This is a genomic window from Microbacterium sp. MYb64 (genome assembly GCF_002979495.1).
Classification (GTDB): Bacteria; Actinomycetota; Actinomycetes; order Actinomycetales; family Microbacteriaceae; genus Microbacterium; species Microbacterium azadirachtae_A.
The window spans coordinates 56,933-112,206 of sequence record NZ_PCOW01000011.1 but is presented as its reverse complement, the minus strand read 5'-3'; the positions used below and the strand labels follow the sequence as shown (position 1 = coordinate 112,206).

General features: G+C 69.7%; 60 protein-coding genes, 1 pseudogene and 1 riboswitch (2 of these 62 running past the window's edge). Of the genes and pseudogenes, 31 read left to right on the top strand and 30 right to left on the bottom strand.

The genetic code is table 11. The features are described 5' to 3' along the window. A protein-coding gene (locus tag CQ044_RS11615; protein ID WP_258133276.1) for a winged helix-turn-helix domain-containing protein crosses the window boundary here: on the bottom strand, nt 1-121 show its 5' portion. The gene continues 1,190 nt to the left of window position 1, outside the view; only the first 121 of its 1,311 coding nucleotides appear in the window; the start codon lies at nt 119-121; its stop codon lies off the left edge, out of view. Nucleotides 122-219: 98 nt separating this feature from the next. Between CQ044_RS11615 and CQ044_RS11610 the strand changes: the two genes are divergently transcribed. Together CQ044_RS11610 and ilvA are read left to right on the top strand one after the other, a co-directional pair. Further along, on the top strand, nt 220-1,416 hold the full coding sequence (locus CQ044_RS11610) for an AI-2E family transporter (RefSeq protein WP_105688607.1): 1,197 nt from the start codon (nt 220-222) through the stop codon (nt 1,414-1,416). Next, nucleotides 1,413-2,648, top strand: a complete 1,236-nt coding sequence (gene ilvA, locus CQ044_RS11605) for a threonine ammonia-lyase (protein WP_105688606.1) — start codon at nt 1,413-1,415, stop codon at nt 2,646-2,648. Before CQ044_RS11610 ends, ilvA begins: the two co-directional genes overlap by 4 nt. Nucleotides 2,649-2,726: 78 nt before the next feature. Here ilvA and greA read toward each other — a convergent pair whose 3' ends face one another. Together greA and CQ044_RS11595 are read right to left on the bottom strand one after the other, a co-directional pair. Next, nucleotides 2,727-3,215 (bottom strand): transcription elongation factor GreA, encoded by a 489-nt coding sequence (gene greA, locus CQ044_RS11600; protein WP_045272181.1) that lies wholly within the window; start codon nt 3,213-3,215, stop codon nt 2,727-2,729. Nucleotides 3,216-3,309: 94 nt separating this feature from the next. Further along, the gene (locus CQ044_RS11595; RefSeq protein WP_045272182.1) at nt 3,310-3,696 is read right to left on the bottom strand and encodes a DUF4307 domain-containing protein; all 387 of its coding nucleotides are present in this window, start codon (nt 3,694-3,696) and stop codon (nt 3,310-3,312) included. A gap of 92 nt (nt 3,697-3,788) precedes the next feature. Here CQ044_RS11595 and CQ044_RS11590 point away from each other — a divergent pair, with 92 nt between their 5' ends. Next, nucleotides 3,789-4,052 carry a hypothetical protein gene (locus tag CQ044_RS11590; RefSeq protein WP_105688605.1) on the top strand — a complete coding sequence of 88 codons (264 nt, stop codon included), beginning with the start codon at nt 3,789-3,791 and terminating at the stop codon, nt 4,050-4,052. Nucleotides 4,053-4,074: 22 nt separating this feature from the next. Here the strand turns inward: CQ044_RS11590 and CQ044_RS11585 are convergent, their stop codons facing one another. Continuing rightward, nucleotides 4,075-4,812, bottom strand: coding sequence for a hemolysin III family protein (locus CQ044_RS11585; RefSeq protein WP_105688604.1), 738 nt, complete (start codon nt 4,810-4,812; stop codon nt 4,075-4,077). Between the two features lie 93 nt (nt 4,813-4,905). Between CQ044_RS11585 and CQ044_RS11580 the strand changes: the two genes are divergently transcribed. From CQ044_RS11580 to CQ044_RS11570, 3 genes are all read left to right on the top strand, one after another. Next, a complete protein-coding gene (locus CQ044_RS11580; protein ID WP_105688603.1) occupies nt 4,906-5,691 on the top strand; it encodes an isoprenyl transferase in 786 nt (261 codons plus the stop codon). Between the two features lie 44 nt (nt 5,692-5,735). Further along, entirely contained in the window at nt 5,736-6,860 is a 1,125-nt protein-coding gene (locus CQ044_RS11575; protein ID WP_105688602.1) for an aminotransferase class V-fold PLP-dependent enzyme, read from the top strand. Between the two features lie 201 nt (nt 6,861-7,061). Then, nucleotides 7,062-8,381 carry a PhoH family protein gene (locus CQ044_RS11570; protein ID WP_235281755.1) on the top strand — a complete coding sequence of 440 codons (1,320 nt, stop codon included), beginning with the start codon at nt 7,062-7,064 and terminating at the stop codon, nt 8,379-8,381. A gap of 111 nt (nt 8,382-8,492) precedes the next feature. Here CQ044_RS11570 and CQ044_RS11565 read toward each other — a convergent pair whose 3' ends face one another. From CQ044_RS11565 to xseA, 6 genes are all read right to left on the bottom strand, one after another. Next, nucleotides 8,493-9,323 carry a type IV toxin-antitoxin system AbiEi family antitoxin domain-containing protein gene (locus tag CQ044_RS11565; protein WP_105688601.1) on the bottom strand — a complete coding sequence of 277 codons (831 nt, stop codon included), beginning with the start codon at nt 9,321-9,323 and terminating at the stop codon, nt 8,493-8,495. A gap of 274 nt (nt 9,324-9,597) precedes the next feature. Then, a complete protein-coding gene (locus tag CQ044_RS11560; protein WP_105688600.1) occupies nt 9,598-10,995 on the bottom strand; it encodes an aspartate ammonia-lyase in 1,398 nt (465 codons plus the stop codon). 40 nt (nt 10,996-11,035) lie between these two features. Continuing rightward, entirely contained in the window at nt 11,036-11,689 is a 654-nt protein-coding gene (locus CQ044_RS11555; protein ID WP_105688599.1) for a carbonic anhydrase, read from the bottom strand. Beyond that, entirely contained in the window at nt 11,686-12,339 is a 654-nt protein-coding gene (locus CQ044_RS11550) for a DUF4245 family protein (RefSeq protein WP_105688598.1), read from the bottom strand. The genes CQ044_RS11555 and CQ044_RS11550 overlap by 4 nt, the downstream gene beginning before the upstream one ends. Next, entirely contained in the window at nt 12,336-12,596 is a 261-nt protein-coding gene (locus CQ044_RS11545; protein ID WP_374954855.1) for an exodeoxyribonuclease VII small subunit, read from the bottom strand. Before CQ044_RS11545 ends, CQ044_RS11550 begins: the two co-directional genes overlap by 4 nt. Nucleotides 12,597-12,605: 9 nt before the next feature. Continuing rightward, complete coding sequence (gene xseA, locus CQ044_RS11540) at nt 12,606-13,943, bottom strand: exodeoxyribonuclease VII large subunit (RefSeq protein WP_105688597.1); 1,338 nt, start codon at nt 13,941-13,943, stop codon at nt 12,606-12,608. A 131-nt stretch (nt 13,944-14,074) separates the two neighbouring features. Between xseA and CQ044_RS11535 the strand changes: the two genes are divergently transcribed. After that, nucleotides 14,075-15,088 (top strand): 4-hydroxy-3-methylbut-2-enyl diphosphate reductase, encoded by a 1,014-nt coding sequence (locus tag CQ044_RS11535; RefSeq protein WP_105688632.1) that lies wholly within the window; start codon nt 14,075-14,077, stop codon nt 15,086-15,088. After that, nucleotides 15,085-15,648, top strand: coding sequence for a DUF6264 family protein (locus CQ044_RS11530; RefSeq protein ID WP_105688596.1), 564 nt, complete (start codon nt 15,085-15,087; stop codon nt 15,646-15,648). The genes CQ044_RS11535 and CQ044_RS11530 overlap by 4 nt, the downstream gene beginning before the upstream one ends. Before the next feature lie 58 nt (nt 15,649-15,706). Here the strand turns inward: CQ044_RS11530 and CQ044_RS11525 are convergent, their stop codons facing one another. Then, entirely contained in the window at nt 15,707-16,309 is a 603-nt protein-coding gene (locus tag CQ044_RS11525) for a DUF4822 domain-containing protein (RefSeq protein ID WP_181158289.1), read from the bottom strand. 245 nt (nt 16,310-16,554) lie between these two features. On the opposite strand from CQ044_RS11525, the gene CQ044_RS11520 reads away from it, so the two are divergent. Then, the gene (locus CQ044_RS11520; protein ID WP_045272193.1) at nt 16,555-17,058 is read left to right on the top strand and encodes a sigma-70 family RNA polymerase sigma factor; all 504 of its coding nucleotides are present in this window, start codon (nt 16,555-16,557) and stop codon (nt 17,056-17,058) included. Further along, a complete protein-coding gene (locus tag CQ044_RS11515; protein WP_146116783.1) occupies nt 17,055-17,729 on the top strand; it encodes a zf-HC2 domain-containing protein in 675 nt (224 codons plus the stop codon). The genes CQ044_RS11520 and CQ044_RS11515 overlap by 4 nt, the downstream gene beginning before the upstream one ends. A gap of 88 nt (nt 17,730-17,817) precedes the next feature. On the opposite strand, the gene fbaA is transcribed toward CQ044_RS11515, so the two are convergent. Further along, a complete protein-coding gene (gene fbaA, locus CQ044_RS11510) occupies nt 17,818-18,846 on the bottom strand; it encodes a class II fructose-bisphosphate aldolase (protein WP_105688594.1) in 1,029 nt (342 codons plus the stop codon). Between the two features lie 183 nt (nt 18,847-19,029). Between fbaA and glpX the strand changes: the two genes are divergently transcribed. Further along, complete coding sequence (gene glpX / locus CQ044_RS11505) at nt 19,030-20,022, top strand: class II fructose-bisphosphatase (RefSeq protein ID WP_045272195.1); 993 nt, start codon at nt 19,030-19,032, stop codon at nt 20,020-20,022. Nucleotides 20,023-20,209: 187 nt separating this feature from the next. After that, nucleotides 20,210-20,422, top strand: coding sequence for a hypothetical protein (locus tag CQ044_RS11500; protein WP_045272196.1), 213 nt, complete (start codon nt 20,210-20,212; stop codon nt 20,420-20,422). Here CQ044_RS11500 and CQ044_RS11495 read toward each other — a convergent pair. Then, complete coding sequence (locus CQ044_RS11495) at nt 20,397-21,737, bottom strand: DNA recombination protein RmuC (RefSeq protein WP_105688593.1); 1,341 nt, start codon at nt 21,735-21,737, stop codon at nt 20,397-20,399. The genes CQ044_RS11500 and CQ044_RS11495 overlap by 26 nt on opposite strands. A 64-nt stretch (nt 21,738-21,801) precedes the next feature. Next, nucleotides 21,802-22,404, bottom strand: a complete 603-nt coding sequence (locus CQ044_RS11490; RefSeq protein ID WP_105688592.1) for a 3'-5' exonuclease — start codon at nt 22,402-22,404, stop codon at nt 21,802-21,804. A 79-nt stretch (nt 22,405-22,483) separates the two neighbouring features. Here CQ044_RS11490 and CQ044_RS11485 point away from each other — a divergent pair, with 79 nt between their 5' ends. Then, nucleotides 22,484-23,221 carry a class I SAM-dependent methyltransferase gene (locus CQ044_RS11485; protein WP_105688591.1) on the top strand — a complete coding sequence of 246 codons (738 nt, stop codon included), beginning with the start codon at nt 22,484-22,486 and terminating at the stop codon, nt 23,219-23,221. 44 nt (nt 23,222-23,265) lie between these two features. On the opposite strand, the gene CQ044_RS19440 is transcribed toward CQ044_RS11485, so the two are convergent. Continuing rightward, complete coding sequence (locus tag CQ044_RS19440; protein WP_146116782.1) at nt 23,266-23,658, bottom strand: hypothetical protein; 393 nt, start codon at nt 23,656-23,658, stop codon at nt 23,266-23,268. A 119-nt stretch (nt 23,659-23,777) separates the two neighbouring features. Between CQ044_RS19440 and ychF the strand changes: the two genes are divergently transcribed. Next, nucleotides 23,778-24,851 carry a redox-regulated ATPase YchF gene (ychF, locus tag CQ044_RS11480; protein ID WP_105688630.1) on the top strand — a complete coding sequence of 358 codons (1,074 nt, stop codon included), beginning with the start codon at nt 23,778-23,780 and terminating at the stop codon, nt 24,849-24,851. Between the two features lie 49 nt (nt 24,852-24,900). Here ychF and CQ044_RS11475 read toward each other — a convergent pair whose 3' ends face one another. Beyond that, complete coding sequence (locus CQ044_RS11475; protein ID WP_105688590.1) at nt 24,901-26,295, bottom strand: hypothetical protein; 1,395 nt, start codon at nt 26,293-26,295, stop codon at nt 24,901-24,903. Nucleotides 26,296-26,933: 638 nt separating this feature from the next. Between CQ044_RS11475 and CQ044_RS19585 the strand changes: the two genes are divergently transcribed. From CQ044_RS19585 to CQ044_RS11455, 3 genes are all read left to right on the top strand, one after another. Then, nucleotides 26,934-27,317 (top strand): hypothetical protein, encoded by a 384-nt coding sequence (locus tag CQ044_RS19585; protein ID WP_181158296.1) that lies wholly within the window; start codon nt 26,934-26,936, stop codon nt 27,315-27,317. A 185-nt stretch (nt 27,318-27,502) separates the two neighbouring features. Then, nucleotides 27,503-27,784 carry a type II toxin-antitoxin system RelE/ParE family toxin gene (locus CQ044_RS11460; RefSeq protein WP_105688588.1) on the top strand — a complete coding sequence of 94 codons (282 nt, stop codon included), beginning with the start codon at nt 27,503-27,505 and terminating at the stop codon, nt 27,782-27,784. Next, entirely contained in the window at nt 27,771-28,073 is a 303-nt protein-coding gene (locus tag CQ044_RS11455; protein ID WP_105688587.1) for a HigA family addiction module antitoxin, read from the top strand. The genes CQ044_RS11460 and CQ044_RS11455 overlap by 14 nt, the downstream gene beginning before the upstream one ends. Before the next feature lie 61 nt (nt 28,074-28,134). On the opposite strand, the gene CQ044_RS11450 is transcribed toward CQ044_RS11455, so the two are convergent. After that, nucleotides 28,135-28,479: a LysR family transcriptional regulator gene (locus tag CQ044_RS11450; RefSeq protein WP_105688586.1), complete on the bottom strand. Its 345-nt coding sequence runs from the start codon at nt 28,477-28,479 to the stop codon at nt 28,135-28,137. A 138-nt stretch (nt 28,480-28,617) separates the two neighbouring features. Between CQ044_RS11450 and CQ044_RS11445 the strand changes: the two genes are divergently transcribed. Together CQ044_RS11445 and CQ044_RS19580 are read left to right on the top strand one after the other, a co-directional pair. After that, nucleotides 28,618-29,391 carry an alpha/beta fold hydrolase gene (locus CQ044_RS11445; protein WP_105688585.1) on the top strand — a complete coding sequence of 258 codons (774 nt, stop codon included), beginning with the start codon at nt 28,618-28,620 and terminating at the stop codon, nt 29,389-29,391. Between the two features lie 59 nt (nt 29,392-29,450). Further along, a complete protein-coding gene (locus CQ044_RS19580) occupies nt 29,451-29,612 on the top strand; it encodes a hypothetical protein (protein WP_181158288.1) in 162 nt (53 codons plus the stop codon). On the opposite strand, the gene CQ044_RS11440 is transcribed toward CQ044_RS19580, so the two are convergent. Next, nucleotides 29,605-29,946: a YciI family protein gene (locus CQ044_RS11440; protein ID WP_105688584.1), complete on the bottom strand. Its 342-nt coding sequence runs from the start codon at nt 29,944-29,946 to the stop codon at nt 29,605-29,607. The genes CQ044_RS19580 and CQ044_RS11440 overlap by 8 nt on opposite strands. Before the next feature lie 157 nt (nt 29,947-30,103). On the opposite strand from CQ044_RS11440, the gene CQ044_RS11435 reads away from it, so the two are divergent. The 4 genes and pseudogenes from CQ044_RS11435 to CQ044_RS11420 all read left to right on the top strand — a co-directional run bounded on the left by CQ044_RS11435 (nt 30,104) and on the right by CQ044_RS11420 (nt 32,766). After that, nucleotides 30,104-30,679 (top strand): alpha/beta fold hydrolase, encoded by a 576-nt coding sequence (locus CQ044_RS11435; RefSeq protein WP_258133275.1) that lies wholly within the window; start codon nt 30,104-30,106, stop codon nt 30,677-30,679. Continuing rightward, nucleotides 30,679-31,233 (top strand): annotated as a pseudogene (locus CQ044_RS11430) (isochorismatase family protein). Before CQ044_RS11435 ends, CQ044_RS11430 begins: the two are co-directional and overlap by 1 nt. Before the next feature lie 43 nt (nt 31,234-31,276). Then, a complete protein-coding gene (locus CQ044_RS11425; RefSeq protein WP_105688582.1) occupies nt 31,277-32,101 on the top strand; it encodes an Fpg/Nei family DNA glycosylase in 825 nt (274 codons plus the stop codon). A gap of 26 nt (nt 32,102-32,127) precedes the next feature. Beyond that, nucleotides 32,128-32,766, top strand: a complete 639-nt coding sequence (locus CQ044_RS11420) for a DUF1345 domain-containing protein (RefSeq protein ID WP_105688629.1) — start codon at nt 32,128-32,130, stop codon at nt 32,764-32,766. Here CQ044_RS11420 and CQ044_RS11415 read toward each other — a convergent pair. The 3 genes from CQ044_RS11415 to CQ044_RS11405 all read right to left on the bottom strand — a co-directional run bounded on the left by CQ044_RS11415 (nt 32,750) and on the right by CQ044_RS11405 (nt 34,485). Further along, nucleotides 32,750-33,337 (bottom strand): 1-acyl-sn-glycerol-3-phosphate acyltransferase, encoded by a 588-nt coding sequence (locus CQ044_RS11415; protein ID WP_105688581.1) that lies wholly within the window; start codon nt 33,335-33,337, stop codon nt 32,750-32,752. The genes CQ044_RS11420 and CQ044_RS11415 overlap by 17 nt on opposite strands. 113 nt (nt 33,338-33,450) lie before the next feature. Then, on the bottom strand, nt 33,451-33,750 hold the full coding sequence (locus CQ044_RS11410) for a Fe-S cluster assembly protein HesB (protein ID WP_045272208.1): 300 nt from the start codon (nt 33,748-33,750) through the stop codon (nt 33,451-33,453). Nucleotides 33,751-33,912: 162 nt separating this feature from the next. Beyond that, a complete protein-coding gene (locus CQ044_RS11405) occupies nt 33,913-34,485 on the bottom strand; it encodes a carboxymuconolactone decarboxylase family protein (protein WP_105688580.1) in 573 nt (190 codons plus the stop codon). Between the two features lie 148 nt (nt 34,486-34,633). Here CQ044_RS11405 and CQ044_RS19575 point away from each other — a divergent pair, with 148 nt between their 5' ends. Then, nucleotides 34,634-34,807 (top strand): hypothetical protein, encoded by a 174-nt coding sequence (locus CQ044_RS19575; protein WP_181158287.1) that lies wholly within the window; start codon nt 34,634-34,636, stop codon nt 34,805-34,807. A gap of 168 nt (nt 34,808-34,975) precedes the next feature. Here CQ044_RS19575 and CQ044_RS11400 read toward each other — a convergent pair whose 3' ends face one another. Then, on the bottom strand, nt 34,976-35,848 hold the full coding sequence (locus CQ044_RS11400) for a hypothetical protein (RefSeq protein ID WP_146116781.1): 873 nt from the start codon (nt 35,846-35,848) through the stop codon (nt 34,976-34,978). A gap of 368 nt (nt 35,849-36,216) precedes the next feature. Continuing rightward, nucleotides 36,217-37,707, bottom strand: coding sequence for an MDR family MFS transporter (locus CQ044_RS11395; RefSeq protein WP_105688578.1), 1,491 nt, complete (start codon nt 37,705-37,707; stop codon nt 36,217-36,219). 290 nt (nt 37,708-37,997) lie between these two features. Here CQ044_RS11395 and CQ044_RS11390 point away from each other — a divergent pair, with 290 nt between their 5' ends. Next, the gene (locus CQ044_RS11390) at nt 37,998-39,872 is read left to right on the top strand and encodes an ABC transporter ATP-binding protein (protein ID WP_181158286.1); all 1,875 of its coding nucleotides are present in this window, start codon (nt 37,998-38,000) and stop codon (nt 39,870-39,872) included. Between the two features lie 76 nt (nt 39,873-39,948). Here CQ044_RS11390 and CQ044_RS11385 read toward each other — a convergent pair whose 3' ends face one another. The 7 genes from CQ044_RS11385 to CQ044_RS11355 form a co-directional block, all read right to left on the bottom strand. Then, on the bottom strand, nt 39,949-40,722 hold the full coding sequence (locus CQ044_RS11385) for an SDR family NAD(P)-dependent oxidoreductase (protein WP_105688576.1): 774 nt from the start codon (nt 40,720-40,722) through the stop codon (nt 39,949-39,951). Nucleotides 40,723-40,787: 65 nt separating this feature from the next. Continuing rightward, nucleotides 40,788-41,729 carry a glycosyltransferase family 2 protein gene (locus CQ044_RS11380; RefSeq protein WP_105688575.1) on the bottom strand — a complete coding sequence of 314 codons (942 nt, stop codon included), beginning with the start codon at nt 41,727-41,729 and terminating at the stop codon, nt 40,788-40,790. Nucleotides 41,730-41,738: 9 nt separating this feature from the next. Beyond that, entirely contained in the window at nt 41,739-42,920 is a 1,182-nt protein-coding gene (locus CQ044_RS11375) for a cysteine desulfurase family protein (RefSeq protein WP_105688574.1), read from the bottom strand. A 1-nt stretch (nt 42,921) separates the two neighbouring features. Beyond that, nucleotides 42,922-43,806 (bottom strand): carboxylating nicotinate-nucleotide diphosphorylase, encoded by an 885-nt coding sequence (gene nadC / locus CQ044_RS11370; protein ID WP_105688573.1) that lies wholly within the window; start codon nt 43,804-43,806, stop codon nt 42,922-42,924. Further along, on the bottom strand, nt 43,806-45,377 hold the full coding sequence (gene nadB / locus CQ044_RS11365; protein ID WP_105688572.1) for an L-aspartate oxidase: 1,572 nt from the start codon (nt 45,375-45,377) through the stop codon (nt 43,806-43,808). Before nadB ends, nadC begins: the two co-directional genes overlap by 1 nt. Beyond that, nucleotides 45,377-46,711 (bottom strand): quinolinate synthase NadA, encoded by a 1,335-nt coding sequence (gene nadA / locus CQ044_RS11360; RefSeq protein ID WP_105688571.1) that lies wholly within the window; start codon nt 46,709-46,711, stop codon nt 45,377-45,379. The genes nadB and nadA overlap by 1 nt, the downstream gene beginning before the upstream one ends. Beyond that, a complete protein-coding gene (locus tag CQ044_RS11355) occupies nt 46,708-47,439 on the bottom strand; it encodes an NUDIX domain-containing protein (RefSeq protein ID WP_105688570.1) in 732 nt (243 codons plus the stop codon). The genes nadA and CQ044_RS11355 overlap by 4 nt, the downstream gene beginning before the upstream one ends. A gap of 150 nt (nt 47,440-47,589) precedes the next feature. Continuing rightward, nucleotides 47,590-47,683, top strand: a riboswitch (glycine riboswitch). A 255-nt stretch (nt 47,684-47,938) separates the two neighbouring features. Between CQ044_RS11355 and gcvT the strand changes: the two genes are divergently transcribed. The 6 genes from gcvT to CQ044_RS11325 all read left to right on the top strand — a co-directional run. Then, nucleotides 47,939-49,045, top strand: coding sequence for a glycine cleavage system aminomethyltransferase GcvT (gene gcvT, locus CQ044_RS11350; RefSeq protein WP_105688569.1), 1,107 nt, complete (start codon nt 47,939-47,941; stop codon nt 49,043-49,045). Next, on the top strand, nt 49,042-49,419 hold the full coding sequence (gene gcvH / locus CQ044_RS11345; protein WP_105688568.1) for a glycine cleavage system protein GcvH: 378 nt from the start codon (nt 49,042-49,044) through the stop codon (nt 49,417-49,419). Before gcvT ends, gcvH begins: the two co-directional genes overlap by 4 nt. Before the next feature lie 56 nt (nt 49,420-49,475). Next, nucleotides 49,476-52,292, top strand: coding sequence for an aminomethyl-transferring glycine dehydrogenase (gcvP, locus tag CQ044_RS11340; RefSeq protein ID WP_374954856.1), 2,817 nt, complete (start codon nt 49,476-49,478; stop codon nt 52,290-52,292). 196 nt (nt 52,293-52,488) lie between these two features. Continuing rightward, nucleotides 52,489-54,120, top strand: a complete 1,632-nt coding sequence (locus CQ044_RS11335) for an ABC transporter substrate-binding protein (protein WP_105688566.1) — start codon at nt 52,489-52,491, stop codon at nt 54,118-54,120. Between the two features lie 88 nt (nt 54,121-54,208). Then, the gene (locus CQ044_RS11330) at nt 54,209-55,135 is read left to right on the top strand and encodes an ABC transporter permease (protein ID WP_105688565.1); all 927 of its coding nucleotides are present in this window, start codon (nt 54,209-54,211) and stop codon (nt 55,133-55,135) included. Beyond that, on the top strand, nt 55,128-55,274 hold the start of the coding sequence (locus tag CQ044_RS11325) for an ABC transporter permease (RefSeq protein WP_105688564.1). It continues 795 nt past the right edge of the window; only the first 147 of its 942 coding nucleotides appear in the window; the start codon lies at nt 55,128-55,130; its stop codon lies beyond the right edge, outside the window. Before CQ044_RS11330 ends, CQ044_RS11325 begins: the two co-directional genes overlap by 8 nt.

Here is a 55,274-nt window from a genome sequence, read left to right as displayed (position 1 = left end):
GGCGCACGCCCGGATCCGCCGGCCGTCGCCGGGAGAACCCCTGCGCGGCCAGCGCGATCCGCCTGGCTTCGCCGGCGCTCAGCGTGTCGACGGGGGAGGGGCCGGCCGTGGATCCTGTCACGTCGGTCAGCGTATCGACAGCCGCCGACATCGGCGGAGTCCATCGGCGGCGCCGTCGCACGGACGAGGCGGCCCATGCCGCGCCCGTAGACTGGGCCGATGAGCGAGGACAGCACGCCCCGGCTGCGCGATCTCATCCGCCAGCGCACCGTCACCGGCCATGTCGACGTGCGCGACGACGTGCAGCGATCCCTGCCGTCAGGGCTGCGCATCGCCACCTCATACGCCTGGCGCCTGCTGGTGATCGCCGCCGCGCTCGGCGTCGTGATCTGGCTGGTCATGCTGTTCAAGATCCTGGTCATCCCGCTGATGGTCGCGATCCTGCTCACGGCCCTGCTCTGGCCCGCGTTCAGCACCATGCTGCGGGCGCGCTGGCCGCGCTGGCTCGCGATCGTGGTGGCGCTCATCGGCACGTTCGCGATCGTGGGCGGCCTGCTGTGGCTCGCGATCTGGCAGATCACCCAGCAATGGGACGGGGTGCAGACGCGCTCGGTGGCGGCCTGGGCGCAGTTCCAGCAGTTCCTCCTCGACGGTCCGCTGCATCTGACGGCGAGGCAGATCCAGGATCTGCTCGACCAGGCCGTGACGTTCCTCGGCGAGCAGGGCGAGCTGCTGAAGAGCGGGGCGATCGCGGTCGGCACCACCTTCGGTCACGTCGCGACCGGCGCGGTGCTGACGCTGTTCATCCTGCTCTGCCTGCTCGCGGACGGCGGCGGGATCTGGCGATGGACCCTGAAGCTGTTCCCGAAGGCGTCGCGCACCGCCGTCGACGCCGCGGCCCGCAACGGCTGGGCCACCGTGATCAACTATGCGCGCACGCAGATGCTGGTCGCCTTCATCGACGCCGTCGGCATCGGCCTCGGCGCCTTCCTGCTGGGTGTGCCGCTGGCCGTCCCCGTCGCCGTGCTGGTCTTCCTCGGCTCCTTCATCCCGATCGTCGGCGCGGTCGTCACCGGAGCGCTCGCGGTGTTCCTCGCCCTCGTCTACAACGGGCCCTGGATCGCGCTCTGGATGCTGATCGTGGTGCTCGCGGTGCAGCAGATCGAGGGACACCTCCTGCAGCCGATCCTGATGGGATCCGCCGTCAAGGTGCACCCGCTCGCCGTGGTGCTCGTCGTGGCAGGCGGCGCCCTGATCGCCGGGATCCCCGGCGCCCTGTTCGCGGTGCCGCTCGCGGCGTTCGTGAACGTGGCTGCCGTGACCATCAACTCCGGTGCGTGGCGCACCGGCGCCGCCCCGGATGGCGACTACATCTGGCAGACCGTGCCCCGGGCGCGGAGAAGGAGCAAGCGATGACGAACGACACGATCCCCACCCTCGCCGAGATCCGGCAGGCGGCCGACGGCCTGGACGGCGTGATCGTGCGCACCCCGACGCTGCCCTCGGTCGCACTCACGAAGGTGCTCGGCTCGCCCGTGATGCTGAAGATGGAGAACCTGCAGCGCACGGGGTCGTTCAAGATCCGCGGCGCGGTGCACCGGCTCTCCCGGCTCACCGCCGAGGAGCGCAGTCGCGGCGTCGTCGCCGCATCCGCCGGCAACCACGCCCAGGGCGTCGCCCTGGCGGCCCAGGCGCTGGGGATCCCCGCCACGATCTTCATGCCCATGGGCGTGCCGGTGCCCAAGCTGCTCGCGACCCGCGGATACGGCGCGGAGGTCGTGCTCGAGGGGGAGACGGTGGCCACGTCGCTGCGGCTCGCGGCCGAGTTCGCCGAGCGCACCGGCGCGGTGCTGATCCCGCCGTTCGACCACCGCGACATCGTGACGGGCCAGGCCACGCTGGGCCTCGAGCTCGTCGAGGATGTGCCGGACGTCGACACGATCCTCGTCGGCATCGGCGGCGGAGGACTGATCGCCGGCGTCGCCGCGGCCGTCAAGGCGCGTGCGGCCGAGCAGGGGCGCACGGTGCGGGTGATCGGCGTGCAGGCGGAGAACGCTGCCGCGATGGGCCCGTCGCTCGCCGCGGGCCATCCCGTCGAGATCACGACGCAGCCGACGATCGCAGACGGCATCCTCGTGGCGCGCCCCGGCGACGTGCCCTTCGCGATGATCGCCGAGCTCGTCGACGACGTCGTCACCGTCAGCGACGACGACATCGCCCGCGCCCTGCTGCTCCTCCTGGAGCAGGCCAAGGTCGTGGTCGAGCCCGCGGGCGCGGTCGGCGTCGCGGCGATCCTGGCCGGAAAGGTGCACGCGAGCGGTACCACGCTGGCCGTGCTCTCCGGCGGCAACATCGACCCGCTGCTGCTGCAGCGTGTCGTGTCGCACGGGCTCGCGGCCTCTGGCCGCTACCTCACGCTGCGCATCCCGCTGCCCGACCGCCCCGGCCAGCTCGCCCGGGTGTCCGAGCTCATCGCGCACGCCGGCGCCAACGTGATCGAGGCGATGCACACGCGTCACGGCCACGGACTGCAGATCAACGACGTCATCCTCGAGCTCAGCGTCGAGACGCGCGGCCCCGAGCACTCGGAGCTCACCCTCGACACGCTGCGCGCGGCGGGCTTCGAGCCGATCGTCGTGCAGGACTGACGATCGCGAAGAACGCTCCGATACGACGAACCCGCCGGCCCTCGATGGCGCGGCGGGTTCGTCGTCTGCAGGATGCGGTCAGCCCGCGAAGGTCTCGACCTTCAGGATCTCGACCTCGATCGAGCGGCCGTTGGGCGCCTCGTAGGAGGTCTTCTCGCCGACCTTGAGGCCCTGGATCGCGGATCCGAGCGGGCTCGCCTCGCTGTACACGTCGAGGTCGGTGCCGCCGGCGATCTCGCGGCTGCCGAGGAGGAAGACCTCTTCGCCGCCCGCGACGGTCGCGGTCACGACGGTGCCGGGCTCGACGATGCCGCGGCTGGCCGGGGCCTCGCCGACCTTGGCCGACTTCAGCAGGAGCTCGAGCGTGCGGATGCGCGCCTCCATCTTGCCCTGCTCGTCCTTGGCGGCGTGGTAGCCGCCGTTCTCCTTGAGGTCGCCTTCCTCGCGCGCGAGCTCGATGCGCTTGGCGATCTCCTCGCGGCCGACCGTGGAGAGGTTCTCCAGCTCCGCGACCAGGCGGTCGTACGCCTCCTGCGTGAGGAAGGGGACCTGTGCGTCGTTCGACACGGCGAACTCCTTGCGAATCGGATCCGAGAACGGAACGTCCCGGATATGCCAAGACGCCCCGGCTCCTGCCGGGGCGTCGATCAACACGATGAGCCTAGGACACCCAGCAGGAGTTCACCAAACCCGTCGTCGCGGCCGAGACGATCGGGACATGCTCCGTGAACGCCCTGGAATGCTTCTCCGAGGCGGGGTAGGAGACGAGTCGCCAGCCGACGATTCCGAACTCCTCGTCCTGCGCCTCCACGATGCAGTGCACGGGCCGGTTCGTGGGCGCCGTGATCTGGAAGTTCACGGTCACGCTGTGGTCGTCGACGAGGCGGAAGCCCGTTCCCGTCACGTCCACGGTGTCCGCGGAGCCCTGCCAGGTCCACCAGCCGAAGACACCGACGACGATCGCCGCGGCCGCGATCGTGAGGACCATCGGCAGGCGGCGGCGGGGTCCGCGGCCGTAGCGCTCGTCGAGCTGGGCGGGGGTCGTCACGGCGGGGTGCTTCCGATCGTTAGGCTTGAGGTTCCAGGTTATCCCGCGGGAGGCCAGGGGCCCGAACGGGCCGTGCCCAGAAAGGCTGAGAGATGATCGAGGCGATCCTTGCCGCTGCGGCGGCCACCCCCACTCCGACCCCGACGGTCGACCCGAACCTGGTCACCCCGGGCCCCGTGGGCTTCGTGATCGTCGCGGTGGTCGTCGTCTTCGCGGTCCTCCTGATCTGGGACATGCAGCGGCGGATCCGTCGCGTGCGCTACCGCGAAGAGGTGCGCGCCGAGCTCGACGCCGAAGAGGCCGCTCAGGGCGGTGCCGCTGACGGCGAGGGCGACGCGGGCGCGCCGAAGTCCTGACGGCTCGGAGGAGCCTGGCGGCTCAGCCGGGCAGGCCCAGCGACGGCTGCAGCGGCGCCAGCGAGATGAGCAGGCACGCCGTCCAGTGGCAGAGGAACGCCAGCACGGTGCACACGTGGAAGATCTCGTGGAAGCCGAACTTGCCGGGCCACGGGTTGGGCTTCTTGAGCGCGTACACGATGGCGCCGCCGGTGTAGAGCAGGCCGCCGACGCAGACGAGCACCATCATCGCGACGTTCGCGTTGACCAGGTCGACGACGTACATGATCGCGCCCCAGCCGAGCAGCAGGTAGAGCGCGACGTACAGCCAGCGCGGGGCGTTGATCCAGAAGACCCGGAACAGGATCCCCAGGAGCGCTCCCGACCACACCAGCACGAGCAGCAGGACGCCCTTCTCCGGCTGCAGAGCGAGCGTCGCGAGAGGGGTGTAGGTGCCGGCGATCAGCAGCAGGATGTTCGCGTGATCGATCCGCTTCAGGATCGACTTGGTCCTGGGCTTCCAGTTGAAGCGGTGGTACAGCGCCGAGTTGCCGAACAGCAGCAGCGAGGTGATCATGAACACCACGGCGGCCCACTTCGCGACCGTTCCGTGGGCGAGCACGATGAGCACGATCCCGGCCGCGATCGCCACCGGGAACGTGCCGGCGTGGATCCAGCCCCGCCAGGTCGGTTTGATCTCGATCTGCGCGTCGTACTCGGCCGCCTCCATGAGGGGCAGCTCGGGAACAGCGGGTGCAGCGGATCGGGTCGCTCTGCGCATGGTTGAACTCTAGGCGTCCGCTTATGCCGCAAACCGTACATAACCCCTGGATGACATGACGGCCGGATCGCGTCCGCGCGGTAGCGTAGGGGAGTGAGCGCACGGTCCGAGCAGCCAGGGAATGGCCCCCTCTATCGGCTGTACTCCCGACGCCTGCGGCGACGGCTGGATCCCGCGACGATGCCGCACCACATCGCCATGATGATCGACGGCAACCGCCGCTGGGCCCGGCAGCTGGGCTACGCGACCCCCGCGCACGGCCACAGGGCGGGGGCCGCGAAGATGCGCGAGTTCCTGGGCTGGTGCGATGAGCTCGGCATCCGGGTGGTCTCCCTCTACCTGCTCTCCGCGGACAACCTGGGCAAGCGCGATTCGGCAGAGCTCGCCGACCTCATCGAGATCATCGGGGAACTCGCCGACAGCCTTTCCCGCGAGGGCAACTGGCGCGTCAAGCACGTAGGGCGCGCCGACATCCTGCCCGCGGCGCTCGCTCGGGTGCTGGCCGAGGCCGAGGAGCGCACCCGGGACCACACCGGGCTGCACGTGAATCTCGCGGTCGGCTACGGCGGGCGCAACGAGATCGTCGACGCCGTGCGCTCGATCCTCGCGCAGCACGACGCGTCCGGCGGCACGCTGGAGGACCTCGCGGCCAACCTCACTCCGGAGATGATCGGCGAGCACCTGTACACCGGCGGCCAGCCGGATCCGGATCTCGTCATCCGCACGAGCGGAGAGCAGAGGCTCAGCGACTTCCTGCTGTGGCAGAGTGCGCACAGCGAGTTCTACTTCGTCGAGGCACTCGGCCCGGACCTCCGGCAGGTCGACTTCCTCCGCGCCATCCGCGACTACGCCGACCGCGACCGCCGCTTCGGTCGCTGAGCGTCGAACGCCGGGGGGCCTGTGCTGCGTGTCAGACTGGCGGGATGTGCGCGATCGACGACTACACCGCCACGTTCGGCGAGGATCCGGGCTATCTGAACTGGGCCGCTTTCGGGCCGATGTCCCCGGCCGCGCGCGCCGCTCTGACCGCCGATGCCGACCTGCTCGCGACGGGGCGCGCCGAGGGCATCGCGGCGACCGCCGGGCGGACGGCTGAGGCGCAGGCGGCGGTGGCGGGGCTGCTCGGATCCGCTCCGGATGAGGTCACGGTCCATCCTTCGTCGACGCACGCCCTGCAGCAGGCGCTCGCCGGCCTCGACGGCGCGGTGATCGCCTCCGCGGCCGAGTTCCCGAGTGTCACGATCACTCTCGAGCGCGCCGCGGCCGCGTCGGGCGGGCGGCTCGCTCCGCGCTGGATCGCACCGGCCGGCACCCGCGTGACGGCCGCGGCCGTGGCCGAGGCGCTGGACCCCGCCGTGACGGCGCTCGTCGTGAGCCATGTCGACTTCCGCTCGGGGTACCGCGCCGATCTCGCCGCCCTCCGCGAGGCGCTCGGCGAGGACCGGCTGCTCATCGTCGACGCCGTGCAGTCCTTCGGCGTCGTGGATGAGGACTGGGCGGTCGCCGACGTCGTCGTCGGACACGGCTACAAGTGGCTGCGGGCCGGACGCGGCACCGGCTTCGCGCGGTTCACGGATCGCGCCCGCGAGCGGATCCGTCCCGTGCTCAGCGGCCGGATCGCGACCGCCGCCGCGGGCCTTCCCACCGACGCGCTGCCGGATCCCGCCCTCTCGGCGCAGGCGTACGCGGTCAGCGCGTCGGATCCGCTCGCGGCGGGACGTCTCGCGGCCGCCGCCGCCGAGATCCAGGACGTCGGGGTCGGCGCCGTCGCCGAGCGCTTGTCCCGCAACGTCGACGCTCTGCTGGACATCGCCGATCGGCACGGGATCGAGGTGGTGTCCTCGCGGGCGCCCGCGGAGCGCGCCGGCATCGTGGTGCTCGCGCCCGCGGATCCGCAGCGGGTCGGGGACGCGCTCGCCGCGGCCGGCATCCAGGTGACGGTGCGGTCGGGGGCCGTGCGGGTCGCTCCGCATGCCGGCACGAGCGCCGAGACGCTCGGCCTGTTCGACGCCGCTCTCGCCGACGCCCGAGAGTTCACCAGCCCTTAACCGAGAAGAGCGCGTGTCCTTCCTGCGCGATGTCGGTGGGGAGTCGTACGTTCATGGCATCGGACACGGCGTCCGATCGAGTCGGCCTCAAGGATCGCGACTCGTGGCCCTGGTCGACTCGCCTAGTACCGGGAATCCCCGGGTCGGGAGAGCGTTGTGGCCGCACGTACCGCACTGAAGAGCACCACCCGCACCACCGCCGTGAGCGAAGGGGGTGCAACGCTCGATCAGGATCTGAAGACCTACGTGCTCGACACGTCCGTGCTGCTGTCGGATCCGCAGGCGTTCTTCCGCTTCGCCGAGCACTCCATCGTCCTGCCGGTCGCCGTGATCGGCGAGCTGGAGGGCAAGCGCCACGATCCCGAACTCGGGTACTTCGCCCGACGTGCGCTGCGTCACCTCGACGAGCTGCGCGTCGAGCACGGCCGGCTCGACTTCCCGGTCCCGATCGGCGACGGCGGCACGCTGCGCGTCGAGCTGAACAACTCCGACCAGACGGTGTTGCCCAGCGGCATCCGCCTCGGCGACAACGACAGCCGGATCCTCGCCGTCGCGATGCATCTCTCCCAGGACGGGCAGGATGTCACGGTCGTCTCCAAGGATCTGCCGATGCGCGTCAAGGCGGCCTCCCTCGGCATCAACGCGGAGGAGTACCTCGCCGAGCAGGCGGTGGACTCGGGCTGGACCGGGATCAGCTCGATCTCGCTCTCGGGCGACGAGATGAGCGACCTCTACGAGAGCGAGGTCGGCACGAGCGAGGAGGCGATCGGACTCCCGGTCAACACAGGCCTCATCATCCACTCGGAGCGCGGCTCCGCCCTCGGACGGGTCACGGGCGACGGCGAGTACGCGCTGGTCCGCGGCGACCGCGAGGTGTTCGGCCTGCACGGGCGCTCGGCCGAGCAGCGCATCGCGATCGATCTGCTGTCCGACCCCGACGTCGGCATCGTCTCGCTCGGCGGTCGCGCCGGCACCGGCAAGTCGGCCCTCGCCCTGTGCGCGGGCCTGGAGGCGGTGCTCGAGCGGCAGCAGCAGAAGAAGATCATCGTCTTCCGGCCGCTGTTCGCCGTCGGCGGCCAGGAGCTCGGCTACCTGCCGGGCGACAAGGACGAGAAGATGAGCCCCTGGGGCCAGGCGGTGTTCGACACTCTCGGATCCGTCGTCTCCGGCAACGTCGTCGAGGAGATCATCGCGCGCGGCATGCTCGAGGTGCTCCCGCTCACGCACATCCGCGGGCGCTCGCTGCACGACGCCTTCGTGATCGTCGACGAGGCGCAGTCGCTCGAGCGCAACGTGCTGCTCACGGTGCTGAGCCGCATGGGGCAGAACTCCCGCGTCGTGCTCACCCACGACGTGGGTCAGCGCGACAACCTGCGAGTGGGCCGCCACGACGGAATCGCGAGCGTGATCGAGACTCTGAAGGGCCACAGCCTCTTCGGCCACGTCACCCTGCAGCGTTCCGAGCGCTCCGCGATCGCGGCGCTGGTCACGGAGCTCCTGGAGGGCGGCGAGCTGAGCTGACAACAGGGCTTCTTCGCGACGCCTGCATGATCGAGCGACGGATGCATGACGGATCCGCTGTTCTGATCATGCAGGCGTCGCCGCGTCCTGCAGGCGTCGCCAGGAGCGCCCTCAGCCGGCCGCGCGAGTGAGAGCGGCGAGGATGGCCGCCTGCACGGCCGGCCAGTCGTGCAGCACCTGGGCGTAGTCGAAGCGCAGGGTCTCGAACCCCAGACGCGAGGCGATGGCGTCCCGATGCAGATCCTTGTGCCGCTGGGTGGATCCGTCGTGGTTCTCCTTGCCATCCACTTCGATGATGAGTTTGCCGGCGACCACGAAGTCCACTTTTCCGACACCTGCGATCCGGACCTGGCTCTCGAGCCGAACGCCGAGGATATGCATCCGGAGCCGCAGCAGGGACTCGAGACCGCTGTCTGCATCACGACGCGCGAAGTCGACGAGCCAGCGAGCGGCGGCAGGGAGGGCGTCGCGGATCCTGATGCGCGTGGCGCGGGAGAGCAGCCCCTTTCTCCACGCGGACTCGAAGGCCGCGAAGAACGCCTCGTCGCCCCCGCACAGGTAGAGGTGGATCAGAGCGGTCTCCGCACCGACGACGCCGAACAAGGTCTCACCGTCGAAGTAGTGGCTGACGCATCCGCATCCCGGATGAGGGTGCACTCGCCCGCTACGACCTACCCAGACGTGCGGGGGAGCGTCCTTGTCGAGCACCCATACCCCGCGCGCGAGCAACGCCGTGCCGCATGTCAGCGCGCCCCCGTGCGCAGCCGCGTCCACGACCTCGCGCCTCGTGCCAGGGGCGGCGAATACTCCGGGGCGGACGCGGAGGATCCTCCGGCTCGAGACGGCGCGGGCGAGTGCACTTCGGGTCAAACCGAAGCGCTGCAGCTGCTCGCCGCGGGCGACGCCACCGAGGCGTGTGAGGGTGATCGCAGGATCCAACATGGCGCTCACTCTGGCGCGGCTTGTACCAGAGCGGCTGGCGTCTCACGAGATCAGTGAACTATCGGCGCGGCGGTGCGAGTGTGGAGGCCGAACGCGCTCGCAACGCGTGCAGGACCGTGCGACACCTGCATGACCGAACCGCCCGTGGAATCCTGCCGGCGTCGCCGAGTCCTGCAAGCGTCGCCAAGTCAGCGAATGCCAGCACCCGCCACCCCGAGAACGACGGAAGCCGCGGCCCCGAGGGGACCGCGGCTTCCGCGCGAGCGGATCCGGCTCAGCCGGCGTGCGTCATCGACAGCAGGTCGAGCTTGGCGTCGAGCTGCTCGAGGGTCAGCTCGCCGCGCTCGACGTAGCCGAGGTCGAGCACGGCGTCGCGGACCGTGATGCCCTTGGCGACGGCGTGCTTGGCGATCTTCGCCGCGGCCTCGTAGCCGATGAGCTTGTTCAGCGGCGTCACGATGGACGGGCTCATGCCCGCGAACGCGGCCGCGCGCTCGACGTTGGCCTGCAGGCCGTCGACCGTCTTGTCGGCGAGCACGCGCACGGCGTTGGAGAGCAGACGGATCGACTCGAGCAGTGCGGTGCCCATGACGGGGATCGCGACGTTCAGCTCGAACGAGCCGGAGGCGCCGGCCCAGGCGACGGTCGCGTCGTTGCCGATCACGCGCGCGCACACCATGAGCACGGCCTCGGGGACGACCGGGTTGACCTTGCCCGGCATGATCGAGGAGCCCGGCTGCAGGTCGGGGATGTGCAGTTCGCCGAGACCCGTGTTCGGGCCCGAGCCCATCCAGCGCAGGTCGTTGTTGATCTTGGTCAGCGAGACGGCGATCGTGCGCAGCGCACCCGACGCCTCGACGAGGCCGTCGCGGTTGGCCTGGGCCTCGAAGTGGTCCTTGGCCTCGGTGATCGGCAGCTCGGTCTCGGCCGCGAGCAGCGCGATAACCTTCTGCGGGAAGCCGAGCGGGGTGTTAATGCCGGTGCCGACCGCGGTGCCGCCCAGGGGGACCTCGGCGACACGGGGGAGGGCCGCCTGCACGCGCTCGATGCCGAGGCGGATCTGGCGGGCGTAGCCGCCGAACTCCTGGCCGAGGGTGACAGGGGTGGCATCCATGAGGTGGGTGCGGCCGGACTTGACCGCGTCCTTCCACAGCACCGCCTTCGCCTCGAGCGCGACCGCGAGGTGGTCGAGCGAGGGGATGAGGGTGTCGATGAGTGCCTGGGTGACGGCGATGTGCACCGAGGTCGGGAAGACGTCGTTCGACGACTGCGACGCGTTCACGTGGTCGTTCGGGTGCACGGTCGCGCCCAGGATCCGGGTCGCGAGAGTGGCGAGCACCTCGTTCATGTTCATGTTCGAGGACGTGCCGGATCCGGTCTGGTAGGTGTCGACCGGGAATTCGCCGTCGTGCCTGCCCTCTGCGACCTCGTCCGCCGCCTGGGCGATCGCGTCGGCGATGGCGCCGTCGAGGGTGCCGAGCTCCTTGTTGGCGAGCGCGGCGGCCTTCTTGATCCGGGCGAGAGCCGCGATCTGCGTCGACTCCAGACCCTTGCCCGAGATCGGGAAGTTCTCCACGGCGCGCTGCGTCTGCGCCCCGTACAGAGCGTTCACGGGCACGCGCACCTCGCCCATGGTGTCGTGCTCGATGCGGTACTGCTCGTTGTCGGTCACTGCTGTTCCTCCAGATGTGACGGGGTGATGAGGGGGATGTTCAGGCGTGGGCGTCGCTGAGGCCCACGGTGACGACGGGCACGGCCGTGCCCTCGTTCAGTCGGTAGTTGGCGCCGACGATGCCCAGCTTGCCGTCGGCGACGGCCTGGGAGATCAGCTCCGAGGACTGCAGCAGGTCTCGCACGGTGTTGCGCAGGTGCTCCTGTCCCACGAGCTCGGCGTCGATCTCGGCCACGGTGGATCCGCCGTGCTCGGCGAGCACCTTGCGGGCGGCCGGCACGATCGGGGCGACGAGCCGCCAGATGTGCGGGGGGAGCGGGGCGGCATCGATCGCCGTGCCGTCGATCGCGGCGCGCACGGCGCCGCAACTGTCATGCGCGAGCACCACGATGAGCGGCACGCCGAGGATCGCCACGGCGTACTCCAGGCTCGCGACGATCGACTCGCCGAGGACCTGCCCGGCGTTGCGGACCACGAACAGGTCGCCGAGGCCCTTGTCGAAGATGATCTCGGCCGCGAGGCGCGAGTCGGAGCAGCCGAACAGGGTCGCGAGCGGCGCCTGCCCGTCCACGAGCTCATGGCGCTTGCCGACGTCCTGATTGGGGTGCTCCGGGTCGCCCGCGACGAAGCGCCGGTTCCCCTCGCTCATGAGCTGCCAGGCCTGGTCGGGGGTCAGCGTGGTGATGTCGGTCATCGTCCGCTTTCGAGTTGGTCGATCTGCGGGCTGATCTTGGCGACCAGCTCCGCCGTGCCCGCCTTGCCCAGGGCGCCGTAGACGAGGACGTAGTCCTTGCCGACCTGCGCGCCGAGGGCGTAGTTGATGTTCGCGGCCGAGTCGGGATTCGGGATCACGTACTCGTCCCAGGAGCGCCCGCCGATCTTCACGGTGCCCTTCGAGGAGGTGCCGCGCAGCGGCGTGGCGGCCCAGTCCGCGTCGGCGTCGAACGCCTGTGCGACGTGCGCGTAGCCGCGGGCGTCGTCCGCCTGGGGTGCGACCGTGATGTCCCACACGACGGGCTTGCCGTCGATCAGGACGGCCTTGTTGACCCGCCAGTTGTTGGGCGGAGTCGGCAGCAGGACCGGGCGGTTCAGGGTGCTCTGCGCATTCTTGGCGGCCGCAGGGAGGTCCACGGCGTTGGATCCCGTGAAGTCGCCGCGCGGCACGATGAGCACGATCAGCAGGACGACGCCGACGGTCGCGATGAGGGCGGCGATGAGGCCGCGGAACGTCTGGCTGGAGCGGTACGCGGCGGAGGATGCGGCCTTGCGGTCGGCGGTCTCCTGCGCGGTCTCCGGGCGGCCGAGCTCGGCGACGACGGGGGCATGCTTCGGCGTGCGGCTCATCGTGCGTCCCCCTCGGAGGGGCGGGCCGCGTCCAGGCGGCGCTTGGCGCCGAGCAGCCATTCCTCGCAGCGCGCGGCGAGCGCCTCGCCGCGTTCCCACAGGGTGAGCGACTGCTCGAGCGTCGGGGCACCCTGCTCGAGCTCGGCGACGACGCGGACCAGTTCGTCTCTCGCCTGCTCGAAGCTGAGGGCGGCGGGATCAGCGACGGTCGGCGCAGAGCTCCCTGCGGAGGCGGACGGCTCGTTCGACACAGTCACGCCTCCATCCTACCGGCGCGCGTCGGAGCCCTCGTCCGGTGCCGCGGAGCCCGATCCCGGGGCGTCGGCGGCGCCGGCCTCGGCGATCTCCCCCTCCGACACGGCGCGCAGCGAGCCGCGGTCGACGGTGAGGGTGAGGGCGGTGCCGGCGGGAGCGTCGGCGGCATCGCGCACGATCAGTCCGTCCTCGCGGTGAGCGATCGCGTATCCGCGGGCGAGGGTGGCGGCGGGTGACAGCGCGCGCAGCGAGGCGCGCAGCTCGGCCGTGCGCCTCCCCGCGGCATCGACCGCACGTCCCAGCGTGTCGCGGGAGCGGGCGGCGAGCAGCCACACCTCCTGCGCGCGGCGCTCGATGAGCGGCTCAGGATCCCGCAGCACGGGTCTCGACCTCAGCTGCTCGAGCTGGGCGATGTCGTGCGAGATGCGCTGCGACACCCTGGTCGCCGCGCGGGCTCGCAGCTGGGCGACGAGCGCGCGCTGCTCGCCGACGTCGGGCACGACCCGCTTGGCGGCGTCGGTCGGAGTCGAGGCGCGCAGGTCCGCCACATCGTCCAGCAGCGGATGGTCGTTCTCGTGACCGATCGCGCTGACCACGGGCGTGGTCGCCGCGGCGACCGCACGCACCAGGCGCTCGTCGCTGAAGCCGAGAAGGGTCTGCGGATCCCCGCCGCCACGGGCGATGACGATGACGTCGACGTCGGGATCCGCGTCGAGCACTTTGAGCGCGGCGAGGGTCTCGGGCACGCAGCGATCGCCCTGCACCGCGGCGTGCACGGTGCGGAAGCGCACCTGCGGCCAGCGCAGCTCGGCGTTGCGGTGCACGTCCTTCTCGGCGTCGGAGTTCTCACCCGTGATCAGTCCGATCACGTGGGGGAGGAAGGGGAGCGGCTTCTTGCGGGAAGGGTCGAAAAGACCCTCCTGGCGCAACTGCGCGCGCAGCCGCTCGAGGCGCTCGAGCTGGTCGCCGAGGCCGACGTGCTTCATCGCCGACACCGTGAAGCTGAAGTCGCCCGCCTTGACGAAGTAGTCGGCCTTGACCGCCGCGATCACGTGGTCGCCGACGGCGAGATCGGCGGGGATCCGCGCCCGCACGCTCGACCACACCCGGATCGAGATCTGCGCGTCGGAGCGGGTGTCCTTGAGGCGCGCGAAGATGTTGCCGGCCCGCACGTTCCAGCTCGTGATCTCGCCCTCGACCCAGACCGTGCCCCACTGCGCCACGAAGTCGCGGATCGTGGCGTTCAGCCTCGCGATCGAGGTCGGGGCGTCCGCGGAGGACTCGCGCGGCGCGACGGAATCGGCGGGCGGGGCCTCACCGGGCACGGAGGCTGCTTCGAAGACGGTCATCGCCTCCCCAGCGTAGCAATGGCCATCTGCCGGATCCCGGCCGGCTGTCAGGACGCCGCCGGTAGAATCGGGGCGTGAGTTCTCCCGTCGCGCTGCCCGTGCCGCAGATCCCTCGCCGCCGCCCCACGGCCGTGCGCGAGCCGCTCCAGGACCGTCCCGTCGAGGGGCGCAAGCGCGTGCTGCTCGCCGCGCCGCGCGGTTACTGCGCCGGCGTCGACCGCGCCGTGGTCGCGGTGGAGAAGGCGCTGCAGCGCTACGGCGCCCCGGTGTACGTGCGCAAGCAGATCGTGCACAACATCCACGTGGTCACCGAGCTCGAGGAGCAGGGCGCCATCTTCGTCGACGAGGTGGACGAGATCCCCGAGGGCTCGCACGTCGTCTTCAGCGCTCACGGCGTCTCGCCGATGGTCGTCTCCGCGGCGGAGGACCGCCACCTGCACGCGATCGACGCGACCTGCCCGCTGGTGACCAAGGTGCACCGCGAGGCCGTGCGCTTCGCCCGCGACGACTTCGAGATCCTGCTCATCGGCCACGACGGCCATGAGGAGGTCGAGGGCACCGCCGGCGAGGCCCCTGATCACGTCACGGTGGTGAATTCCCCGGCGGAGGCCGACATCGTCGAGGTGCGCGACCCGTCCAAGGTCGTCTGGCTCTCGCAGACCACGCTCTCGGTCGACGAGACCATGGAGACCGTGAACCGGCTTCGCACGCGCTTCCCGGAGCTGCAGGATCCGCCGTCCGACGACATCTGCTACGCCACCCAGAACCGTCAGGTCGCGATCAAGAAGGTCGCTGCAGACGCGGATCTGGTGATCGTGGTCGGATCCGCCAACTCCTCCAACAGCGTGCGCCTGGTCGAGGTGGCGCGCGAGTACGGCGCGAAGGCCGCGTATCGCGTGGACTACGCGGACGAGGTGCGACAGGAGTGGCTCGATGGCGTCACGACGGTCGGTGTGACGAGCGGTGCCTCCGTGCCGGAGGTGCTGGTGCAGGAGGTCCTGCAGGCGCTCGCCGAGGCGGGATACGGCGACGTCGAGGAGGTGCGCACGGCGGAGGAGGATCTGATGTTCTCGCTGCCGAAGGAGCTCCGCCAGGACGTCTCCGGCCAGCGCGACGAGCGGGCACTGGGCGGACGCAGCCGATGACCGATTCCGGTTCTGTGGAGCAGCCGCGCCGGCCTGCCTTCGGCGAGTACGCGACGCCGGAGGAGCAGAGCAGTCGAGCGGGACGGCCACTGGTGCCGCCGCCCGCCGTGCACATTCCGCCGACGGCGCCCGCCGCTCAGCCCGTGACCCCTACGGCTCCCGCGGAGGCGGCGGGGGAGCGCCCGGCGCACCCGGTCGATCGGATGGCGTCGATCGCGCTGCTCGCCTACGGGCTCTGGAACGTGATCACCACGGTCATCACCTACCTCAATCCGTCTTCGCTCCTGACGACCCTGATGCAGGCCATGGGGATCTCCGGCACGTTCACGAACTACGGGCAGGCGCGGACCTGGGGCATCGTCGCCGGCGTCGTCCTGATCGTCGGCTGGGTCGCGACTGCCGCCTGGTCGGTGGCCAGGCTGCGGCGCGGCAAGCTCACGTGGTGGCTCCCGGTCGCGGGCGGCATCGTGTTCGGGATGCTGGCGGCGGTCTGCCTGATGGTGCCGTTCTTCGCAGATCCGGCTGTGATCTCGTACCTGAACGGGCAGCTGCAGAAGTAGTTCCTCGGACGCGAAGAGCCCGGCTCCGTGAGGAACCGGGCTCGTCCTGATCCGTGGATCAGTGTGCGTTGCCGTTGTTGAAGTGGTGGCCGCCGTTCCCGGCGCCATGGCCGCCGTGGCCGCCGTGCGCGCCGGGGCCGCGGCCGCCGGTGCCGGGCTCGACGTGGTTGGTCTTGGTGTGCACGATGTCGTAGTACACGCTCTGGTCGGCCGCGTTCGGGAACACGCGGTAGGTGAAGACGTTCTTGTCGAGCTGCACGATCGGCACGACCCGCTGGAACAGCACCGCACCGTTCGCATCCTTGGCGGCGATCCAGCGCGACGAGCCGTCGGCCGCCACGCTCCAGTCGCCGTGCATCTTCGGGCTGTCGTCGAGGTTGTACATCGTGAACGTCCCGTCGGCCTTGAAGTAGGCCCAGCCCACGAAGTTCGACACGGCCGGGTCGTCCAGCGCGACGCGATGGCCCTGGGCATCGCGGGCGCTCGTCGTCTTCCACGGGGTGGACGCGAGCGTCTCGGACGGGGTCAGGACCTTCTTCGCGAAGGGGGCGGAGACTGCGGCGGTGGGGGCTTCCGCGGCGGCCGTCGTGGGGACGATGGCGACGGCAGCCAGGGCGATGGTCGAGGCGGCGATGAGCCTGCGAGAGAGGGAGATGTTCATGCCTTCTACGCTAGAAATCCGACCACGGGGCCCGCATCAGCCGATCGGCTACTTCGGGCGTCGCCGACCGGATGATCCCTCGGTGACGGACGTCGCCGGCCGGATCGAACGTCTCAAAGAAGAGCGCGGCGAGCATACTGAGAGCAAGACGCCTCGGGGATCCGGGTTCGCGGCGACGCGGGCCAGGGCTCAGCCACCGGTGAACCTCCGGGGCACGGGCCTCGTTTCCCTGTGAGGAGGCGACTGTGGACGATGACGACGAACGGCTGACGGCGCTCTACGACGTGCACGCGGGACCGATCCGCCGCTACGTCGTGCACCTCACCGGGAGCAGCGCCTCGGCGGACGACGTGGTGCAGGAGACGCTGCTGCGCGCCTGGCGCACGCCGCGGATCCTGGAACAGGAGGTGACGACCACCCGGGCGTGGATGTTCACGGTCGCCCGTCACCTGGTCATCGACGAGGCGCGCAGCGCCAGGCGGCGCCACGAGCATCCGATGGCGGAGGTCCCCGAGCGCGTCTCGGGCGATGTCACGGACCGGCTGTTCGATGCGATCCTCATCGAGGACGCGCTCGCAGACCTCAGCCCCGAGCATCGCGCCGTGATCGTCGCCGGCTACTACCGAGGTCGCAGCGTCGACGAGATCGCGACCGAGCTCGGGATTCCGGGCGGCACGGTGAAGTCCAGGATGCACTACGGACTGCGGGCCCTGAGGCTCGCGCTGCAGGAGAGAGGGGTGATCCGGTGAGCGTGGATCCGGATCCGTTCGCGACATGGGATGCCGCCTATGCGATGGGCGCGCTGTCTGCGGCGGACCGCGCGCAGTACGAGGCGCACCTCGCGGTCTGCGCGGAATGCCGCACGGCGCTCGCAGAACTGGTTCCCGCCGTGGGTCTGCTTTCGCGCGTACACGCGGACGACGCGGCGCGGATCGGCACCGATGACGTCGACCCTGCGGGGCCGAAGCTGCTGTCGATCGCCCGTGCCAGGCGGCGCTCCCGGCGCCGCGCGCTGTGGACCGGTGTCGGCATCGCGGCCGCGCTCGCCATCGCCGTGCCGGTCACGATCGTCGCGCTCGCTCCGCGGCCGGCGGTCTCAGTGGCGCTGAAGGGAGCAGGCGCCGTGCCCCTGAGCGCCACGATCTCACTGACCCCGGTCGCGTGGGGGACGAAGATCGACATGGCCTGCCTCTACGCCGCGGGCGCTCCCGATGCGGGCTGGACCTACGTCCTCACGGTCGTCGGGGACGACGGGAAGAGCACCGACCTCTCGACCTGGAAGGCGGATCCCGGACGCACCGCGACGCTCTCGGCGGGAACCGCGCAGCCGTTGTCGGACATCCGCACGGTCGAGATCCGCAACACCGCGGGCACCGTCATCCTGCGCCAGGACATCGGCGATGGTTCGTCCTCGGGGTGAACCGGGCCGCTGGTCCGCCCGACGACAGGAGCGCCGCGGGGAGGGATCCCCGCGGCGCTCCTGAACGCCGGTGCGACTGTGCCGGTCGTCAGCTCTTCGACTGGCCGTAGGAGCCGAGCTGGCGCGTCGACTCGAGGACGCGCTGCGCCATCGCGGTCTCGGCGACCTTGCCCCAGGCGCGCGGGTCGTAGACCTTCTTGTTGCCGACCTCGCCGTCGACCTTCAGGACGCCGTCATAGTTGTTGAACATGTAGCCGGCGATCGAGCGCGTGAACGCGTACTGGGTGTCGGTGTCGATGTTCATCTTCACCACGCCGTTCGCGACCGCGAGGGCGATCTCCGCGTCGGTCGAGCCGGATCCGCCGTGGAAGACGAGGTCGAGCGGCTTGGCGCCCGTACCGTACTTCGCGGCGACCTGCTGCTGGATCTCGCCGAGCAGCTCGGGACGGAGCTTCACGCCGCCCGGCTTGTAGACGCCGTGCACGTTGCCGAAGGTGAGCGCCGCGATGTAGCGGCCCTGCTCGCCGAGTCCCAGCGCCTGCACGGCCTGGTCGACGTCGGCGAACGTCGTGTAGAGCGCCTCGTTCGAGCCCTCGTGCGCGACGCCGTCCTCCTCGCCGCCGACGACGCCGATCTCGACCTCGAGGATCGCGTTGATCGCCTTCATGCGGGGGAGGAGGTCGCGGGCGATCTCGATGTTCTCCGCGAGCGGCACCGCCGAGCCGTCCCACATGTGCGACTGGAAGATGGGGTTGCGGCCCGCCTTGACCTCTTCCTCGGAAGCGGCGACGAGCGGCTCGACGAAACCGGCGAGGGCGTCCTTCGGGCAATGGTCGGTGTGCAGTGCCACGGTGACCGGGTAGGACTTCGCGACTTCGGTGGCGAACTTCGCGAACGCGAGCGCGCCGGTGGCGCGGGCCTTGACGGTCTGACCGGCGAAGTAGTCGGCGCCGCCGGTGGTGACCTGGATGATGCCGTCGGAGCCGGCCTCGGTCAGACCCTGCAGCACGGCGTGGATGGTCTGCGAGCTGGAGACGTTGAAGGCCGGGTAGGCGAAGCCGCCCGCCTTCGCGCGGTCGAGCATCTCGGCGTACTGATCCGGGGTGGCAACGGGCATGGCTTCTCCTGTGCTGGACGACGGGGGTCTGTGCCACTCTAGCGCCGCAGGATCGGCGATTCAGAGCGCGTGACGGCGGGCCCGGGAAGGCGGATCTTCGGCCTGGTAAAGAAGCGTGGATCTTTCGGTTTCCCGGCGCGGAAATCTGCGGATCCGTAACCGGTCCGCCCCTACGCTGGGGGCATGGTGAGCCTCACAGCCGATCTCAGCCCCCTCAGCCCCGACCGCAACCTCGCACTGGAACTCGTCCGTGCGACGGAGGCCGCGGCGATCCGCGCCGTCCCGTTCATCGGACGCGGCGCGAAGGAGGCGGCGGACGGCGCCGCCGTGGATGCGATGCGAGCCTTCCTCGGCACCGTGGACTTCGACGGCCGCGTGGTCATCGGCGAGGGCGAGAAGGACAACGCCCCCATGCTCTTCAACGGGGAGCACGTCGGCAGCGGATCCGGGACGGGCCCGCAGTGCGACATCGCGGTGGACCCGATCGATGGCACCTCGCTGACGGCGGCCGGCCGCCAGAACGCGCTCTCGGTGATCGCGGTCTCCGACCGCGGCACGATGCTCGACGCCTCCAGCGTGTTCTACATGGACAAGCTCGTCACGGGCCCCGCCGGCGTCGGCGTCGTCGACATCCGCCTCCCCGTCGCCGAGAACATCAAGCGTCTGGCCGGCGCCCTCGGCAAGCCCGTCGAGGAGATCGTCGTCTCGGTGCTGAACCGTCCGCGCCACGAGCAGCTCATCCAGGAGATCCGCGACGCCGGCGCAGGTACGCGCCTGATGAGCGACGGCGACGTCGCCGGCGGCATCAACGCCGCCCGACACGGCGCGCGCACCGACATGTGCATCGGCGTCGGCGGAAGTCCAGAGGGCATCGTCACCGCATGCGCGATCAAGGCGCTGGGCGGGCACATCCAGGGCCGGCTGTGGCCGCGTGACGACGACGAGCGTCAGCGCGGCATCGACGCCGGACTCGACATGGACAAGGTCTATGAAGCCGACGACCTGGTGAGCGGCAACAACACGATCTTCGTCGCGACCGGGGTGACCGACGGTCAGCTCGTCGCGGGCGTCCGGCGCGACGGCGACTACCTCTACACGGAGAGCGTCGTGCTGCGCAGCGCGTCCGGCACCCTGCGCCGTGTCGCCTCGGAGCACCTCGTCTCGAAGTGGCTCTGAGCGGGGCGCCCGCGGTGCCGGCTTCCTGAGCGAGCGGGCTGCACCGGCCTCCTGTGGAGGCCCGTGGGTAACGACCTGATCGCATTCCGCGTCTTCTCGGCGTCACCTGGCACAATGGAGGAGGCGCCGACCGGCGTGCACGGCGCATTCAGCGCGATTCGGAATGCGGAGCAGGGGAGCGTGGACGATGGCTGCGGAGAAGATCTACCGCCAGGAGACGGTCACTGACACCGGATCCGTCAAGATCGTCGAGATGGACGCCGCTCGCCGCACCGATGTCCTGTTCCGCGTGCGTCGCGAAGAGGGGCACGAGATCAGCGCCTGGTGGATGATCGGCGCTTTCGTGCTGTTCTCCGCCACCGTCGTCGCCCTGCTCAGCGGGGTTCCCGGGAGCGCGTGACCTCCTCCGGCTCGGCCGGATCGGCCTGATCGGCGTGCTCGGAGCGGTCGGAGTCCCGATCGATCGGCGCCTCGGCGTCGGCATCCTGACTCCCCAGACGGACACGCAGCTCGCCGAGGTCCGCACGCATCCCGTCGGCGTGGTCCTCATCCGCGGATGACGCCAGTTCGTCCGCGGTGAACCGTCGCGTCGAGCTGGTCAGTGTCGCAGGGGCGGTGAGGGCATCCGCATCCACGCCGGGGAAGCGGCGGGCCGTCACGAGCACGCGACTCTCCAAGGAGCCGGCGAAGCGGTTGTAGCTGTCGACCGTGCGCTCGAGAGCGCGGCGCAGGTCGTCGGCGTGGTTCGCCAGTACTCCGAGCCGGTCGTACAGCTGAGTGCCGAGGTCGAGGAGCACGGCGGCCTCGGCGGAGAGCTCCTGCTGCTTCCAGGTGTAGGCGACGGTCTTCAGCACGGCCCAGAGATTCACCGGGGTGGCCAGCGCCACCCGCTTGTTGAAGGCGTAGTCGAGGAGAGCCGGATCCTCGTCGAGGGCGGCCGACAGCAACGACTCGGTGGGCAGGAAGCAGATCACGAACTCGGGGCTCACCTCGAGCCCCGACCAGTAGGCCTTCTTCGCCAGGGCATCGATGTGCGCGCGCACGGCCTTGACGTGCTGCTGCATGAGGGGACGCCGCTGCGGATCGTCGGATCCGAGTGCCCCCGCGGCGAGGAAGGCGTCGAGCGGGGCCTTCGCGTCCACCGCGATCGATGCCCCGCCGGCGAGACGGATCACCATGTCGGGGCGGCCGTGTCCCGCATCGGAGTGGATCGTGGCCTGCAGGTCGAAGTCGACGTGCCGGGTGAGGCCGGCGGCCTCCACCACGCGGCGGAGCTGCGTCTCGCCCCACACTCCGCGCGCGGACGTCGAGCGCAGTGCGCCGGCCAGCGACTCGGTCGTGGAGCGCAGCGCCTCTCCGTTCTCCTCGGTGCGCCGCAGCTGCTCGCTGAGCTGGCCGAACTGCGCATGTCGCTCGCGCTCCAGCACGGTCACGGTCTGCTGCATGCGGTGCAGGCTCTCGCGCACCGGGGCGAGAGCGGTGAGCACGGCGTTCTCCTGGCGCACGCGCTCCGCGGCGTCGTGCTGCTCGCGTCGTGCGTGCTCGACGGCATCGCGGTACAGGTCGTTCTGCCTGTCCCTGTCTTCGCGCACGACGGCGAGCTCGGCGTCGGCGCGGGCGAGGTCGGCGGCGGCGCGGCTGCGGCCGAGGAACCAGCCCACGGCGAGGCCCGCCACGGCGGTGAGTGCGGCGATGAGCAGTGCGAGCGCGTCCATGCGTCCATCATGGGCGGGGCCACCGACATCGCAGGAGAGCGAGGCCGGGGCGGCCGGAACGGCGTCAGGCGGCGGCGCGCACCTTCGCGGGCGCGGCGGGCGCGAGCGGGTCGCCGAGGCGCACGCCGATCGCGTCGGCGAGCTGCTGCACCGTGCCCGACGCCGTGCGCCGGGCCGCGTCGATCACGATCTGCGCGCAGGCGCGTGCGTCGGCCAGGGCGTCGTGGTGCGGGAACGCGCCGAAGCCGGCCGCGGCCGCGGCGACCGGGAGCTTGTAGGAGTCGAGGTCGTACACCTTGCGCGCGACGCTCAGACTGCAGAGCGACTGGTACGGAGGGCACTCGTCTCCGGTGGCCTCGCAGGCGCGGCGGATCACGTTCAGGTCGAAGCCCGCGTTGTGCGCGACGAGCACATCGGCGCCGGCGAACGCGCAGAGGCGGTCGAGCTGCTCGCTCCACCCGTCGGCGTCGGCGACCTCATGCGCCTCGATGCCGTGGATCCGCACGTTCCATTCCTGGAAGGCGTCGTGGCCTGCCGGCGGGCGGATCAGCCAGCCCGTCTGTGCGACGACGATGCCGTCCCTGACGCGGACCAGGCCCACCGCACACGCGGAGGCCGGGGAGGAGTTCGCCGTCTCGAAGTCGATCGCGGTGAAGTCCAGTGCCACGCATCCACCCTCCGCCGGGGAGGGGTCGGCGCGGCTCAGGCGCGCCGGGACGGACCGGATCCGGGCGTAGTGTCGAAGCATGGTCGAACGTGCGACGAGCTTCGGATCCGAGACGGGCAGCTACGAGAAGGGGCGACCGGAGTACCGGTCGGACGCGGTCGCCTGGTTGCTGGAGCCGCTGGCGGAAGGCGACAAAGCCGTCGTCGACATCGGTGCGGGGACCGGCAAGCTCACCCGTGCCGTGCTCGCCCTCGGGGGCACGGGCGTGACGGCCGTGGACCCGGATCCGCAGATGCTCGAGGCCCTGCGGGAGAAGACGCCCGGAGTCGAAGCGGTCACGGGCACCGCGGAGGCTCTGCCGCTGGCTGATGCCGTCGCCGACGCCGCCACCCTCGGTCAGGCGTGGCACTGGGTGGATCCCGTCGCCGCCTCCGCGGAGATCGGTCGTGTGGTGCGCCCCGGCGGCGTGCTCGGGCTCATCTGGAACGTGCGGGACGACCGCACCGGATGGGTGCGACGGCTGACCGAGATCATGGGCGGCAGCGCGGCGGAGGAGATGATCGGCGAGAACGCCGTGCGCGTCGCCGCCCCGTTCGGGGAGCTGGAAGAACGGCGCTGGGAGTGGTCGCGGGAGATGACGCGCGCCGAACTGCATGCGATGGCGAGCTCGCGCAGCATGATCATCACGTCGCCGCCCGAGGAGAAGGTGCGGATCGCGCAGGCTATGGACGACCTGTTCGACGAGCTCGGCCTCGCCGAGGGCGCGACGCTGTCGATGCCGTATGTGACGGCCGCCTATCGCGCGATCCGCGGCTGACGGCTACGCGGTCGGGATGACGGCGGAATCCTGGCCGGTCGTGGCTACTCGTTGATCGTGCAGTGATCGCCGGCGTTCCAGATCCACTCTCCGAGAGACACGTGGTCAGCTCTGGCGCTCGCAAGTGAGTGCGTCGAGGATCCGACGAGGATGGACTTCCATCCCGCCGTTGGCCGCTGGAAGTGGACGACCTGCCCTGCCGTCGGAACTCCCAGCTCGCTGACGGGTTGGATCTCGAGACCGTTGGTTTGATGTGACGACGCATATGACATCGCCCGCGATTCATCGAGCCCTGGCGTGCCGGAATGGCAGGTGACATAGTCGACGGACCCGTCGTAGTTGATGCGCACAGCCGCGGGGAAGAGAGCCTGGCAGCCGCTGAGCGCGACGACCGCTACGACGCAAAGCCCGCAGGCGACGGTCCTGAGCTTTCGCATGGCCAGAGACTATGGGGACGATGCCATCGCCGATGAGATCCGTGGCTGCATCGTTACGCCGTCACAGCCCCCTCGGACGTGGCATGCTCCGCGCAGCCACCCCGGTAGACTCGTACCCCGTGGCTCTCACCATCGGAATCGTAGGACTGCCCAACGTCGGCAAGTCCACCCTCTTCAACGCCCTCACCAAGAACGACGTGCTCGCGGCGAACTACCCGTTCGCGACGATCGAGCCGAACGTCGGCGTGGTGAACCTGCCCGACGCGCGGCTGAACGCGCTCGCCGAGATCTTCGGCAGCGAGCGGATCCTGCCCGCGACGGTGTCGTTCGTCGACATCGCGGGCATCGTGCGCGGCGCGAGTGAGGGGGAGGGGCTGGGCAACCAGTTCCTCGCGAACATCCGCGAGGCCGACGCGATCGCGCAGGTCGTCCGCGGCTTCGCCGATGACGACGTGGTGCACGTCGACGGTGAGATCGACCCCAAGAACGACCTCGAGACGATCAACGCCGAGCTCATGCTCGCCGACCTGCAGACGCTCGAGAAGGCGATCGTGCGCATCGAGAAGGAGGTGCGCGGCCGCAAGACCGACGCCTCCGTGCTCGAGGCCGCAAACGCCGCGAAGGACTCGCTCGAGCGCGGTCAGCTGCTCTCCACGAGCGGGATCGACCTGGCTCCGATCAAGGAGCTGGGCCTGCTGACCTCGAAGCCGGTCATCTTCGTCTTCAATGTGGACGAGGCCGTGCTCACGGACGCTGCCCGCAAGGCGGAGCTCGCCGCTCTCGTCGCCCCGGCGCAGGCGATCTTCCTGGATGCGAAGATCGAGTCCGAGCTCATCGACCTGGATCCCGAGGACGCCGCGGAGCTTCTCGCCTCCACCGGTCAGGACGAGTCCGGCCTCGACCAGCTCGCGCGTATCGGATTCGACACCCTGGGCCTGCAGACCTACCTCACGGCGGGCCCGAAGGAAGCGCGCGCCTGGACGATCCACAAGGGCGACAAGGCTCCTCAGGCGGCCGGCGTGATCCACACCGACTTCGAGAAGGGCTTCATCAAGGCCGAGGTCATCTCGTTCCAGGACCTGGTGGACACCGGATCCGTGGTCGAGGCCCGTTCGAAGGGCAAGGCGCGTCTGGAGGGCAAGGACTACGTGATGCAGGACGGCGACGTGGTGGAGTTTAGGTTCAGCAACTAACAGCGTGGTTTTAGACTCCTATGTCGCCGCCGCGGAATCGTTTGTCACGTCAGATGGCCGTCGCATTCTCGGCGATCCGCGAGCCAACGACCTCGTGAACGACCCTGTCGAGCTCCCAGAGCCATCCTGGATGCCCGCTTCTTGTCGAGAGCGTCTTGGCAGCCCACGGATACCACTTCGACTGCACTTGCTGCACAGGATCGGTCGGGATGAAACGCCCATAGTGCGCGGTGGCATTCCGCCGCCCATACACTGTGCGAATGAAGGCATATAGGTCACCACCGTCGGGCCATTCGCGTCCGGCGAGGCTGGCTGATCTGACAAGTTCGAATACGCGAGGAGCGGCTTGGCTTGTTGTGCCCCCATCCGGCCACTGGGAGCCGTCGTCGAGGAAGACCTTCGCGCCGTCGGGGACCTCGTTGATCGCGATCGTTTCGAGGACGGCCCAGAGCTTGAAGTAGCGAGAATCCTCCTGCTTTTCGCGTCGGGCTTCGAGATAGAGATTGACATACAACTCCACCTCGGGTGCCGCAGTGACGGCGCCGCCAACACGGAGGACCTCGCGAGAGCTTTCACCGCCCATGAATCCGCCTATGAGGTTCCCGGTGTAGCCTTCGCGGAGGTTTCGGAAGCGGATGTGCTGTGGCGTACGGCTCTCGAGCGCAACCATGATCGGCCGAGGCGCCGCGTACCGCAGGTATGCGAGGGTGAGTACGAGCTTGTCTGTCTCGGCCATCGCGAGAGCATCGGCTTCGGTCTCGTCTTTTGCCCAGATCTGTGGGAACTCGAACACCGCGAAGTCGTTGCGGCGAAGTCGTTGATTCCATGTTTCGTCATTGACGCGTCCTGGCCACCTGAGGCGCTCGAGGGAGACATTCATGAGATCACGGAGGTCGCCGTCGTGGACCTCGAGCATCTGTGGGTGCACGACGCCGTGCGTGGTCGGGATCGGCTGGGTGATCAGCAGCCCTTCGATGAAGACGGCCGCGCGGAACTGTGAGCCCCGACCGGGCGTGCCGAGTGGTTGCTCGAATCGTGCCTCTCTACGCCTCTGTAGGTCGAGGTACAAGTCGACGACCTTGTCACTGGCCGTGTTCGGCGAATTCAGTGCTGTCATCGACACGAACTCGGGATATACGAGCTCCGGCGCGACCGGAGGTTGCTGTGACGAGGGATCAAACGGCGGCGCGATCCCGGCCGCCGAGACGAAGACGACGCTTTCTCGGTCGATCTCGAATCCGGAAGCGTGGTGCCAGCTTCCCATGCCGTCGTCCCCGATCTCCATCGAGAATGACATCGCCATCATCAGCGGTTCGATGTCGTCGCTCGATTCGATCTGCACACTGATGGTCTTGTTCGACCACTCCGGCGCATCGTTGACGAAAACGGTGAACGGCTGCCCTATCTTGAGGACATAGGGTTCGATCCGAGCATTAAAGGTCACTCCTGGACGTTACCAACATCGCACTGCCTCGAGATGCTGACAGTGTGACGGGCCGCGGCAGCCACTCGTAATAGCAGGCTCTGCACCGTGGTGATGCCTATCCGCAACGTAATGTGGTGGAGTTCCGCTTCAACGTCTAAGTTTCTCGTATGCCTTCGCTGCGTGATCCGGCGGTCATCCGCCCACGACACCGCGAGAACGCTGAACGTCTGGCGGTCGCGTGAGCAATCGGACCGGGTATGTGCCGAACGAGCTGCTATCGCGCCTTGTCGGAAACCGGATCCGCTCGGTCGAGTTCGTCCTCAACGATTACGTGCAACTGCGGTTCGATGGGGAGCCGGACGGATCCGGTCCCGTGACGCTGAGTTGCTATGTCTGGCCCGAGATCGTCTGGAACGGGAGAATCTGGAACGAATCAGATCTCGGCTATGCGGACGCCTTGCGAAAACTGGTTCCGGGGACCGTGACATCCACGTCAGAACAGACCGGGACTGGCATCTCCATACGGCTCAACACGGGCGGGGTCCGGATCCACCCGAGGCTCGAGGAAGTCCCGCCGAGGTCGCTCCTCTGGCGGGCTTCGCTGACAGCGCATGGATGGTCTGGCGACCCGGCGAAGACAGCTTTGAGGATCTGGTGTGAGCACGCACGATGCAGGCGCAGCCAAGGACGCGCGCCGCGATAGATCCGACTGGGGCACGCGAGAGCTGGAGTTGCTCTACGACGCGGTGCGGGATGAACTGAGCGTCTACAACGGCATCGGGGCGTATGGGATCTCGGACGAGGCGATTCGGACTCTCGCGTGGGCGGTGACAAGCCGCATCGACTGCGCGTTCGACGTCGCGTGGTCCCCGGACTGGGTAACTGAGGGACACCCGCACTTGTGGCGCGACGACGTGGGCTGGCACGCACTGTGCAACGAATGTTTGCAAGAACGTCCGCCGATGCTGAGCGAGGACGACGTGGCGACCTGGTTCGATGCTCACGTGACGGAATCGCATGGCCGTCAGTCCACGAGATAACGACCGCCCTCATCAAGGCCGAGGTCATCTCGTTCCAGGACCTGGTGGACACCGGATCCGTGGTCGAGGCGCGTTCCAAGGCAAGACCCACCTGGAGGGCAAGGAACGTCATGCAGGACGACGGCGATGTGGCGTTCCGATTTAACGCCTAGCGTTATTGACGGTATCCGTTATATTCTGAGCCCGTGATCAGATCGTTCGGCGACAAGACCACCGAACGGTTGTGGCGTCGTGATCGCGTGCCGTCGATCGATTCTCGGATCCACACGACCGCCTTGCGCAAGCTACGTCAGGTGGGGGCGGCTGAGTCGCTCGACGATCTAAGGCTCCCACCCGGAAACCGGCTCGAAGCGCTGAAGGGCGATCGCGCCGGACAACACAGCATCAGGATCAATGATCAGTGGCGGATCTGCTTCCTGTGGACCGCAGCTGGACCAGAGGAGGTGGAGATCGTTGACCATCACTGACAAGATTCCCCCGATTCACCCGGGCGAGGTTCTCATGGAGGACTTCATCAAGGGCTTCGAGATCACGCAGAACAAGGTTGCCGTGGCTATCGGGGTGCCGCCGCGGCGCATCAACGAGATCGTGCATGGCAAGAGGGGGATCTCGGCCGACACTGCGCTCCGCCTGGGGCGTTACTTCGGCGTGTCGGCCCAGTTCTGGCTCAACCTGCAGACGCGGTATGAGCTGGACCTGGCCGAGGATCGCGCCGCCGAGCAGATCGCGGCGATCACACCGCTGAGGGCTGCGTGACCTTCGAGGCTCGTTAGCTGCCTAGTGAGTCGCTCCCACGGCTAGGCCGGGATAGACCGCGTCAGCGGCCCTGGCGCTTCTTGTAGGGCTTGGGCTGTCCCTTCACAGCGGGAGCTCGGCCCTTTCCTTTGGATGCCTTGGCCTTGCCACCGGAAGGCGCGCCCGATTTCTGCGGAGGCGGCGGTGCCGCGGCGATCCTGTCCCGCGCCTCGGGCAGTAGGAGGAGGCCGGCGCTGGTCAGACTGGTGGAGCTTCCCCGCGTGACGAGCGGGTGCCCGACCTCTTCCTCGAGCTTCTCGATGGACGAGTACAGAGCGGCGAGCGGGATCCCGAGTCGGGCGGCCGCGCGCGGGAAGTGCAGTTCCTCCGCGACGGCGACGAACCGCCGAAGCTGGGTGATCTTCATGGAACCCTTCCTTTCGCGCGCAGTTCGCGGCGTCGTCCAGCGTACGGGGCTTCCGCCGGTCAGTTGCACCCGCCGCGGACGGGATGTGAGATCGACGTGAGGGGTGCCTCGCCGGAACGGACGCACTACGTTGGGGCCGTGGAAGCGCGCACGGGCAAGACCACGGTGCACTACGTCGAGCACGGTTCGGGGCGACCGGCGGTGATCCTGCACGGCGCAGGCGTGGACCATCGCGAGTCGGAGGCCTGCTTCGAGGCCGCGTTCGCGGGCGCAACGGGGATCCGGCGGATCTATCCCGATCTGCCCGGGATGGGCCGCACCCCGGCACCCGCGGAGATCGGCAGCGCAGAGGACGTGCTGACCGTGCTCCGCGAGTTCGTGGAGCAGGTGAGCGGCGGCGAGCCGTCTTTGCTCGTCGGGCATTCGGCGGGCGCGCATTTCGCGCTGGCGATGGCCGAACGCCACCCCTCCCGGATCGCGGGACTCGCTCTGGTCTGTCCACTGCTGCCTGGCATCCGGGACGTGCCGGAGCATCGTGTGGTCGTCGGATCCGGCGATCTCGGCGACGAGGAGTTCCGGGGCTACTTCGTCGTGCAGACGCCCGCGATGCTGGAGCGCTACGAGCGGTTCGTCGTGCCCGGCATGGAGCTCGCGGATGAGGCGGCGATGGAGCGGATCGGCGAGCGCTGGGAACTTGCGCCGGGGAAGGGGGCGCCGTTCGACGGTCCGACCCTCGTCGTGGCGGGCCGGCTCGACTCGACGGTCGGATACACTGCCGCGCTCGATCTCGTGGATCGCTACCCGCATGCGACGGCGGCGGTGCTCGACGACACCGGCCACGCGCTTCCGCACGAGCGGCCCGCGCTGTTGCGGGCGCTGATCCAGGACTGGCTGGATCGGGTCTCGCGCTGAGCGCCCCCGCTCGTCGTGAGGCTCATAGGATGACGGTGTCGTCCAGAGGAGGCACGGCCATGTCCGATACTGATGCGCACTCCACGCCCCGGCATGTCCCGGAACCGGGTGAGCCCACGATCCCCGAGCTCGAGGAGGACGAGAACATCGCGCCTCGTCCGGAGGAGGAGATCGCGGATCTTCTCCGTGCCGAGCCCGATGAGGGGGAGCAGGTCAGCTGACCCGCCGGACCTCCTGCGGCCAACCGCATGCCTCGGCGATCCTGCCCGCCCACTCCTTCGCGGTGTCGTCGTCAGCGACGTCGATGATCGTGAGTCCCCCGATGCGCTGCTCGGCCGGGGCGAAGGGACCGGAGGTGAGGACTGTCGTTCCGCTGGTCGCGTCGGCCGTGAACGCGGCATCGTCGTCTTCGTGCACGCCTGCCGCGAAGACGAGTGCGCCGGCATCCCTGATGTCCGACACCACGGCATTGGCGAGCGGACCGCGCGCGGCGAACCACTCAGGGCTGTGATCGCCGACCCACTGCTGGTTGAAGTAGATGAGGTACTGAGTCATCGTCGCTCCTCGCATCGCCCGTGCGGTCACAGGCCGTCTCGCGATCGTACGCCCGGTGATGTCGCGCCTTCGAGCCTCGGCACGGAACCCGTGCGGCCCCTCTCGTCCAGATGATGGCCCCAGCGGAGGCCCCGGTGAGACTCGGTACGATATCTCGGTGACTACCGAGAACAACAGCATCTTCGAACCCGATGGCCGCGCGATCCCCTACATCGACGAGATGTCGGAGGGTGACGGACCCGTTCTGGTGCTCATCCCAGGTCGCGGCCTCGAAGGCGGAGCGCTGGGATCGGTCGCGCACATCCTCGCCGGTGAGGGGATCCGCGTGCTGCGGGTCGGCAACCGCAAGGACGACGACGCAACACTTGAGGACCGGGTGCAGGACGCGAGCGACGTCATGGACCACGTCGGCATCGGCGCGACCTGGATCGGCGGCCACGGCGTCGGCGGCACGGTCGCCCGCGCGCTCTCCGCGAAGCGCACCGACCGCGCCCTCGGCGTGCTGCTGCTGGGCGTCGAGGACGTCGACGTGCCGATCGCGCCTTCCGTGCCGATCCTGATCATCCAGGGATCCGCGGACGACGTCATGCCGACGGCGAACGGCGAGAAGCTTCGCGCCTCCGCCGTGGAGCGTGCCAGCCTCGTGACGATCGAGGGCGGCGGACACCTGTTCCCCGTGAGCGACCCCGTCGACACGGCGTTCGCCATCGAGGACTACCTGGCCTGGGACTGATGCCCGGCATGGTCGCGGGGTCGGAGGACCGCACCGTCCTCCTCGTGATCGACATGCAGGCGGGGGTGCTGCCGGGCTGCTTCGACGAACAAGGCGTGCTGTCGAGGACCGATACTCTCGTGCGTCGGGCACGCAGTGAAGGCGCCCCCGTGGTGTGGGTGCATCACGACCCGGTCGGCGTCGGCACCCCGGACTGGGAGCTCGCCGCACCGCTCGCCCGCGCCGACGGCGAGGCGCTCGTGCGCAAGAGCTAACGCGACGCGTTCGCGGACACCGACCTGCGGGCGGTGCTCGACGGATATGGCGCGACCCGACTGGTCGTCGCCGGCGCGCAGTCGGACTTCTGCGTGCGCACGACGACCCAGCGTGCGGCGGCGGAGGGCTACGACGTGACGCTCGTGCGCGACGCGCACACGACGGTCGACACGATCGCGGACGGCGTCCGGATCACGGGCGAGCAGATCGTCGCCCACACCAACATGTACTTCGCCGGGCTCCGCTATCCGGGACAGGAGTTCGCCGTCGCGCGGCACGACGAGGTCGCGCTCGCCTGATCGGCCTCGCGCGGATGTCCGACCCCGGTGCGAGGATGGGCGCATGCCCGAGTCTCCGGAGGTGCAGGCGCTGGTCGAATTCCTCGACGAGCGGATCCGCGGTCGCGCGATCGCCGATCTGGATGTCGGCGAGTTCCGCATCATCAAGACGCGGGATCGCCCCCCGGCGTCGCTGGTCGGTGCGCGCATCAGACGTCTGGAGCGCTTCGGCAAGCACGTCGGCTTCGATACCGACGCGGGGTGGCTGATGATCGGTTTCGGCCGCAACGGCTGGATCCGCTGGCACGCCCCGGAAGACCCGCCGAGTGAGGAGCCCGTGCCGGAGGTCGCGCGGATCACGCTCGACGACGGCGCCGTGATGCAGCTCGTGGACATGGGCGACTTCCTGGCGGTGACCGCCAACGTCGTCGACGCGCCCGCCGATGTCTCGGGCATCGCGGCGCTAGGGCCGGATCCGCTCGCGGAGGACTTCGATCGCGACGCCTTCGATCGCGCGCTCGGCACCCGGCGCAAACAGATCAAGGCGCTGCTGCAGGAGCAGACGTCGCTCGCGGGGATCGGCAACGCCTACTCCGATGAGATCCTGCACCGCGCGAAGATCTCGCCCGTGGTGCACGCCGCATTGCTCGACGGTGAGGAGCGGGAACGGCTTCACCACGCCACGGTCGACGTGCTGAGGGGCGCCCTCTCGGACCGCCGGGGGCTGCCGCCGGACCAGCTCAAGCAGGCCAAGGTCGCCGCGATGGCGGTGCACGGACGCGGCGGCGAAGCGTGCCCGGTCTGCGGCACGACGATCGTCGACCGCGTCTTCGGCGGTGCCTCGGCGCAGCTCTGCCCGCATTGCCAACCTGAACGCTCCGTGGCATGAGACGACCTCGGGGATAGCATTCGGTGGTGAGCGAGCTTCCCCTGCGACACCGTTGGCGTGTACGTGCGACGGTCGCGATCATCGTCGGCGTGGTGGTCGGCTTCGTCGTCACGCCGTTCCTCGGCCTCGCCGCGGGGATCCTCGCCGGGTGGGGCACGCTCGCCCTCGTCAGCGTCGTGTGGATCCTGCTGGTGGTGTGGCGGATGGACGCCGCGCAGACCCACGCGCACGCCACGGAGGAGGATCCGGGACGCGGCGCCGCCCGCGTGATCGCGCTGACCGGCAGCTTCGTCAGCATCGCGGCCGTGCTGGTCGTGGTGCTGCAGGCCCGGCACGCGGAGGGGTGGACCCAGTTCGCGCTCGCGGGGAGCGCCGTGCTCAGCGTCGCCGCCTCGTGGGGGCTGATCCAGACTGACTACATGCTGCGGTACGCGAAGCTCTACTACGACGGATCCGGCGGGATCGTCTTCAATCAGAAAGAGGATCCGGAGTACACCGACTTCGTCTACTTCTCGGTCGGGCTCGGGATGACCTATCAGGTGGCGGACACCAACGTCACGCGCAACGCGATCCGGCGCATCGTCATCGCACAGACCACGATCGCCTACGTGTTCGGCGCGCTGATCCTCGGCACGATCATCAACCTCGTCACGGGACTGGGGTGACCGCGGGGTTCTCCTCGCGCAGGCGCGGTTCGGTGCGGCGCTCGGGGCGCACGCCCGCCTTGTCCGCGTAGAACGCGCGGATCCGGTCCATGTCGGCCACGACATCGCCGGTGAGCTCGAATGTCGGTCCGAGTCCCGTCGTCATGGTGGTGCGGTCGACGAACCCGAGGGTCACCGGCATCCCCGTCTCCCGCGCGATGCGGTAGAAGCCGCTCTTCCAGTACTCGTTACCGCCGCGGGTGCCGTCGGGGGTCACCACCAGGCCGAACACGGCGCCGCCGTTCACTTGCGCGACGACCTCATCCACGACGCGGGACGGATCCGTCCGGTCCACCGGGATGCCGCCGAGGCGCCGCATGAGCGGGCCGCGCCAGCCGTGGAACAGGCTCTTCTTGCCGAGCCAGTGCACGTCGATGCCCAGCCGCCACGCGATGCCGAGCATGAGCACGAAGTCCCAGTTCGAGGTGTGCGGTGCGCCGATCAGCACCGTGGGACGCGTCGGTGCCGGTTCCGTCGCGAGCGTCCAGCGGCTGAGCGTCCAGAACGCGCGGGCGGCGAGGCGTTTGAGCATCCGTCCACGGTAGAGGGATCCGCATGCCGCACTCTGCATGAACCGGATAAGGGAACGGGCGCATGGCCGGACGGGAAGTCCTGGCCATGCGCCCGTTCTGGAGGTGCCGGGGGTCAGGCGACCTTCGGCATCAAGGAGAACGACACGGCGCCCTCCTCATTCACGTTCGCGTCGAGGACCTTGTCGTCCAGGACGATGGCGGCCTCCCCTTCCAGGAAGACCGGGGCGCCGGGCAGATCCAGGATCTGATCGTCAGGCTCCGGCGAGACGACCACGTCGGCGGCGAGGCGGGGTTCGCCCGCCTGTCCCGGCGTTTCGGCCGTGTGGATGCGCAGACCCGCCCCCTCCGTGTCGGTACGACGACGGACGAGCGTGGTGACCAGCGCAGTGGCGTTGTCGGTCAAGGTGAGCACGAGGCACTCCTTCCGGTTGCGGACATGCCGAGGTCACGGCATGTGTCCGGGCCACGATTCCCCTTCAGGACCGAGCTCTCAACCGCTGTGCGGCGATTCGGCCCGATTCGGAGGGTCTTCCCACCTAGGCGCGGCGTGGGCGGGGTGCTGGTGGCGCCGGCCTCATGCCGCAGCGGCTCGGAGCGCCGCGGCCGTCGTCGGATCTACCCCGGGCACCTCGTCCGTCGGCACGGCGAGGGCGAGCAGCGACCGGCTGAAGTAATTGCGCGCAGCGGCGGCGAGGGTGATGTCGACGATCTGGCGGTCGTCGTAGCCGGCATCCCGCAGCCGCTGCGTGTCGGCGTCGGTCATCGCGCGAGGATCCGTGGAGAGCGTCTCGGCATACCGGATCACGGCCTGTTCGGCGGGGGTGAATCCGCTGTCGTCGCCGCGCGCGAACGCGGCGAGTCCGTCATCGTTGAGCACTTCGGCCCGCAGCGACTTGCGCCCGTGGGCGAGCAGACAGTGCGGGGATCCGATGGCGCGGGCCGCGCCGAGCGTCGCCGCCTCGTACACGCGCACCCCGATGGACGGCACGATCGCCCGGATGAGTGCCATGAACGCTTCGTGCGCGGCGGGGTTCACCGCCATCGCCCGGGTGTAGGCGAAGATGAATCCCGCGTCCGCGATGTCTTCGGCGTACATGTCAGCGGTATGCCCTTCGGCCGTCTCGGCCGGGGGAGTGCTGATGATCATGGGAAGCTCCTTCGCATCCGCGTCGGGGCGTTCTCGCGGGCGGCGAAACCCCGGCGCACGAGCGCAGACTACGCCCGGCGCGGGCCCGGCGACATGGGGCGAACGCCTCAACGGCGCCCCCTGCCGCGCACGGGCGTAGCATCGAGGGATGACCACCGCAGCCGAATCCGAGCAGCAGACCTCCGCGGACGCCGAGCGCCCGACGAACGGTGCTGCTCCGGGCGTCGCTCCGGGCGGCCTGGCGCTGTTCCCGGGCCTCGATGCCACCGACGCCGGGCTGTGCATCGACGGCGTCTGCCGTCTCCCCGGCTCGAAGGCCTGACCGCCCCCTCGCAGCCCCGGCGCCGCCCCGCTTCGCCGCTCCCCGGCGCCGCCCTCCCTTCAGCGCTCCCACTTCAGAGTCGTCCCCGTCAGCGGGGCCTATGGGGTGCGCTCGTAGGGACGACTCGAAAGTGGGTGTTGGCCGTAGCTGGCACCGGGTGCGACGGCGTCAGGCGGCGCGGGGGACGCCGAGCAGCCGAAGGTCGTGGGCGATGGTCCCCGGGGCGTCCCGAAGCTCCCGCGCAGTGCAGCGGATCTGCACGCGGTCGTGCGCGGCGAGTGCTCGCTGGCGAGCGAGGTCGTCCTCCCAGTGCTCGACTTCCATGTGGAACGCTCCGTCGACCTCCAGCACCAGGGTTCGCCCATCGGGCAGCAGCCATTCGCAGTCGGTGAACCGGATCCGACCGCGCGCGTCCCGACGCTTGGTCTGCTGCCGGGGTGCGCACAGCCCGTACTCGCGACACATCCGCAGCACGTCGAGCTCCGCAACCGACTGGGATCCGTCGGCGATTTCGCCCAACGTCTGACGGAACATCCGCGCCCACCGCAGGGGTCGCATCCGATCGACCCATTCGTGCAGCAGCTCCGGCGTCGTGAGTCCCTGCTGCACGGCCGCCGCGACCACTCCCTCGGCCGTACGCATTGAGGGCTGATATGCCGCGAAGTGGAGCAGGGCGGGTTCGAGTCGGCAGACGGGCAGGTCGAGGTCGGGTCGTCTCATCCTTCTCAGGGGGCGCCGCGTCTCGACGAAGCGGATCCCTTCCAGCGGCGGTCCAAGTTCACGGCCTTGCGGGACCAGCACGGTGACCTCATCGCGATGCCAGTTGCGCAGCCCGCCGAGCTCCGCCGCCGTGAGGTCGCCGATGAGGGCGGCCCCACCGGCGTGCAGGACGCCGAGCCGCATGAGCTGGGCTCGGGTGAGCTCGCCGGTCGTCGTGCCTATCACGAGCGACGATCGTGCGACCCAGCGGTCCGTCGAGATCCGATGCCGGATCATGCCCCGGGTCACCCCGAACCCCAGCAGTTGAGCCCGGGTGATCAACCCCTGTTGTGTGCGTGCGACCTCGCGCCATCCCATGCCACGCAAGCGTGCCGCATGACGGCGAGTCGGCGCGGAAACTATCCACAACCCACCGATTCGTCCCTGTCAGCGGAGCCCATAGCGTGCGCTCATGGGGACGACTCGGAACCGTGCTGCCCAACCACCAAGTCGTCCCCGCCAGCGGGACCTATGGCGTGCGCTGATGGGGACGACTCGGACTGGCGGCGCACCGCCTCACTCGGACCAAGGCGCCGCAACTTCGGAAATACGCTGCTACAACCACCGAGTCGTCCTCGCCAGCGGAGCCCATGGCGTGCGCTGGCGGGGACGACTCGGATCAGAGTGGAGCTGCGAGGAACCGACCGGGGTCAGTGCATCGCGGGGGCGGAGCCCTCGGCGGAACCTGCCTCGTCCGGCTGGTCCTCGGGCTTGCGGATGATGAATGCACCGAGGATCGTCACTGTCGCGATGACGGCGCCGATCACGAACGTGCTGCGCGAACCGGCCGCGACGGCATCGGGCACCTCGGTGCCGCCGTTCGCGTTCACGATGAGCGTGAACACCGCGATCATCACCGCGATGCCGGCCGCACCCGCCACCTGCTGCACGGTGCCGATGACCGCACTGCCGTAGGAGTAGAACTTCGGCTTGAGCGACGCCAGCGATGCGGTGAACAGCGGGGTGAACGACAGGGCGAGCCCGATCGACAGCAGCGTCTGCGCCACCAGCACGATCCACACCGGGGTCGTGGTGGCGAGCGTCGTGTAGAACCACAGCGCCGCGGCGGTGAGGATCGAGCCGGGGATCAGCAGCACCTTGGTGCCCCGGGAGTCGTAGATCCGCCCGATCACCGGGCCGAGCAGACCCATCGCGAGCGCCCCGGGCAGCAGCACGAGCCCCGCCTCCGTGGTCTCCAGGCCGAGCGCCTTCTGCAGGAACAGCGGGATCACCGTGAGCGTGCCGAAGAACGCGAGCGACAGCAGGAACATCTGCACCATCGACAGGGTGAAGTCGCGCGAGGCGAACACGCGCAGGTCGAGCAGTGCGTCGTCCTTGCGCTGCAGGATGACCTGCCGCCACAGGAACGCGACGAGCCCCACCACCCCGACGATCAGCGAGATCACCAGGGGAGCGGCGGTTCCGCCGCCGCCGGCCAGGGCGCCGATCTGGCTGAGGCCGAACACGAGACCGCCGAAGCCGAACGCGCTCAGCACGATCGAGAGCACGTCGAGGGGCGCGTTGGTGCGCTCGCCGACGTTGGTCAGGAAACGCCAGCCGATCAGCATCGCGACCAGCGCGATGGGCAGCACGACCACGAAGATCGCGCGCCAGCTGAAGTGATCGAGCAGGAAGCCCGACAGCGTGGGCCCGATCGCGGGCGCGAGCGAGATGACGATGCTGACGCGCCCCATCATCCGGCCGCGGCTCGCCGAGGGGACCAGGTTCATCAGCGTCGTCATGAGCAGCGGCATCATGATCGCCGTGCCGGAGGCCTGAACGACGCGCGCGATGAGCAGCACGGTGAAACCGGGTGCGAGCGCCGCGATCAGCGTTCCCACGGAGAACAGCGCCAGGGCGCCGAGGAACATCTGCCGCGTCGTGAAGCGCTGCAGTAGGAAGCCGGTCGTGGGGATCACGACCGCCATGGTCAGCATGAACGCGCTCGTCACCCACTGCGCGGCGAGGGGCGTGATCTTGAGATCGTCGATGAGGTGCGGGATCGCCATGCTCATCGTCGTCTCGTTGAGGATCGCGACGAAGGCGGCGGCGAGGAGCACCCAGATGACCGCCATGTCTCGGCGGGGGATGAGAGAGGATCCTGCGCTCGTGGGCACGGAATCGGTGTGTGTAGCAGACATGCGCTCCTCCGGGAAAGCGTTTCGAGGGGGAAGCTGCGCGGAACGGCGAGCGACTCCCAGGCTAACCACAGGGTCGGACATTCCATTCCCGGATCGGCTCCGCAGACGCCCGCGCTGCCGAGAGCAGCGTCCGGCCGCGGGCGTTGCGCCCTGAGCGTACGCGTCCGGCGGGTGCGCCGCGACGTCCCCGCTCGGACATACGCTTGCCCCGAAGCAGAGAACGGCAGGTGCCGACGGCGCGGGCGTCCGGCGGCGGTCAGGGGTGTGGGCGGATGAGCATGATGGCCAGGATGGGCGGCGTGCGAGGCGGCCGCCCCGTGGACGAGGCGGCGCAGCGCAAGCAGAACGCGGACGCGCCCCGCATCCCCGACCTCGGGCGTAGGGTCGTGGGGCTGTTCCGGCCGTACCGGAACCGGATCCTGATGACGGTCCTGCTCGTCATCGTCGGAGCCGCGCTCGGCGTCATCCCGCCGCTCCTGGTGCAGAAGGTCTTCGACGACGCGCTGTTCCCGCACAGCGGCGGCGGACCTCAGCTCGACCTGCTGGTGGTCCTGGTCGTCTCGATGATCGGCCTGTATCTGCTCTCGTCCGGACTGGGCGTCGTGCAGACCTGGCTCACCTCGACCGTCGGCAACAGCGTCACGGGCGATCTGCGCGTGCGACTTTTCGAGCACCTGCAGTCGATGGAGCTGGGCTTCTTCACCCGCACGAAGACGGGGGTCATCCAGTCCCGTCTGCAGAACGACGTCGGCGGCGTCTCCGGCGTGCTCACGAGCACGGTCACGAGCATCCTCGGCAACACCGTCACGGTGATCGCCTCGCTCGTCGCGATGATCCTGCTGGACTGGCGGCTGACCATCATCGCCGTGTGCGTCATGCCGATCCTGGTGCTCGTGCAGCGCCGGGTCGGGCAGGTGCGCGCGCGGATCGCCGGACAGACGCAGGAGTCGCTGTCCGAGCTCACCTCCATCACGCAGGAGACGCTGAGCGTGTCGGGGATCCTGCTGTCCAAGTCGTTCAACCGCCAGCGCTCCGAGTCCGCCCGCTATCAGGCGCAGAACCGCACCCAGATCCGTCTGCAGGTGCGCACCGCGATGAGCGGGCAGGGCTTCTTCGCCGTGGTGTCGGTGCTGATGTCGAGCGTCCCCGCGATCATCTATCTCGTCGCCGGATTCCTCGTCGCCGGCGGCACCGGAACGATCACCGCCGGTGCCATCGTGGCCTTCACGACCGTGCAGGCGCGCCTGCTCATGCCGCTGATCGGGCTCATGCGCGTCGCGCTGGACGTGCAGACGTCGCAGGCGCTGTTCGCGCGCATCTTCGAGTACCTCGACCTGGTGCCCCAGATCCAGGACGCGCCGGATGCGAAGTCCGCGACCGCCGCGCCCGGCCCGCGCGGACGCCTCGAGTTCCGCGACGTGCGGTTCCGCTACCCTGACGCGTCCTCCGCCGGCCGCGACACCCTGCAGGGGATCTCGTTCACGGCCGAGCCGGGACAGCACGTGGCCTTCGTCGGCCCCTCCGGCGCGGGCAAGACGACGATCCTCTACCTCGCGCCACGGCTCTACGAGGCGTCAGAGGGTGCGGTGCTCTTCGACGGCGCCGACGTGCGCGACCTCACGCAGGAGTCGATCATCGACGAGATCGGGATCGTGTCTCAGGAGACCTACCTGTTCCACGCCACGATCCGGGAGAACCTCGTCTACTCGAAACCGGATGCGACCGACGAGGAGCTCGTCGCGGCGTGCACGGCCGCCAACATCCACCATGTGATCGCCTCCTTCGAGGACGGCTACGACACCGTGGTGGGGGAGCGCGGCTACCGGCTCTCGGGCGGCGAGAAGCAGCGCATCGCGATCGCGCGGGTGCTGCTGAAGGATCCGCCCGTGCTGCTGCTGGACGAGGCGACGTCCGCGCTCGACACCGTCTCCGAGCGGGTGGTCCAGGAGGCGCTGGACGAGGCGGCCAAGGGGCGCACCACGCTCACGATCGCGCACCGGCTCTCCACGGTGATCGGCGCGGACGTCATCCACGTCGTGCAGGAGGGGCGGATCGTCGAATCGGGCACGCACGCCGAGCTGCTCGCGCAGGGCGGGCTCTACGCCGACCTGGCGGCGCAGCAGGTGGCCGCGGCCCGGATCGACGACGACATCCGCTCGGCCTGATCGCACCGAGGCGGGAGGCACGAGGCACGAGACGCGAGACGGCCCCGGCGCCCGCGAGCGCCGGAGCCGGGCGCGCTCAGTGCGCGCTCAGCCCGCCGTCGACGAAGAGCGAGTGCCCCGTGACGTAAGCGGATCCGGCGCCGGCGAGGAACACGGCGGCAGCGGCGAAGTCGGAGGGCAGCCCGTTGCGGCCGATCATCGTGCGGGCGGCGAGCGCCGCGATCTGCTGCGGATCCTCCTGCAGCCGGGCGTTGAGCGGCGTCAGCACGAATCCGGGGACGAGCGTGTTGCTGGTGACCCCTGAACCGCCCCACGCCTCGGCCTCGGAGCGCATCAGGGACTCGATCGCACCCTTCGACACGCCGTAGATCCCGCTGCCCACGAACGCCCGGTGCGCCTGCTGCGAGCTGATGTGGATGAGCCGGCCGTAGCCGCGCTCCGCCATGCCTGTCGCGTACCTCTGTCCGAGCAGGAACGGGGCGAGCGTGTTCACGGTCATCGTGGCGTCCCAGTCGGACTCCGTGATGTCCGCGAAGGCGGGGCGGATGTTGATGCCGGCCGAGTTCACGAGGATGTCGGGCTCGCCGAACGGCAGGGCCGCCGCCTCGCCCGCCGCACGGATCCCGTCACGGGTGCCGAGGTCGCCGACGACGCCGGCGGCGCGGCAGCCGGCGTCCGTGAGCTCGCGCACGGTCTCCTCGATCCGCTCGGCACCGCGCGCGACGATCACCGTGGCGGCGCCGGCGCGGGCGAGTGCGGTCGCGATGCCGCGGCCGATGCCGGAGCTGCCGCCGGTGACCACGGCGGTGCGACCGTCGAGGGAGAAGAGTTCGGAGAGGTAGTCGTTCATGGTCGTCCTGATTCCGGGCGGCTCGATGCGCGCGGGCGCGCCGGCCGTCCTGGCAGTGGCCGCGGCTACCAGTGCAGCGCGGCGGCGAGGGTGTGATCCACGCGGGCGTCGGCGAACTCGGGGAGTGCCTCGAGCTCTTCGAGGAACGCTCGGACCGCCGCGGGATACGCGGGGTCGGGGTGGGTGCCGGCGATCTCCTGGAGCGGCGGCACGTCCATCGCGAGGATGAGGTCGAGCCTAGCGGCCACCGCGGCGCGCGCGCCCGCCTGATGCAGCACCTCGATGCCGCCGCGCAGCGCCGCGAGGTAGTCGCGCAGCACGCGGACGCGGTGCTTCCCCTGTGTGATCGAGGTGCCGTTCTCGCGCAGTCGCCACTTCACCACCACATCGGGGATGACGTCGAAGGCGCGTGCGGTCGTGTACATCCGCTGCGCCACGACCTGGTCCTCGTACGCGACGCCCTCCGGGAACCGGAGATCGTGCCAGAACGCCGTGCGGCTCACCTTCGACCACGCCACGATGTTCGCCGATGCCGCCGGATGCGCGTAGATCGTGGTCCGGAGGCGCTCCGGATCCGTCGCCGCGGCGACCCATGGCTGCACGCGTCCGGCCGCGTACCCCCGGCCGTCCCAGCGGGAGCGCACGTAGGCGCCCGTCACGAAGTCGCTGCCGGTGGCGGCGAGAGTGCCGGTCATCCGCTCGAGAGCCGTCGGGGCGAGCTCGTCGTCGCCGTCGAGGAAGCCGAGGTACTCGGTGTCGACCAGATCGAGGGCGGCATTGCGCGCAGCTCCGAGGCCCCGCGAACGCTCGTGACGCAGGAGGGTGAACCGGGGATCCTCGCGCGTCGCGGCCTCGAAGATCCGGCCGGTGTCGTCCCGCGAGCCGTCGTCGACGAGGATCGCCCGCCAGGAGTTGTCAGTCTGCGCGCGCAGTGAATCGAGGGCGGCAGGGGCGAAGTCGGCGATGTCGCGACCGGGCACGATCACGGTCACGAGCGGAGCGGGCACCTCGCCAGTCTAGGAGCGCACGGCGGCCACGGCGTCGGCGACGAGTCCTGCGAGCCGATCGGGCCCGTCGCCGGGAAGCCCCGCGCGGCCGAGCGTGAAGCGCACCGCGGTCTGCGCGACGACGGGGTCGATCCCGCAGGCCAGCAGCACGTGGGAGGGCTCGTCGCTGCCAGCCGCGCACGCCGATCCACTGGACGACACCACGCCGCGCCGCTCCAGTTCGAGCAGCACGGCTTCACCCGAGACCTCGGCGAACGTGAAGCTCGCGGTGCCGGGCAGTCGCTGCTCCGGGTCGCCGGTCAGGCGCGCAGAGGGCACCGCCGCGAGGATGCCGGCGATGAGTCGCGCGGACTGCGCGCCCACGCGGACGGCGGTTTCGGCGCGTTCGCCTTCGGCCAGATCGAGCGCTGTGGCGAGGGCCACGGCTCCGGCCACGTTCTCGGTGCCGGAGCGTCGTCCGCGCTCCTGTCCTCCGCCGTGCACGAGGGGCTCGAGCGGCACGCGTCCGCGCACGGCGAGCGCGCCGATGCCCTTGGGAGCGCCCAGCTTGTGGCCGGCGATCGCGATCGCGTCGGCGCCGAGGCCCGACAGCGCCAGCCAGCCCGCGGACTGCACGGCGTCCACATGCAGCGGCACGCCCCGCGCCGCGACGGCCGTGGCGATGCCCGCGACGTCCTGGATCGTGCCGATCTCGTTGTTCGCATGACCGATCGCGACCAGCGCGGTGTCATCGCGGATCGACGCGGCGACAGCGGCCGGATCCACCCGTCCTCGGCCGTCGACGGGAACCAGGGTCGCCGCCACGCCGTGGAAGCGCGCGAGGTATGCGACCGACTCCAGGATCGACTCGTGCTCGATCGGCGTCGTGATCACGTGCCGCCGGCCTCGGCCGCCCCTCGTCTCGTCGCTGCGCTCCTCGCCCGGGAACCGTGCGGCCAGCACGATGCCCTTGACCGCGAGGTTGTTCGCCTCGGTGCCCCCGGCGGTGAAGACCACATCGCCCGTGCGCATCCCGAGCACGCGGGCCACCCGTGCTCGGGCGTCCTCCAGCGCCGCGCTCGCCGCCTCGCCCACGGTGTGGTGGCTGGACGGGTTCCCGAACGTCCGAGTCAGGAACGGGGCCATCGCCTCGAGCACCTCGGGCCGCACGGGCGAGGTCGCGGCGTGATCGAGGTAGAGCGGACCGGTCATCTCAGTCGTTCCGCGGACCGGCGTCGATCCGCACATCGAGGCCGAGGTCGAGAGCCCGCGCGGAGTGGGTGAGGGCGCCCACCGAGATCACGTCGACGCCGGTTCCCGCGATCGCGCGCACGGTGTCGAGGTTCACGCCGCCCGAGGCCTCCGCGGTCGCGCGGCCGTCGATCAGCGCGACGCCGGTGCGCAGATCCTCGAGGGAGAAGTTGTCCAGCAGCACGGTGTGCGCGCCGCCCTCCAGGACCGCAGGGATCTGGTCGAGCCGGTCCACCTCGACCACGACGTGGGTGGTGTGCGGCAGCGTCTCGATCGCGTTGCGCAGCGCGGTGGCGAGATCGCGTCCGCCGCGACTCAGCACGGCGAGGTGGTTGTCCTTGGCCATCACGGCATCGGACAGCGAGAACCGGTGGTTGCGCCCGCCGCCGGCGAGCACGGCGTGCCGCTCGAACGCGCGCAGGCCGGGGGTGGTCTTGCGGGTGTCCGCGATGCGCACCCGCTTGCCGTCGGGGCCGGCGCCCTCGACCGCGGCGACGTAGGCGGCGGTCAGCGTCGCGATGCCGCTGAGGCGCTGCGTGAAGTTCAGCGCCACGCGCTCGGCCGTGAGCAGGCTGCGGGCGGATCCGGTGACGGTCGCGAGCACGTCGCCGGCCGCGAAGGCGTCGCCGTCCGCGACGTGCAGGTCGACGACGGTCGCCGGATCCGTGAGCATGAACGCTTCGGCGAAGACGTCGCCGCCGGCCAGCACGCCGGGCTCGCGCGCGACGAGGTCGGCGGTCGCCGTCGCGTCGGCGGGCAGCAGCGCCGTGCTCGTCAGATCGCCCCACGGGGCATCCTCTTCGAGGGCGGCGCCGACGACGCGGGTGAGGAGAGCGGAAGTGAGCATCAGACTCCGATCAGGGCGGGGGCCGGATCCGAGACGGAGACCGGATGAGAAGAGGCGAGGAGGTGGTGCGCGCCGACCGAGACGGGTCGCGCGAGCGCGGCGTCGATCATCGCCTCGGCGACCTGGAGCAGATTGCGGTCCTCGACCGCGGTACGGGTCAGATCCTCCGACGGCCGCCAGGAGCGCACGGTCGCCCGCGCCTGCTCCAGGCCCTCGACGGAGCGCAGGGGGCCGACGAGATCCCACATCAGGTCCTGCAGAGCGGTGCGGGAGAACGGATCCGATGCGGCGGCCCGATCGGCATCGCCGGCCAGGGGCGTCCGCTCCGCGACGTCGGCGACGCCGCGGGGCCCCGGTGCGGCCGTTCCCAGCGCCGCCGCGGCGCGCGCGCCGAACACGGCTCCCTCCAGCAGTGAGTTCGAGGCGAGCCGGTTGGCGCCGTGCACGCCCGTCCGCGCGGTCTCGCCGACCGCGTAGAGCCCGGGCAGCGTGGTGCGGCCATCCGCGTCGGTGACCACGCCGCCCATCAGGTAGTGCGCGGCGGGCGTGACCGGGATGGGCTCTCGGGCCCAGTCGAAGCCGCGCTCCCGCGTCACCCGGTCGATCGTGGGGAAGCGCCGGGCGAGACGTTCCGCGCCCAGCGCCGTCGCGTCGAGACGCACCGGATGGCCCTGTTCCCGGGCGCGGCGCACGACGGCCCGCGTCACCACGTCGCGCGGGGCGAGCTCGCCATCGGGGTGGGCGTCGAACGCGAAGCGCGCTCCGTCGTCGTCGATGAGCGTCGCCCCCTCTCCACGCACCGCCTCGGAGATCAGGAACGCCGGTCCCGGTGCGGCGAGGATCGTGGGGTGGAACTGCATGAACTCCAGGTCGGCGACGGCGGCGCCCGCGCGCAGGGCGGCCGCGATGCCGTCGCCCGTGCAGACCGCAGGGGCCGTGGTGTGCCGGAACAGCCGGCCCGCACCGCCCGTCGCGAGGATCACGGCGTCCGCCGAGACCTCCGCGATCCGTCCGGCGGCGAGGAGACGCGCTCCGCGCACCCCCGTGTCCTCGACGATCAGATCCACGAGCATCGTGTGCTCGCGCACCGCGATGCCCGCATCCCGCACGGCGCGCACGAGCGCGGCGGAGATCGCCGCTCCCGTCGCGTCGCCGCCGGCGTGCGCGATCCGCGCCGCGGAGTGCGCGGCCTCGAGCCCGCGCAGGAGCCGCCCCTGAGAGTCGCGATCGAAGGGCACGCCCCGGGCGACCAGCTCGCCGATCCGTGCCGGCGCCTCGCCCACGAGCACGTCGACCACCGCGGGATCCGAGAGGCCGGCCCCGGCGGCGAGCGTGTCCGCGGCGTGCGCGGCGGGGGAGTCGGCCACGCCGTCGGCGTCCACGCCGTACACCCCGGCGATGCCTCCCTGGGCGAGCGCGGTCGCGCCGTCGCCGAGGGCGTCCTTCACCACGACCTCGACGCGGTGCCCGGCCTCGTGCGCGTGCAGCGCCGCGGTGAGGCCAGCGATCCCGCCGCCGATCACGAGCACGTGCAGCGCCTCGGCGGCGCCGCGCTCGCGGGAGGCCGGCATCAGGCCACCGCCACCGGAGGGCGCGCCGCCAGCATGCGCTCGAGTGCGACCCGCGCAGGGTCCGCCACGTCCGCGGGCACCGTGATCCGGTTCGGGGTGCGCCCTGCCACGAGTTCCTCGAGCACCCAGGCGAGGTAGCCAGGGTGGATCCGGTACATGGTCGAGCACGGGCAGACCACGGGATCCAGGCAGAAGATCTCGTGCTGCGGATACTCCGCCGCGAGCCGTCGGACGAGGTTGATCTCGGTGCCGACCGCGAAGGTCGTCGGCTCTGTCGCGGCGGCGATGGCCTTGCGGATGAAGTCGGTGGAGCCGGCCTCGTCCGCGGCGTCCACGACCTCCATCGGGCACTCGGGGTGCACGATCACGCGCACGCCGGGGTGCTCGGCGCGTGCCTGGTCGATCTGGGCGACCGTGAAGCGGCGGTGCACCGAGCAGAAGCCGTGCCAGAGGATGACGCGGGAGTCCTGCAGCTCGTCCGCGGTGGACCCGCCGAGGGGGCGGCGCGGGTTCCACATCGGCATCTGCGCGAGCGGAACGCCCATCGCCTTCGCCGTGTTGCGGCCGAGGTGCTGGTCCGGGAAGAACAGCACTCGGCGTCCGCGGGCGAACGCCCACTCCAGCACGGTCCGGGCGTTCGAGGACGTGCACACGATGCCGCCGTGCCGGCCCACGAAACCCTTGATGGCGGCCGAGGAGTTCATGTAGGTGACCGGGATCACGGGTACGAGCCCGTCGGCATCCGGCTCGTCGAGCGGGCCGAGGACATCGGCGAGCTGCTCCCAGCAGTCCTCGACCTGGTCGATGTCGGCCATGTCCGCCATCGAACAGCCCGCGGCGAGGTTCGGCAGGATCACGGCCTGGTCCTCCCCGGAGAGCAGATCCGCCGTCTCGGCCATGAAGTGTACGCCGCAGAAGACGATGGCCTCCGCGTCAGGGTGCTGCTTCGCGAAGCCCGCGAGTTGGAACGAGTCGCCCACGTGATCGGCGTGCCGCACGACCTCCTCGCGCTGATAGAAGTGGCCGAGCACCACGACGCGCTCGCCGAGGGTCGCCTTGGCCGTGCGGATCCGGTCGTGCAGCTCGTCCTCGTCCGCCTCTCGGTAGGAGGAGGGGAGCTCTCCCTGGCGGGGCGCGCCGGTGGGGATCACGTCGCCCATGGAGGATCCGGGGCCGTAGCCGGGGATCGTGTCGAAGTTCCACGGACCCGCGGCGAGGTCGGTCGTGCAGGTCGACTCGGTGGAGGCTCCCGTGACGATCAGGCGCAGTGCGTGGTCGACGGACGGATCGATCGGGTTCGGTCCCTGAGCCTGTCGAAGGGAGGTGATGCTCATGAGGTCCTCGTCTCGTCGGGGGCGAGCGGGCCGCGATCGGCGAGCTCGACGTCGGTGGCATCGCGGTACAGCCGGGCCGGCCGATGGCTGCCCGTGCGGAACGCGTTGGTGGGGATCAGGGTCCGCGTCGCGTCGACCTGGCGGCGGAAGTTCGCGGGATCCAGCTTGCGACCGAGGATCGTCTCGTACGCCTCGCGCAGGTCGGCCAGCGTGAACTCCGGGGGCAGGAACCCCTGTGCCACGCGGCTGTATCCGGCTTTGTTGCGCAGTCGCCATGCCGCGTACTCGACGATGCGCGCGTGATCGAAGGCGAGTGCGGGCAGATCGGAGGCGTCGAACCACTCGACGTTCTCGATCTCCACGCCGGCAGCCCGGCGCTCCGCCAGCTGCTGGTCGACGAGATCCTCGCGCAGCAGCGCCCAGTACACGACCGAGATCACCCGGCTGGGGGAGCGGTCCACGGCGCCGAACGCGTACAGCTGCTCGAGGTAACTGGGCGCGAGGCCCGTGGTCTCGGCGAGCGTACGCGCGGCCGCTGCCGCGAGACCCTCGCGCACGTCGAGCCAGCCACCCGGGAGCGCCCAGTCGCCGGCATGCGGGGCGCGCGTGCGGCGCACCAGAGGCAGGGCGATGCGCGGGGCGGCGCCGCCGTCGCGGCGCATCGTGAGGATCACCGTCGAGACGGCGACGCGGATGCCGTCCTCGGATCCTTCGCTTCTGGTCACCATGACTTTAACCTCCGGGGTCCGATCTTAGAGTCATTCCGACCAGAAGGCGAGTCCATGACGTCATGAAGTGCGGACGCAGGTCTTCGCGGTGCTGCCGCGGCAGGCCCTCGTCGCGATAGGATGAGCGCGCACAATTGAACACGTGGCCACATGGTCTGTGCGGGAGAGTCCGGTGATCGTGGCCGGACACCGAAGGAGCAAGCCTCCCCGCCAATCTCTCAGGTAACCGCACCGCGCTGACCCGGCCGCTCTGGAAAGTGATTTCGAGCGAAGCAAGAAATCAGGTTGAGCGAAGACGCCGAAGGCGCCCGAGCCGAAACCCCGGTGACCAGACCCTCGCGGATCTCCACCTCTTCTTGCTTCAGGACGAATCCGCCGACGGTGAAAGCCCAGCGCCCCCCTCGAGGAGCCAGGGCGAAGCTCTCAGGCCAATGACAGAGGGGGAGTTCTCGGATCCGCGCGCCGCGCGGGTTCTCACCGATCCGCACGGGAGAGCTCCATGACAGACCCCCGCTACACCCCGCTCCGGGAGCGCCACGAGGCGCTGGGAGCCTCGTTCACCGACTTCGGCGGCTGGCAGATGCCGGTCCGCTACACGTCCGACCTCGCCGAGCACCACGCGGTGCGCGCGAGCGCGGGCATCTTCGACATCTCGCACATGGCGGAGTTCACGATCATCGGCGCCGGCGCGGGGGAGTACCTCGACTACGCACTGGCCGGCCGGCTGTCCGCGCTCGCGGTGGGCAAGGCGAAGTACTCGCTGCTGCTCGCCGAGGACGGCGGGATCATCGACGACGTCATCGTCTACCGTCTCGGCGACGACGACTTCCTGATCATCAGCAACGCGGGCAACCGCGACGCCGTGCGCGAGGCGCTCCTGACCCGCACGACGGACCGCGAGGTCGCCGTCGAGGACGTCTCCGACGACTACGCCCTCATCGCGGTGCAGGGACCGAACGCCGAGGCGATCCTCGCCGGCACCCCCGGCATCGACGATGTCTCGATCCCCTGGGCGGAGCAGAAGTACTACGCCTGGGCGACCGCGGTCTACAACGGCAAGCCGCTGCTGCTCGCGCGCACGGGCTACACGGGCGAGGACGGCTTCGAGCTCCTCGTCGCCGCAGAGGATGCCGCCGCGCTCTGGGATGCGGTCGTCGCCGCCGGCGCGGAGCACGGGCTCGTCCCCGCGGGGCTCGCCGCGCGCGACACGCTGCGCCTCGAGGCCGGCATGCCGCTCTACGGCCACGAGCTGAACCGTGAGACGAAGCCCGCCCAGGCCGGGCTCGGCCGCGTCGTCGTCTCCGACAAGGAGAGCTTCGTCGGCAAGAGCGGCACCACTCCCGCCGAGGGCGCGCGCGTTCTCGTCGGTCTGGCTGCAGAGGGCCGCCGTGCCGGTCGCGCCGAGTACGCGGTCGTGACCGAGGACGGTGCGGTGATCGGCGAGATCACCAGCGGCGCCCTGAGCCCCACGCTCGGCCACCCCATCGCCATGGCCTTCGTCGACCCCGCGGTCGCCGACGGCTCCGTCCCCCTGTTCCTCGATGTCCGGGGAACGAAGATCCCCGCGACCATCACCGCCCTGCCTTTCTACCGGAGGAAGAAATGACCGATCTGAACACCCTGCGCTACAGCGAAGAGCACGAGTGGGTCGCCGTGGACGGCGAGTCCGCGACCATCGGCATCACCGACTTCGCCGCCGACGCCCTCGGCGACATCGTCTTCGTCGAACTGCCCGCCGTCGGCACCTCGTTCAGCCGCGGCGACGTCTTCGGCGAGGCCGAGTCGACCAAGTCGGTCTCCGAGCTCTACGCGCCGGTCGACGGCACGGTCCTCGAGATCAACGACGCCGTCATCGACGACCCGTCGCTCGTCAACTCCGCCCCGTTCGAGGGTGGCTGGCTGATCAAGATCTCGGTCGCGGCGGGAGCCGTCGACGGTCTCCTCGACCGCGACGCCTACGTCGCCCACACGGAGGGCTGAGAGTGACCGCGTTCCTCGACCGTCACATCGGCACCACCGCCGACGCCCAGCGGGCGATGCTCGACGCGATCGGCATCGCGTACGGCGCCGACGAGCGTCCCGTCGACGCCCTCATGCGCGAGGCCGTCCCCGCCTCGATCCGCTCGGCCGCCGACCGTGTCAGCGTGCTGCCGGCCGCGGCGAGCGAGGCGGAGGCCCTCGCAGAGCTGCGCGTGCTCGCGAACCGCAACACGGTCAACCGCCCCATGATCGGCCTGGGCTACTACGGCACGCTCACGCCGAGCGTGATCCAGCGCAACGTCCTGGAGAACCCCTCCTGGTACACGGCGTACACGCCGTACCAGCCGGAGATCTCGCAGGGCCGCCTGGAGGCGCTGATCAACTTCCAGACGATGGTGTCCGACCTCACGGGCCTCGACACGGCGAACGCGTCCATGCTCGACGAGTCCTCCGCCGTCGCGGAGGGAATGCTGCTCGCACGGCGCGGATCCAAGGCCGCGTCCCACACGTTCGTGGTCGACGCCGATGCGCTGCCGCAGACCAAGGCGCTCCTCGCCACCCGTGCGTCGGCGCTCGGGATCGAGCTCGTCGAGCGCGATCTCGCCGGCGGCGAGACGCTGCCCGAGGACCTGTTCGGCGTGTTCGTGCAGTACCCGGGCGCCTCGGGGCGGATCTGGGATCCCTCCGCGGTCATCGACGCGGCGCACCTCGCCGGCGGCCTCGCGGTCGTCGCGGCCGACCTGCTCGCGCTCACCCTGATCGCCTCGCCGGGTTCGCTCGGTGCGGACGTCGCCGTGGGCACCACGCAGCGCTTCGGCGTGCCGATGGGCTTCGGCGGCCCGCACGCCGGCTACATGGCCGTGCGCTCGGGGCTGGAGCGTCAGCTGCCGGGTCGCCTCGTCGGCGTCTCGCAGGACGCGGACGGCCACCCGGCCTACCGCCTCGCGCTACAGACCCGCGAGCAGCACATCCGTCGCGAGAAGGCCACGTCGAACATCTGCACCGCGCAGGTGCTGCTGGCCGTCATAGCGTCGATGTACGCGGTGTACCACGGCCCGGAGGGGCTCAAGGAGATCGCCTCCGGTGTCGCCTCGAAGGCGCGCTTCCTCGCCACGCAGCTGGAGAAGGCCGGCGCCGAGATCGTGCACGCGGACTACTTCGACACGATCACCGTGCGCATTCCCGGCCGGGCCGACGCGGTCGTCGCGGACGCCCACGCGGCGGGGATCCTGCTGAACCCCGTGGACGCGGACACGGTGAGCATCGCCGCCGACGAGACCACGACCTACGAGGACATCCTCGCCGTGGCCACGGTGTTCGGCGCGGGGGAGGGCTCGTTCGCCTACATCCCCGTCACGAGCGTGCCCGCGGCCCTCGCCCGCCAGGACGAGTACCTCACGCACCCCGTGTTCCACGCGCACCGCTCCGAGACCGCCATGATGCGGTACATGAAGAGCCTCGCCGACCGCGACTACGCGCTCGACCGCGGCATGATCCCGCTCGGATCCTGCACGATGAAGCTCAACGCCGCGACCGAGATGGCCGCGATCACCTGGCCCGAGTTCGCGCAGCTGCACCCGTTCGCCCCCGAGGCCGACGTCCAGGGCTCGCTCGAGCTCATCGACCAGCTCGAGGCCTGGCTCGCCGACGTCACCGGTTACGACGCGGTCTCCCTCCAGCCGAACGCCGGATCGCAGGGCGAGCTCGCCGGTCTGCTCGCGATCCGCGGCTACCACCTCGCGAACGGCGACGATCACCGCACCGTGTGCCTGATCCCGTCCTCCGCGCACGGCACCAACGCGGCCTCCGCGGTGCTCGCCGGCATGAAGGTGGTCGTCGTCGCGACTGATGAGCTGGGCAACGTCGACCTCGACGACCTGCGCGCGAAGATCGCGCAGCACGCCGACGAGATCGCCGCGCTCATGATCACCTACCCGTCGACGCACGGCGTGTACGAGCACGACGTGCTCGACATCACGGCGGCGGTGCACGCGGCGGGCGGCCAGGTGTACATCGACGGCGCGAACCTGAACGCACTGCTCGGCTACTCCCGGTTCGGGGACCTGGGCGGCGACGTCTCGCACCTCAACCTGCACAAGACCTTCGCGATCCCGCACGGCGGCGGTGGCCCCGGCGTGGGCCCCGTGGGGGCCAAGGCGCACCTCGCGCCGTACCTGCCGGGACACCCGCAGGCGCAGCGCACCGCGCACGCGGGCGGCTACGTCTTCGAGGGAGGCCCTGTCTCCGCGGCGCCGTACGGATCCGCCGGCGTGCTCCCGATCTCGTGGGCGTACGTGCGGATGATGGGCGCCGACGGCCTGCGCGACGCGACGGCGGCGGCGGTGCTCGCGGCGAACTACGTCGCCTCGCGCCTCGGCGACCACTACCCCGTGCTGTACTCGGGGGAGCAGGGCCGGGTGGCGCACGAGTGCATCCTCGACCTGCGTCCGCTCAAGGAGGCGACCGGGATCACGGTCGACGACGTGGCCAAGCGCCTCATCGACTACGGCTTCCACGCCCCGACCATGTCGTTCCCGGTGGCGGGCACGCTCATGGTGGAGCCGACGGAGTCGGAGGATCTCGCAGAGCTCGAGCGCTTCGTGGAAGCCATGATCCAGATCAGGGCGGAGGCCGACGAGGTCGCCGCGGGAGTCTGGCCGGCCGACGACAACCCGCTCGTGCACGCACCGCACACCGCGGCGTCGCTGCTGATGGGCGAGTGGAACCACGCCTACACCCGTGAGAAGGCGGCGTACCCCACGCACGCGCTCATCGCGGGCAAGTACTGGCCGCCCGTGCGCCGCATCGACAACGCGTACGGAGACCGCAACCTGGTCTGCGCGTGCCCGCCGGTGGAGGCGTTCGCGCTGTAGGAACCGCGCGAGCCGGAAGTACGACGAGGCGCCCTGGGAACGGTCCCAGGGCGCCTCGTCGTGTCAGGTCACCAGTAAGTAACGGTTAACGGTACGCATTCGTGCGATCGGCGGATCGGCGGTTAGGCTCAGGTATCCCTGAGCACTCGACGACGAGTGCGCAGATTGCTGTCAACTGTCCACAGGAGGACACAACGTGAAGCGCAACAAGATCGCCCTCGCGGCTGTCGGGCTGCTCGCGGCGGGCGTCATCGCCCTCGCTGGCTGCTCGGGCGGCTCCGGAAACAACTCCGGAGGTGGAGCCACCGGCAAGACCGATGCGGCTGCCATCATCACCGCCAACGGCTCTGAGCCGCAGAACCCGCTGATTCCGACCAACACCAACGAGGTCGGCGGCGGCAAGATCCTGGACAGCATCTTTGCTGGCCTGGTCTACTACGACGCCAAGGGCAAGCCTGTCAACGACATGGCCGAGTCCATCAAGACGGATGACCCCCAGCACCTCACGGTGAAGATCAAGCAGGGTCAGAAGTTCACGGATGGCACCGAGGTCAAGGCCGACAACTTCATCAAGGCCTGGAACTACGGCGCGCTCGCTTCCAACAAGCAGCTGTCGAGCTACTTCTTCGAGGACATCGAGGGCTACAACGCCGACGCCGACAGCCCGCTGACCGGTCTGAAGAAGATCGACGACTACAGCTTCACGATCGCGCTGAACAAGCCCGCATCGGACTTCGCGCTGCGTCTCGGCTACTCGGCCTTCTACCCGCTGCCGGACTCCGCATTCACCGACATGAAGAAGTTCGGTGAGGCCCCCATCGGCAACGGTCCGTACAAGATCGGCGGGAAGGGCTGGCAGCACAACGTCAGCATCGATCTCGTCAAGAACGACGACTACCAGGGTTCCCGCAAGGTGCAGAACGGTGGCCTGACCATCGTCTTCTACGCCACGCAGGAGGCCGCATACGCCGACCTTCAGGGCAACAAGCTCGACGTGCTCGACGCGATGCCGTCGACGGCGCTGCCGACCTTCCAGAAGACCCTGGGCGACCGCGCGGTGAACCAGCCGGCCGCTGTCTTCCAGTCCTTCACGATCGGTCAGTTCCTGCCGCACTTCTCTGGCGAGGAGGGCAAGCTGCGCCGCGAGGCCATCTCGATGGCGTTCGACCGTGCGCAGATCACCAAGAAGATCTTCTTCGGGACCCGCACGGCGGCCGAGGACTTCACCTCGCCGGTCATCTCGGGCTGGTCGAGCGACATCCCCGGCAACGAGGTGCTGAAGTACGACCCCAAGAAGGCGAAGGAGCTGTGGGCCGAGGCCGACAAGATCTCGCCGTGGAGCGGAACCTTCCAGATCGCGTACAACAGCGACGGCGGCCACAAGGAGTGGGTCGACGCCGTGACCAACGCGATCAAGAACAACCTCGGAATCGACGCGTCGGGCGCTCCGTACCCGACGTTCGCGCAGATCCGCACCGAGGTCACCAACCGCACGATCAAGACCGCGGCCCGCTCCGGCTGGCAGGCGGACTACCCGGGTATGTACAACTTCCTGGGCCCGCTGTACGCGACCGGCGCCGGCTCGAACGATGGCGACTACACCAGCGCCGACTTCGACAAGGCGATCTCCGATGGCATCGGCAACCCCGACCAGAAGGCGCAGCTCGAGGACTTCAAGAAGGCGCAGGAGATCCTGTTCAAGGACCTCCCCGCGATCCCGCTGTGGTACTCGAACGTGACCGGTGGTTTCGGCACGAGCGTGCAGAACGTCACCTTCGGGTGGAACTCGGTTCCGCTGTACTATCAGATCACCAAGGCCGCTAAGTAACGACTCTGTGATATCCGCGAGGCGGTGACGGACACGTCACCGCCTCGCGGCTTGTCGCTGTCACGGCCTTCTCCAGAAAGGACGGCGGATGCTCGGATATATTCTGAAACGTCTGCTGCAGGTGGTCCCGGTCTTCTTCGGAGCCACACTGCTCATCTATTTCCTCGTGTTCGCCATGCCCGGCGACCCGATTCTCGCCCTCTTCGGCGACCGCACGCCGAACCCCGCCATCGTTCAGGCGCTGCGCGAGCAGTACCACCTGAACGACCCGTTCATCGTGCAGTACTGGTACTACATCACGGGGGTTTTCCAGGGGAACCTCGGGATGACCTACTCCGGTCGTCCCGTGACTGAAGTGCTCGCTGAAACGCTCCCCGTCACGGGCCGACTGGCCGTGATGGCGATCGCCATCGAGTTCACCCTCGCGATCATCATCGGCACGATCGCGGCACTGCGTAAGGGCAAGCTCTTCGACAACACCTCGCTGGTGGTCGCCCTCATCGCGCTGTCGATTCCGATCTTCGTGCTCTGCTTCATCGCGCAGTACTTCTTCGCCCTGCAGCTCGGCTGGTTCAGCCCCACGGTGGGAGCGGACAACGGCTGGGGCGGCTTGTGGCTTCCCGCACTCGTGCTCGGCTTCAGCCTGTTCGCGGTCAGCATGCGCCTCATGCGCTCCTCGACCATCGACACGCTGAACCAGGAGTGGGTGCGCACCGCGTACGGAAAGGGACTGCCGCGCCGACGCGTCATCCCCGTGCACGTGCTGAGGAACTCGCTGATCCCCGTGATCACCAACTCCGCGACGAACTTCGGTGTTCTTCTGGTCGGAGCCACCGTGACCGAGGGCATCTTCAACGTTCCCGGTGTCGGCAACACGCTCTACCAGGCCGCAGTGCGAGGCGAGGGCCCGACGGTCGTCTCCTTCGTGACTGTGTTCGTCATCCTGTACGTGCTGGTCAACCTCGTCATCGACCTGCTGTACGGCCTGCTCGACCCGAGGATCCGCTATGCCTGAGCCCACCAACATTGCGCACTACGTCGCGCCGGTCGAGACCGAGACGATCTCGGTCGACGCCGTTCGCATCGCGGACAAGCCCAGCAACTTGTGGCGGGACGCCTGGCAGGACCTCCGCCGTCGGCCGTTGTTCTGGATC

Bases quoted from the DNA above. Each gene is read 5' to 3' on its own strand.
- CQ044_RS11575 (WP_105688602.1), top strand. From the start codon at position 5,736: ATGTGCGCGATCGACGACTACACCGCCACGTTCGGCGAGGATCCGGGC.
- CQ044_RS11525 (WP_181158289.1), bottom strand. From the start codon at position 16,309: ATGAACATCTCCCTCTCTCGCAGGCTCATCGCCGCCTCGACCATCGCC.
- gcvH (WP_105688568.1), top strand. From the start codon at position 49,042: ATGACCGATCTGAACACCCTGCGCTACAGCGAAGAGCACGAGTGGGTC.
- gcvT (WP_105688569.1), top strand. From the start codon at position 47,939: ATGACAGACCCCCGCTACACCCCGCTCCGGGAGCGCCACGAGGCGCTG.
- nadB (WP_105688572.1), bottom strand. From the start codon at position 45,377: ATGCCGGCCTCCCGCGAGCGCGGCGCCGCCGAGGCGCTGCACGTGCTC.
- xseA (WP_105688597.1), bottom strand. From the start codon at position 13,943: ATGACCGTCTTCGAAGCAGCCTCCGTGCCCGGTGAGGCCCCGCCCGCC.
- gcvP (WP_374954856.1), top strand. From the start codon at position 49,476: ATGCTCGACGCGATCGGCATCGCGTACGGCGCCGACGAGCGTCCCGTC.
- nadC (WP_105688573.1), bottom strand. From the start codon at position 43,806: ATGCTCACTTCCGCTCTCCTCACCCGCGTCGTCGGCGCCGCCCTCGAA.
- CQ044_RS11565 (WP_105688601.1), bottom strand. From the start codon at position 9,323: ATGTTGGATCCTGCGATCACCCTCACACGCCTCGGTGGCGTCGCCCGC.
- CQ044_RS19575 (WP_181158287.1), top strand. From the start codon at position 34,634: ATGACCACCGCAGCCGAATCCGAGCAGCAGACCTCCGCGGACGCCGAG.
- CQ044_RS11530 (WP_105688596.1), top strand. From the start codon at position 15,085: ATGACCGATTCCGGTTCTGTGGAGCAGCCGCGCCGGCCTGCCTTCGGC.
- CQ044_RS11425 (WP_105688582.1), top strand. From the start codon at position 31,277: ATGCCCGAGTCTCCGGAGGTGCAGGCGCTGGTCGAATTCCTCGACGAG.
- CQ044_RS11415 (WP_105688581.1), bottom strand. From the start codon at position 33,337: ATGCTCAAACGCCTCGCCGCCCGCGCGTTCTGGACGCTCAGCCGCTGG.
- CQ044_RS11390 (WP_181158286.1), top strand. From the start codon at position 37,998: ATGGGCGGCGTGCGAGGCGGCCGCCCCGTGGACGAGGCGGCGCAGCGC.
- fbaA (WP_105688594.1), bottom strand. From the start codon at position 18,846: ATGCCCGTTGCCACCCCGGATCAGTACGCCGAGATGCTCGACCGCGCG.
- CQ044_RS11375 (WP_105688574.1), bottom strand. From the start codon at position 42,920: ATGACCGGTCCGCTCTACCTCGATCACGCCGCGACCTCGCCCGTGCGG.
- CQ044_RS11385 (WP_105688576.1), bottom strand. From the start codon at position 40,722: ATGAACGACTACCTCTCCGAACTCTTCTCCCTCGACGGTCGCACCGCC.
- CQ044_RS11450 (WP_105688586.1), bottom strand. From the start codon at position 28,479: ATGAAGATCACCCAGCTTCGGCGGTTCGTCGCCGTCGCGGAGGAACTG.
- ilvA (WP_105688606.1), top strand. From the start codon at position 1,413: ATGACGAACGACACGATCCCCACCCTCGCCGAGATCCGGCAGGCGGCC.
- CQ044_RS11500 (WP_045272196.1), top strand. From the start codon at position 20,210: ATGGCTGCGGAGAAGATCTACCGCCAGGAGACGGTCACTGACACCGGA.
- CQ044_RS11610 (WP_105688607.1), top strand. From the start codon at position 220: ATGAGCGAGGACAGCACGCCCCGGCTGCGCGATCTCATCCGCCAGCGC.
- CQ044_RS11590 (WP_105688605.1), top strand. From the start codon at position 3,789: ATGATCGAGGCGATCCTTGCCGCTGCGGCGGCCACCCCCACTCCGACC.
- CQ044_RS19580 (WP_181158288.1), top strand. From the start codon at position 29,451: ATGTCCGATACTGATGCGCACTCCACGCCCCGGCATGTCCCGGAACCG.
- CQ044_RS11485 (WP_105688591.1), top strand. From the start codon at position 22,484: ATGGTCGAACGTGCGACGAGCTTCGGATCCGAGACGGGCAGCTACGAG.
- CQ044_RS11395 (WP_105688578.1), bottom strand. From the start codon at position 37,707: ATGTCTGCTACACACACCGATTCCGTGCCCACGAGCGCAGGATCCTCT.
- CQ044_RS11495 (WP_105688593.1), bottom strand. From the start codon at position 21,737: ATGGACGCGCTCGCACTGCTCATCGCCGCACTCACCGCCGTGGCGGGC.
- CQ044_RS11355 (WP_105688570.1), bottom strand. From the start codon at position 47,439: ATGGTGACCAGAAGCGAAGGATCCGAGGACGGCATCCGCGTCGCCGTC.
- CQ044_RS11555 (WP_105688599.1), bottom strand. From the start codon at position 11,689: ATGACCGACATCACCACGCTGACCCCCGACCAGGCCTGGCAGCTCATG.
- CQ044_RS11585 (WP_105688604.1), bottom strand. From the start codon at position 4,812: ATGCGCAGAGCGACCCGATCCGCTGCACCCGCTGTTCCCGAGCTGCCC.
- CQ044_RS11440 (WP_105688584.1), bottom strand. From the start codon at position 29,946: ATGACTCAGTACCTCATCTACTTCAACCAGCAGTGGGTCGGCGATCAC.
- glpX (WP_045272195.1), top strand. From the start codon at position 19,030: ATGGTGAGCCTCACAGCCGATCTCAGCCCCCTCAGCCCCGACCGCAAC.
- CQ044_RS11330 (WP_105688565.1), top strand. From the start codon at position 54,209: ATGCTCGGATATATTCTGAAACGTCTGCTGCAGGTGGTCCCGGTCTTC.
- CQ044_RS19440 (WP_146116782.1), bottom strand. From the start codon at position 23,658: ATGCGAAAGCTCAGGACCGTCGCCTGCGGGCTTTGCGTCGTAGCGGTC.
- CQ044_RS11550 (WP_105688598.1), bottom strand. From the start codon at position 12,339: ATGAGCCGCACGCCGAAGCATGCCCCCGTCGTCGCCGAGCTCGGCCGC.
- CQ044_RS11405 (WP_105688580.1), bottom strand. From the start codon at position 34,485: ATGATCATCAGCACTCCCCCGGCCGAGACGGCCGAAGGGCATACCGCT.
- nadA (WP_105688571.1), bottom strand. From the start codon at position 46,711: ATGAGCATCACCTCCCTTCGACAGGCTCAGGGACCGAACCCGATCGAT.